The sequence below is a fragment of the Parvibaculum sedimenti genome (assembly GCF_009184905.1).
GTDB classification, from domain to species: Bacteria; Pseudomonadota; Alphaproteobacteria; order Parvibaculales; family Parvibaculaceae; genus Parvibaculum; species Parvibaculum sedimenti.
The window spans coordinates 54,863-110,656 of the sequence record NZ_WESC01000008.1; the positions used below are offsets into that span (position 1 = coordinate 54,863).

Consider the following 55,794-nt stretch of genomic DNA (forward strand, 5'->3'; position numbering starts at 1 on the left):
CGGCGATAGCTCGCCGGACGGGAAGTGGAGAACAGGGGACATGGCTGACGCTCACGCCAAACATCACGACTACCATCTCGTAGATCCGAGCCCGTGGCCATTCGTTGCCTCGGTCGGAGCCTTCGTTCTCGCCGTTGGCGCGGTGCTCTACATGCATGGCGACCCGCTCTGGTACATGGCGCCCGGCTTCGCCATCGTCATCTACACGATGATCGGCTGGTGGAGCGACGTCGTGCGCGAAGCGAACCACGGCTTCCATACGCCGGTGGTTCAGCTTCACCTGCGTTACGGCATGCTGCTTTTCATCGCTTCGGAAGTGATGTTCTTCGTCGCCTGGTTCTGGGCATTCTTCGACGCGAGCCTCTTCTCCGGCGAAGTGAAGCAGGCCGCGCGCACCGCCTTCACCGGCGGTCACTGGCCGCCCCAGGGCATCGAGGCCTTCGACCCCTGGCACATTCCGCTGCTGAACACGCTGATCCTGCTCACTTCGGGCACGACGGTGACCTGGGCCCATCACGCGCTGCTGCATGACGACCGCAAGGGTCTCATCCAGGGCCTCGTGCTCACGGTGGTCCTCGGCCTGATCTTCACCTCGTTGCAGGCATTCGAGTATTACCACGCGGAATTCTCCTTCGCGGGCAACATCTATGGCGCGACCTTTTTCATGGCGACCGGCTTCCACGGCTTCCATGTCATCGTCGGCACGATCTTCCTCGCGGTGTGCCTTGGCCGCGCGATCAACGGCCAGTTCACGTCGAAGCAGCATTTCGGCTTCGAGGCGGCGGCCTGGTACTGGCACTTCGTGGACGTGGTCTGGCTCTTCCTTTTTGCCAGCATCTACATCTGGGGCTCGCACGGCGCCGTTGTTCACGGCGGCTGAGCGGCGCGAACGCTCATTGAACAGGGCGGCTCCGTTTGATACGGGGCCGCCTTTCTTCTTTCAGGAGGTTGATATGGACGACCGCTTTTATCCGCCGCAATCCTCACTGAAAGTGGGCCTCAAGAATTGCTGCCCGCGCTGCGGTGAGGGGAAGCTCTTCACAGGCTTTCTTACCATTCCGCCGAAATGCGACAAGTGCGGCCTCGACTATGATTTTGCCGATGCGGGCGACGGCCCGGCGGTCTTCATCATGATGATCGCCGGCTTCATCGTTGTCGGCCTCGCGCTCTATGTTGAATTCACCTATCAGCCGCCTTACTGGGTGCATGCGGTGTTGTGGATTCCGCTGACGCTTCTTCTTACCGTCGGTCTGCTCCGTCCGCTCAAGGGCTGGCTCATCGCGCAGCAGTACAAGCACAAGGCTCGCGAGGGGCGGCTCGAGAATTGATGGCGAGTGGAAATCCATATTTTCGGCCGCTCCTCTGGCCGACGATTGCGACGGCGATCGCGCTGGCGATCCTGATCGGTCTCGGCGTCTGGCAGATTGAGCGCCTCCACTGGAAGCTCGATCTCATCGCCACTATCGACGCGCGCATGGCAGCGCCCGCTGAGTCCGCGCCCGCACCGGCGGCATGGGCGGGCCTCGATCCAAAGGCGCTCGAATATCATCACCTGCGCCTCGTCGGCACCTTCCGCCACGACAAGGAACTTTTTTATTTCGGTCAGGGTGACGAGGGCGTCGCGGGCTATGACGTCATCACGCCGCTCGTCCTCAAGGATGGCGGCGGCATCGTGCTCGTCGATCGCGGCTTTATCCCCGAGGAGTTGAAGGAACCGGCGCTCCGCAAGGCGGGGGAGGTCGAAGGCGAGGTGACGGTCGTCGGTGTCGCCCGCGCGCCGCAGGCTCGGGACGCGTTCACGGTGGCGGACGATGCCCGGCGCAATATCTGGTTCACGCGCGATCCGCGGACCATGGGTGCGGCCGTCGGTCTCGGGCCGGTAGCACCCTTCTATGTGGAAGCCGACGCGACGCCCAATCCCGGCGGATGGCCGAAGGGTGGACGTACACGCGTTGACATACGCAATGAGCACTTCCAATACGCGCTGACCTGGTTCGGTCTCGCGCTCGGCCTGCTCGCCGTTTATCTCTTTTATCATCGCTCGCAGGGACGCATCGGACGACCGAAAGCATGAACGCGCTCAACTCGATTTCCGCCTATGAAACCTTGAAGTCGCGCTTCCATCGCCTCGCCGCCCTGCAGGGCGCGCAGTCGGTGCTGCATTGGGATCGCGCGACCATGATGCCGGAAGGCGGCGCCAAGGCGCGCGCCGAACAGCAGGCGGCGCTGGCGATGATCTGCCACGACATGCTGACCTCGCCACAGCTGGCTGAACTCGTCGCGAGCGCTGAGGAGACCGCATCGTCGCTTCCCGAATGGGATCGTGCCAATCTCGCCGAGATGCGCCGTCTTCTCGTTCATGCCAATGCGACGCCGGCCGATCTTGTCGAGCGGCTCGCGCGGCAGCGCTCCGAAACGGAAATGGTGTGGCGCCACGCGCGCGCCGCCAATGATTATGCATCGCTCGCGCCCGGCCTCGACAAGCTCATCTCGCTTGCCCGCGAGCAGGCGGCGGCGAAGGCCGATGCGCTCGGCCTCGATCCTTATGATGCGCTGCTCGACGGTTACGATCCCGGCCGCCGCTCCGTGGAGATCGACAGGCTCTTCGCCGAACTCGAAAGCTTCCTGCCGTCGCTTCTGCAAGAGGTCATGAAAGCGCAGAAGGCTGCGCCACAGCCTCTCGCGATCGAAGGTCCTTTCCCGATCGCTCTGCAGGAAAAACTCGGCCGCGAGATCATGGGCGTGCTGGGTTTCGACTTTCAGCATGGCCGGCTCGATGTCAGCCACCATCCCTTCAGCGGCGGCGTGCCCGACGACAGCCGCATCACCACGCGCTACGACGAAAGTGACTTCACCGAAAGCCTCATGGGCATCATCCATGAGACTGGCCATTCGCTATACGAGCGCGGGCTTCCGGAGGAGTGGCGCCACCAGCCGGTGGGCCGCTCGCGCGGCATGACGATCCATGAGAGCCAGTCTCTGCTGTTCGAGATGCAGGCGGCGAGATCCTCAGCCTTTGTCGGCTGGCTAACGCCGCGCCTCAAGGCGGCCTTCGGCGGCGAGGGGCCGGCCTGGTCGCCCGAGAATCTCCTTCGCCACTACCGCAAGGTCGGCCCAAGCCTGATCCGCGTGCAGGCCGACGAGGTCACCTATCCGCTGCATGTGATCCTGCGCTACCGGCTGGAGCGCGCGATGATCGCGGGCGAGCTTGGCGCGGCAGACCTTCCCGCCGCATGGAACGAGGGCATGCGGCGCTATCTCGGCATCACCCCTCCGGACGACGCTTCTGGCTGCATGCAGGATATTCACTGGCCGTCCGGCTCCTTCGGTTATTTTCCCACTTATACGCTCGGCGCGTTGGCCGCAGCCCAGCTCTTCGCGGCGGCAAAGACCGCGGTGCCGGGGCTTGAAGAGGCACTGGGGCGGGGCGATGTCGCGCCGCTGCTCGGCTGGATCAGGGAAAATGTCCATGGGCGCGGCTCGTCGCTCATGCCGGATGACATCATCGCCTCTGCGACGGGTGGTCCTCTTGGAACGGGGGCCTTCCGGCGCCATATCGAGGTTCGGTATCTGGGCCGGTGAGTCTTCTGGAGCTTCTTTCCTGAAACCCCATCGGCTGTTTGCCTCTGCCAGCCGGCAGGGCTAGGTTACGGCCTGTCGGGTCACAGAGACCGGCTATCCTGGAGATTATGGTGAAGTACGTCAGCACAAGGGGACAATCCCCCGAGCTTGAATTCGAGGACGTATTGCTTGCGGGCCTGGCTCGCGACGGCGGCCTTTATGTGCCCGTTGAGTGGCCGCAGTTCTCGGAGCGCAAGATCAGGGCGCTGGCCGGGCTCTCCTATCAGGAGGTCGCCTTCCGCGTCATGCGGCCCTTCATCGGGCCGTCGATCTCGGATGCAGAGCTTTCGACGATGATCGGCGAGGCCTATGCGAGCTTCGGCCACAAGGCCGTGGTGCCGCTGGTCCAGACCGGCTCGAACGACTGGCTGCTCGAACTTTTTCATGGGCCGACGCTCGCCTTCAAGGACGTGGCGATGCAGATTCTCGCCCGGCTTTTCGATCATGTGCTGGCCAAGCGCGGCCAGCGGATCACGGTCGTCGGTGCGACGTCGGGCGACACGGGTTCCGCCGCCATCGAGGCTTTCCGCGGCCGTGACACGACCGACATCTTCATCATGCATCCCAAGGGCCGCGTCAGCGAAGTGCAACGCCGCCAGATGACGACGGTGCTCGACGCGAATGTCCACAACATCGCCATCGAAGGCTCCTTCGACGATTGCCAGGCGCTGGTGAAGGCGATGTTCAACGACCATGCCTTCCGCGACGAGATTTCGCTGGCAGGCGTGAACTCGATCAACTGGGGCCGCGTCATGGCCCAGATCGTCTATTTCTTCACGAGCGCCGTGGCGCTTGGCGCGCCTGCGCGACCTGTTTCCTTCTCGGTGCCCACGGGCAATTTCGGCGACATCTTCGCGGGCTATGTGGCGAGCCGCATGGGACTGCCGATTTCGCGGCTGCTCGTTGCGACCAATCAAAACGACATTCTTGCGCGCACGCTTCACACCGGGCGCTACGAAGTCGGTCAGGTCATGCCGAGCATGAGCCCGAGCATGGACATTCAGGTCTCGTCGAATTTCGAGCGCCTCGTCTATGACGCCTATGGCCGCGACGGCGCGGTGGTGCGGCGTCTGATGCAGAGCCTCGCGCAGTCGGGAGCGTTCGAGATCGACGCGCTGCGTCTCGATACGATCCGCACGCTCTTTGCCGCAAAGCGCGTGAGCGAAGAGGAAACGGCGCGGACCATTGCCGAGACGCTGGCGGAGACCGGCGAACTCGTCGATCCGCATACGGCAGTGGGCCTTGCCGCGGCGAAGGCTGAACGCGGCGACGGCGCGACGCCGATGGTGACGCTGGCGACGGCGCATCCGGCTAAATTCCCGGATGCGGTCAAGCAGGCGACGGGCGTTCATCCCGAACTTCCGCCACGCATGCAGGATCTTTTCGAACGTCGGGAGCGTCTCGATGTGCTGCCCAACGATCTTCAAGCCGTGGAGGGGTTCATTCGGGAGCGGGCGCGGGCAGTTGTTGCGTAGCAAGGTCTGGAGTTTCTAATGGCTGTCAGTGTGACGAGGCTGGAAAGCGGCCTTACCGTCGTGACCGATAACATGCCGCATCTCGAAACTGCGTCGGTCGGCGTGTGGGTCGACACGGGTGCGCGCAACGAAAGCGTCGATCAGCACGGCGTTTCGCATCTGCTTGAACACATGGCTTTCAAGGGCACGCAGCGCCGTTCGGCACGTGCCATCGCGGAAGAAATCGAGAATGTCGGCGGGCATCTCAACGCCCACACGACGCATGAATCGACCGCCTATTACGCGCGTGTGCTGAAGAACGATACGCCGCTTGCCGTCGACATCATTTCCGACATTCTCCAACACTCCGTTTTCGAGGCAGGCGAGCTCGAGCGCGAGCGCGGCGTCGTCATTCAGGAAATCGGGCAGTCGCTCGATACGCCGGACGATCTCGTCTTCGACCATTTGCTTGAAGCGGCCTATCCGGGACAGGCGCTCGGGCGCACCATTCTCGGCACCGTCGATACGGTGAAGAGCTTCGGCCGCGAGGCGTTGCAGGGCTATATGGACGAGCGCTATCAGGCGCCGCGCATGGTGCTTGCGGCGGCGGGCGGTGTCGATCACGACGAACTCGTTTCACTCGCGCAGGAGGGTTTTGCTGCGCTTCCGAGTGGAAAGGGCGAGGGCGCCGAGCCTGCAAAGTTCCGCGGTGGCGAGAGGCGCGAAACGCGCGATCTCGAACAGGCGCATGTAGCGCTGGCCTTCGAGGGCCCCGCCTATGGCGATCCCGATTATTATACCGCGCAGATATTTTCGAGCGTGTTGGGTGGCGGCATGTCTTCTCGCCTCTTCCAGGAAGTGCGGGAGAAGCGCGGCCTCTGCTATTCGGTCTTCGCCTATTCCTGGTCCTTCGTCGATACGGGTGTGCTCGGCATCTACGCGGGCACCTCGCCGGACGATCTCGCGGAGCTCATGCCCGTGATCTCGGGCGAGATTACGCGGCTTGGCGAGGACGCGACCGAGGAAGAGACGGCGCGTGCCAAGGCGCAGATGAAGGCCGGGCTTCTGATGAACCTCGAATCCTCCGCATCGCGCGCCGAGCAGATCGCGCGCCAATACATGATCTATGGTCGTGTGCTGACGCTCGACGAGATGATCGCCAAAGTGGATGCGGTAGATGCCGCGTCGCTCCGCCGCTTCGCGAGTCGGTTCCTTTCGAAGGCGACGCCGGCGCTTGCCGCCGTGGGGCCTCTCGAGGGCGCGGGCGGCGGGCTTGAATCCTATGAGCGTCTCGCGGCAAGATTTGCATAAGATCGTGTGAGAGGCGCCGGTTCGATTGTGGGACCCGACGGGCTCACACTTGCAAAACCGGTGCGGCATGGCCTTTCTGAGATCCATATCGAAGCCCGAGACGCCGCCGGTGATTCTCGGCGATGGCGTCTTTCTGCGTGGACCCCAGATGGGCGACTATGCCGAATGGGCCTCGCTCCGCGACCGCAGCCGCGATTTTCTCACGCCCTGGGAGCCGACCTGGCCGGTCGACGACCTCACGCGTCAGGCCTTTCGCAGACGGCTCCGTCGCTATCTGCGCAGCGTGAGGGAAGATCAGGCCTACCCCTTCTTCATATTTCGCGAGCATGATGAGGCGCTGCTTGGCGGCTGCACGCTTTCCAACGTGCAGCGCGGCGTGCAGCAGTCCTGTACACTCGGCTACTGGGCGGGCGAGATCCATGCGGGGAAGGGCCATGTCACGCAGGCCGTGCGGGCGCTTATCCCCTATGTGTTCGAAGAGTTGAAACTGCATCGGCTTCAGGCGGCGTGCTTGCCTGAAAATGAGCGATCCAAGGCGGTCCTGCGGAAGTGTGGCTTTCACGAAGAGGGTTATGCGCGGGGCTATTTGAGAATTAACGGGATGTGGCGCGACCATGTCGTCTTTGCCATTCTGCGAGACGATCCGCGCTTGTGAGCGTACGAGAGGGGGAGTGATGCCAAGAGGCCTGAAGGGCATGCGCGCGGCCGGTGCGCTGGCTGCGCTTTTGTTTACGCTCATGCCCGGAGTTTCGCACGCGCTCGACGCGGTTGCACTCGACGATCCGCGCGCCGTCGTCAATCTGACGCCTTTCACCGAGCGCTATGAGGAACATGGGCAGAAGCTGACCATTGAAGCGCCCGACAGCGGCGCCGATAATCAGGAAACGCCCCCGCCGGCCAACGCCGCGACTCCGGCAGCGCCCCAAACGTCGGCGCCGGCTGAGGCGGCCGATGGCGAGGGGGCGGATGGCGTGCCGGAGGATAACGGCTCGGTCACGCTCTCCGACGGCTCGCCCGAGGCGAAGGGCGTCTGGCTCGCGACCGCGCTTCGCAACCGGGCGCAGGACCCGGTCACGCGCTATCTCGTTGCCGACCGTCGGGGTGAGGGCTTTCTCAATCTCATCTGGCCGCACCCGGCGCCAGAGATCGATCGCGCCTATGCGGCTGGCGCCGAAGATCCGATCCCGCTGCCCACCGAGGCGAGGGCGGGCTTTTCCGTTCTCTCGCTCACCGTCGATCCGGTGACGAGCGTGACCGTGGCGCTCCATTCCGAAAAGCCCGCGCCCGCTTCGCTCTATATGTGGAACCCGACCGCCTGGCAGGCTTTCAACAGGCGGCTCTCGCTCATCGAGGGGGGCATGCTCGGCGTGGTCGCCGGGCTCGCAATCTATCTTGCCGCGCTCGCCGTTCTCACGCGGATGCCTGCGGCCCGGGCAACCGCCGTTTTGCTCGGCACGGGCTTTTTCGTCGAGCTCGCGGAGTTCGGCTATCTCTCGATGATGGTCGGCGCTTCGGCCAGGTGGGATCTCATTTTCCGAATTTGGACGCTTGCGCTTTTCGCCAGCGCCACCTTCGCGCTCGAACGCTATTTCCTCGATCTCGAAAGGCATTTTCCGCGCGCGTCGCGCATCGCCCGCATCATGAGCCTTGCGGTCCTCGCCTGCATTCCCGTTTCGATAGTCTGGCCCGAGGCAAGCGGATTGCTCGTGCGGCTTTGCCTGGCCGTCGCGCTTTTCGGCGGCGCGCCGCTCGTCGTGCTGGCGGCCCTCAGGGGCATCAGGCCCGCGCAGCTTCTCATTCCGGGTACGGTGCTTTTCGGTCTTGCCGGGCTGGTCGGCGCGCTTTACGCGGCGGGCTGGTTGCCGGGAACCTTTATCGGAACGTCGCTCGCCGTGGGTATCTTCACCATTGCGCTGGTGCTCTTCGCCTTTGCTGCCGCCTATCAGGCGCAGGGTGGCCGCCGCCGCACCGATGTCGGAACGGTGCGGAGCGAGCAGCGCCATGCCTTCGCGCTATCGGGTGCGCGGCAGGGCGTCTGGGACTGGGATATCGTTACCGACACGCTCTATGTCTCGCCCTCGGTCGAGGCGTCGCTCGGCCTTGAAGCGGGAACATTGGGCGGGAATGAGCTCTCCTGGCGCGAGCACATGCATCCCGCCGATCGCGAAACCTACCGCAATGCGCTCAACGCCTATATCGGGCGCGGCAATGTTTCATTCATGCTCGAATTTCGCATGCGTCATTCGGACGATGATTTCCGCTGGGTGGCGCTCAATGCGAGTTGCATTGCGGGGCCGGAAGGTTTTGCCACGCGCTGTGTGGGCACCGTGAGCGACATCACGCCGCGCAAGATGGCGGAGGAACGGCTGTTTCACGACGCGGTACATGACAGCCTGACCGGCCTTCCCAATCGCGCGCTTTTCATGGACCGTCTCGACCGGGCCATTCATCGCACGGGGCACATGGACAGGCCGCGCGCGGCGCTGCTGTTGCTCGATCTCGACCGCTTCAAGAACGTCAATGACAGCCTTGGCCATTCGGGCGGGGACGCGCTTCTCATTGCCGTGGCGCGGCGGCTCGAATCCATGGTGACGCAGGAAGACACGGTAGCGCGCATCGAGGGAGACGAGTTCGGAATTCTGCTCGCGACGCGCACCTCGCGCGCCGATGCAAAGGCCTTCGCGGAATCGCTTGAGGAGTTCCTGTCGCAGCCGATTGAAATTGGCGGTCACGAAGTCTTTCCGTCTTCGTCAATCGGCGTTGCCGTATGCGAGGACAGTCACGAGCGGCCTGAACAGCTTCTGATCGAAGCGGAAATCGCCATGTACCGTTCCAAGCGGTCAGGCAAGGCGCATATCGAGGTTTTTGAATCCGGCATGCGCGGTGAGGCGGACGACAATCTGAGCCTCGATGCCGATCTCAGGCATGCAGTGGAGCGCAAGCAGTTCGAACTCTATTATCAACCGATCATGTCGCTCGTCGACGGAACCGTGCGCGGCTTCGAGGCGCTGGTGCGCTGGAACCACCCCGAGCGTGGGCTTCTCATGCCCGACGATTTCGTTCCGTTTGCGGAGGAGATTGGCCTCATCCACGATATAGGCCGTTTCGCGCTCCGGTCGGCAAGCGAGGAGCTTGCGACCTGGCAGAAATTGTTCCCGCAGGAAAAGCCGCTCTTTGTCAGCGTCAATGTTTCAAGCCGTCAGCTTCTGCGACACGACGTGATCGATGACCTGAAGCGCGTTCTCCATCGCATCGACATCGTGCCGGGGTCTCTGAAACTTGAGGTGACGGAATCTCTGATCATGGAGAACCCCGAATTCTCCGCCCAGATGCTGAGCCGCGTGAAGGCGCTGGGCGCCGGACTGTCGCTTGACGACTTCGGCACCGGCTATTCGAGCCTCTCCTATCTGCAGCGCTTCCCCTTCGACACGCTGAAGGTCGACAGATCCTTCGTGGCAGGGATGTCGACCGACCGCGAAACGCCGGTCATCATTCGCTCGATCGTGCGGCTTGCGCATGATCTCGGCATGGAGGTCGTGGCGGAGGGAACGGAGAGCGAGGAGCAGGCGCGCGATCTATCCGTCATGGGTTGTGATTATGCGCAGGGTTTCTATTTCGGCCAGCCCATGCGCGCGGCCGAGGCGCTCGACTTCATCGCGCGTTACACGCACAGGTAAACACGATCAGGCGTGACCCGCTTCGCCGGACAATAGCGAGAGGTCGATGCCGATTTTCGACAGGGCGGAGTAATATTTCCGGTCGAGATTGATGCCGAAAAGAAGCTCCGGGTCCGGATCGCAATGGAGCCAGCCATTGGCCTGTATTTCGGCTTCGAGCTGGCCCGGCGCCCAGCCGGCATAGCCAAGTGCGAGCAACGCGCGGCTCGGGCCGCGGCCGCGGGCGATGGCGCGAAGAATGTCGAGGCTTGCGGTAAGGCCGACATCCTCGTCCACCGGCAGCGTCGAATCCTCGGAGAAATAATCCTGCGTATGCAGCACAAAGCCGCGCCCGGCCTCGACAGGTCCGCCGACAAGCACGGGGCAATTCGTGGTGCCCGGTACGCGCAGCGGGCTTTCGCTGGGCACGGGAATGGCGAGCTTGTCGAGAAGATCCGGAAGCGTGATATTGGGTGCAGCCTTGTTGACCACAATCCCCATCGCGCCTTCGGGATTATGCACACACAGATAAATGACGGTGCGTTCAAAGCGGTCATCGCCGATCTGCGGCATGGCGATAAGCATCTTGCCTTCGAGGAAACCCTCCTCGACGGGCTTGCAGGATAGAGGTGGCGAAATCTGGCTCATGCATACCTACTTGTGCTGTGCCGCGCCGTACTCAAGGCCTCATTTAAATATTGTTGACCCTTGCGCCGTCGATGTCACGCGAGAATCCTGCATGATGCCGCGCTGGGCGCGCCGAGGCATGATGCTCTATCATCAACGCTTGGTATTGTGGGACGTGGACATGGCTACGATGAGAGCAGGAATATTGGCGGCAGCGGCGCGGATTGCCGCCATTTTTCTGCTGCTCGGCGTCGCGCCCGCGCGGGCGGCCGATACGACCGAGGCAGCGCGGCTGCAACTTCTCGCGGGGGCGACGGGACATGGGGCGGGGCCCTTCCTCGCCGGCCTTCGAATGGAGATTGCAGCGGGCTGGCACACCTATTGGCGCCTGCCGGGCGATTCGGGTTTCGCGCCGCACTTCGACTGGTCGGCGTCGCGCAATGTCGCGTCGGTCGATCTGCGCTGGCCCGCGCCGGAGCGCTTCGACGCGCCGGGAGATTCAACTTTCGGTTATGCCGGGGAAGTCGTCTGGCCGCTTCTTGTCACCGCGAAGGACGCGACGAAGCCGGTCAAGCTTGCGGTGAAATTTTCCTATGGCGTCTGTTCCAACATCTGCGTGCCGGGCGAGGCCGAACTGAGCCTCTCGATTCCCGTTTCGGCGGATGCGGCCGCAACGCCGGAGTCGAAACTTATCCGTCGTTTCCTGGCGTGCATTCCGGAAGAGCCGGCCGATCCTTCCATCCTCTCCGCGCGTTTGGACGGGGCGGCGCTCCGCATCCGCTACCGGGCCGAGGGTGAGGCACCGCAGCTCATTATCGAAGGGCCGAAAGGGTTCTGGTTCGACAAACCGCGGGTGGCGAGGGCGGGCGGGACGATCGAATATGCGGTGCCGTTTGAAGCGTCGAAAGGGAGGGCGCTCAAGGGCGCGCGCGTCAAGCTCACCTTGTCGGGCCCCGAAACCGCCATCGAGGCCGTGCGTTCCGTCGAGTGAGCCATGCTCACGTCTTCGTGAGCGGATGGCTTCAACGCCGACTGGCGGCGGGCCTCGAATGCGGCTTTAATGCCCGCCGAACCGCGGGCCCCCGTGAGGGGCGCCACAAACATTGGAGGCTGCAATGACCATCAACGTCGGAGAAAAAATCCCGGACGTCACGCTGATGAAGCTCACCGAGAAGGGGCCCGTGCCGGTCAAGACTGCCGATCTTTTCAAGGGCCGCAAGGTCGTCGTCTTCGCGCTTCCCGGCGCCTTCACGCCGACCTGCTCGAACCAGCATCTGCCGGGCTTCATTCAGAAGGCCGACGAGATCAAGGCGAAGGGCGTGGACGAGATCGTCTGCCTCTCCGTCAACGATGCTTTCGTCATGGGCGCCTGGGGCAAGGCTCAGGGCACCGGCGACAAGGTGACGATGCTTGGTGACGGCAATGGTGAGCTGACGAAGAAGCTCGGTCTCGATTTCGACGGTTCGGGCTTCGGCATGGGCACGCGCAGCCTGCGCTACTCGATGCTTGTCGACGACGGCGTCGTGAAGTCGCTCAACAAGGAGCCGAACCCCGGCGAGGCGAAGGTCTCGGGCGCGGATAACATTCTGACCCAGATCTGAAGCGTTCGGCAGAAATGCAAAAGGGCCTCTCTCGGGAGGCCCTTTTGTTTTCGGCGTTCATTTGCCCTTCTGATAGGGCTCCATGCCGCGCCGTGCGAGTTCGTCAGCGCGCTCGTTGCCGTCGTGGCCGGAGTGACCTTTCACCCAGTGAAAGCTGACGTCGTGCGTTTCGAGCGCCAGTTCGAGGCGCTGCCACAGCTCGGCGTTCTTGACGGGCTTCTTGTCCGCCGTGCGCCAGCCATTGCGCTTCCAGTTGTGAATCCATTTGGTGATGCCGTCGCGCAGATAGACGGAGTCGGTGTGAAGCCGTGCATGAGATTCACGCTTCAGCGCCTCAAGCGCCATGATCGCGGCCATCAGCTCCATGCGGTTGTTGGTCGTCAGCTTCTCGCCGCCGCACATTTCCTTCTCGACACCCTTGTAGCGCAGCAGCGCGCCCCAGCCGCCCGGCCCCGGATTACCCGAACAGGCACCATCCGTATAAATCTCGATCGTCTCTGGAGTGGTCATCAGTCGAGGCCGTAGGCAGCGGGCGAGGAAAGGCTGCGGTGGAAGCGCAGGCGCTTGAGATATTCGAGTGGGTTCTTCGGTTTGACGAGCGCACCCGGCGGATGGTGGAGCCAGTCGTAAAGCCGCGTCAGCAGGAAGCGCATGGCGCTGCCTCGCGCCAGCAGCGGCAGCGCCGCAAGCTCCGCCGCATCGAGCGGGCGCACATGATTATAGGCCTGCGTCAGGGCGCGGGCCTTGGTGATGTTGAACGAACCATCATGCTCGAAGCACCAGGCGTTGAGGCAGATGGCGAGGTCGTAGGCGAGCGTGTCGTTGCAGGCGAAATAGAAGTCGATCACGCCGGAGAGATGTTCGCCGATGAAGAAGACATTGTCGGGAAAGAGGTCGGCATGGATCACGCCTTGCGGCAGATCATGCGGCCAGCTCGCTTCGAGTGCTGAAAGCTCGTCGGCAAGCTCGGCGGCAAGACCGCGCGACACTTCGTCGGCGCGGGCGCGGCTCGCTTCGAAAAGCGGACGCCAGCCGGAAACGGTCAGCGCATTGGCGCGGCGAAGCGGAAAATCAGCGCCGGCGAGGTGGAACCGCGCGAGTCCCGCGCCCAGTTCCGCGCAATGCTTCGGCTGCGGCTTGCGGACCGAAAGCCCTTCGAGAAAGCTGACGATGGCGGCAGGGCGGCCTGCAAGCGTGCCCAGCATCTCGCCCTTGCGGTCGCGGATCGGCACGGGGCAGGCGATGCCCTTCGAGGCGACATGATTCATCAGCCCAAGGAAGAAAGGCAGGTCTTCGGGTGCGACGCGCTTCTCGTAAAGGGTCAGCAGATAGGTGCCCGCAGTCGTATGAAGCAGGAAGTTCGAATTCTCGACGCCCTCCGCAATGCCCTTGTAGGAGCGCAGCTCGCCAATGTCATAGGTGGCGAGAAAAGCTTCGAGCTCGTCGTCGTCGACTTCCGTGTAAACAGCCATTCGAGAGTTCCTGTCAGCCGGCGAGGGCGCGGGGCAGCTTGAACTGCACGGATTCGCGGGCGGCTTCCACATCTTCGACCGTCACGTCGAAATGTTCGCGGAAAGCGGCGATGACTTCGTCGACCAGCACATCGGGCGCGCTCGCGCCCGCCGTCAGTCCGACGGTGCGCGGATGCCCAAGGGCTGCCCAGTCGATATCGACGGCACGCTGCACCAGCATGGATTTTGAGCAACCCGCGCGTTCGGCGACTTCGACGAGGCGCATCGAGTTCGACGAGTTCGGCGCGCCGATGACGATGACGGCGTCGGCGCGGGGCGCAATGGCCTTCACCGCTTCCTGCCGGTTCGTCGTCGCATAGCAGATGTCTTCCTTGTGCGGACCGACAATCCGGGGAAAGCGGCGGCGCAGCACGGCGACGATTTCCGCCGTGTCGTCGATCGAAAGCGTCGTCTGGGTGACGAAGGCGAGCTTTGCCGGATCGCGCGGCTCGAAGGTTTCGGCATCCGCCACCGTCTCGACGAGGCACACCGCGCCTTCGGGCAACTGGCCCATGGTGCCGATGACCTCCGGGTGGCCCGAATGGCCGATCAGGATGATGTCGAGGCCGCGCTCATGGTGGCGCTCCGCTTCGACATGGACCTTCGAGACGAGCGGGCAGGTGGCGTCGAAATAGATGAGCTCGCGCGCCTTCGCCGCTTCGGGCACGGATTTCGGCACGCCATGGGCGGAGAAGATCACGCGCGCGCCTTCCGGCACTTCGTCCAGCTCCTCGACGAAGATGGCCCCCTTGCGCTCCAGCGTTTCGACGACGAAGCGGTTGTGGACGATCTCGTGGCGCACATAGACGGGCGGGCCGAATTTCTCGATGGCCGTTTCGACGATCTGGATTGCCCGGTCCACGCCCGCGCAGAAGCCGCGGGGCGAGGCGAGGATCAGCGTCAACTTCGGCTTCGGGGCTCGCTCGGTCATGGTCGTACTCATGGGGACGTGCTTGTCTCGTAAGGCCACCGGGCGCGCGGTGAGCGCTCCGGCCCCCTGCTTGTGGCCTCGCCGACACTTCGATAAAGTGCCCGCGCCGCCTCAAGCGGCCCTGTCGACCTGCCTAACCATCTGAAAAGCAAGGCTTTCGGGGGTCTTCTCTGCCGGTAATAGAGGGGGCCGCCCGGCGAAAGTCAAGAAACCGGGCATAGGCGGCAGGCGGGGCTTTCACATCCTTACCCAGCGAGTGACACGACGATGCCGTTTCCGATCGAGCCGACCGGCCTTCCGCGCCATGCAGGTGTCTTCTCCCTCCGGGGCCTCGGCCTCGCCGCGCTTCTCGTCATGCCGCTGGCGCTGGGCGGCTGCTCCATGTTCGGTGGGGACGACGAAGCGGTCGATGTCGTCGAGAAAGACGCGCCGAAGCCTTGCCCGACGGTGGGGGTGCTCGACGGTGCCGACCACATGACCCTGTTCAATGGCCGCGGCAAGGATCTGACGGATGTGGTGCTGCGCGCTGAGATTCGCAAATCTGTGCTTCAGTGTGAATACGACTCCGACAACTCCGAGATCTCGGTCAATGTCGCCTTTGACGGCACGGTCGATCTGGGGCCCGCCGCCACGTCGCGCGAAGCCAATATTCCGGGCTTCATCGCCATCGTGCGCCACGGATACATGTTATCGAAGCAGCAGCTCGACATTCCGGTCACCTTTGACGGCGCGGCCCGGACGGTGAAGTTCCTGAAGACCATCGAGGATACGAAGATCCCCATCGGCGGCGAGATCAACGGGGCGGCCTATGAGGTCATCGTCGGCTTCCAGCTGACCCAGGACCAGCTCGACTACAACAAAAAGGTTCCGGCCACCCCCTTGCGCTGAAACAGCCAAAAAGCCGATTTCCGTGGAAAACTCCGATTCGTTTTGGGGTTTTTCACGGGCCTGATTGACTCCATCGGGGCCCTCCATATGATCGGCCCCGGCTTCACCGCTTGAAGCCAGACGTCATACAGATGATCCCTGCGGGAGAGATCGGATCGAAAGATCCGGCGCCGAAGGAGCAACCGCCCCGGAAACTCTCAGGCAACCGGACCGCAGGGGGATGAATCTCTGGAAAGCAGGCCGTCCAAACTCGGATGGGCCTCACCGAAGGGCGTAAGCGGCGGGTTCTTCCCGTTCCGCGAAATCTCTCAGGTTCCGCGACAGAGGGGGCGCTGCCGGCATTTCGCCGGACGGCAGCCCTTGATGATTCGCGCGCAACCGAGAGAGGCTCATGTCAGCTCCCCATTCCGAAGAGACGCTTCAGGTCACCCCGCTGCATGCGCTCCATATCGAGCTTGGCGCGAAGATGGTGCCTTTCGCAGGCTATGACATGCCGGTCCAGTACAAGGACGGCGTGCTGGCCGAACACCTCCACACGCGCGAGGCGGCAGGCCTTTTCGACGTGTCGCATATGGGGCAGGCCTGGATCGAGGGGCCTGATTTCGAGACGGTCGCCCGCGCTCTTGAGGCGCTTGTCCCCGGCGACCTGTTGGGCCTCGTGCCCGGCGCCATCCGCTACACGCTTCTGCTGAACGACAAGGGCGGCATTCGCGACGACCTGATGGTCACGCGCCCGGCCGAAGCGGCGCACGCCAACTCGCTTTTCGTCATCGTCAATGCGGCCTGCAAGGAAGCGGACTTCGCGCATATCGCGGCGAACCTGCCTGCGGGGATTGCGTTGAAGCCGATCCGCGACCGCGCGCTCATCGCGCTGCAGGGGCCGAAGGCGGTCGATGTCTTCAGGCGCTTCGCGCCCGCCGGTGCCGACATGCTCTTCATGACGGCACAGGCGATGGACGTTGCCGGCATTCCCTGCCTCGTCAGCCGTTCGGGTTATACGGGCGAGGATGGCTACGAGATTTCGGTGCCGGAGAAGGATGCGGTCGCGCTCACGAAGAAGCTGCTCGGCGAGCCGGAAGTGAAGCCCATCGGCCTTGGCGCGCGCGACTCGCTGCGCCTCGAGGCGGGGCTCTGCCTCTATGGCCACGACATTGACGAGACGACGACGCCCATCGAAGGCGCGCTTGCCTGGGTCATCGGCAAGCGCCGCCGCGAGGAAGCGAATTTTCCCGGCGCGAAGATCATTCTCGACCAGATCGCGAATGGTGCGCCGAGGAAGCGTGTCGGCCTGTTGCCGGAAGGAAAGGCGCCCGCGCGCGAAGGGACCGAGATCGTCGCGGGCGGCAAGGTCATCGGCTCGATCACCAGCGGCGGTTACGGTCCGACCGTCGGCGGGCCGATCGCCATGGGCTATGTCGATGCAGCCCATGCCGGGGTCGGCACGGAAGTTGAATTGATGGTGCGGGGAAAGGGACGGCCGGCAAAGGTCGTCGCCATGCCCTTCACCACGAAACGTTTTCACAAGACGAAATAAGTCAGGGGACAGAGAGATGAGCGAGATCCGTTTCACCGACCAGCATGAATGGGTGCGCGTCGACGGCGATGTTGCCACGGTCGGCATCACCGACTACGCGCAGGAACAGCTGGGCGACGTCGTTTATGTCGAGCTTCCGGAAGTTGGCAAGACCATCGCGCAGGGCGACGAAGCTGCCGTGGTCGAAAGCGTGAAGGCCGCCAGTGAGGTCTATGCCCCCGTTTCCGGCGAGGTCGTCGAGGTCAATGCCGATCTCGAAGGCGCACCAGGCGGCGTCAATGAAGATGCGATGGGCAAGGGTTGGTTCGTGAAGCTGAAGCTTTCCGACAAGTCCGAGCTTGCGAAGCTGATGGATGAAGACGCCTACAAGAGCTTCGTCGAAGGTCTCGCCTGATTTCTTTCAAAATAACGGTGCCACCATGCGCTACCTGCCACTGACCCCTGCCGACCGCCGCGAAATGCTCGGCGTTATCGGCGCGAAGAGCGTCGACGATCTTTTCCGCGATGTGCCGGAGCGCGCCCGGCGCGACGGTTTCGTCGATCTGCCACGGCGACAGGGCGAACTCGAAGTCGAGCGCGCGCTGACCAAGATGGCGGCGAAGAATGTTTCGGCGGGCTCCGTTCCCTTCTTCATCGGCGGCGGCGCCTATTGCCATCATGTGCCATCGGTGGTCGATCATCTGATTCAGCGTTCGGAGTTCCTGACCTCCTACACGCCCTATCAGCCGGAGATCACGCAGGGTACGCTGCAATATCTCTTCGAGTTCCAGACGCAGGTTGCGCTGCTGACTGGCATGGATGTCGCCAATGCGTCCATGTATGACGGCTCGACGGCATGTGCCGAAGCGGTGCTGATGGCGCATCGCGTGACGAAGCGGAAGAAGGCAGTGCTTTCCGGCACGCTGCACCCGCATTATCGCGCCGTCGTCGAAAATCTCTGCGAGGCCGGTGGCGATCCCGTCGAGGCGCTGGCGCCCGCGCTGCCCGGCAAGACCGAAGACATCATCTCGCGCATTGCCGACGACACGAGTTGCGTCGTCGTGCAGACGCCGTCTTACTTCGGCGAACTCATCGACCTTCGCGCCATCGCGGATGCCGCGCACGCCAAGGGCGCGCTGCTCATCGCCGTGGTGCCGGAAGTCGTCTCGCTTGGTCTTGTCACGCCGCCCGGCGAGATGGGCGCCGACGTCGTGGTTGGCGAAGGTCAGTCGATCGGCAACGGGCTCAACTTCGGCGGACCCTATGTCGGCCTCTTCGCCACGCGCACGAAATATGTGCGCCAGATGCCGGGCCGCCTCTGCGGTCAGACGGTCGATGCAGAGGGCAAGCGCGGCTTCGTGCTGACGCTTTCGACGCGCGAGCAGCATATCCGCCGCGAAAAGGCGACTTCGAATATCTGCACCAATTCCGGTCTCTGTGCGCTCGCCTTCACGATCCATCTGTCGCTGCTGGGCGAGGACGGGTTCAAGCAGCTGGCGCGGATCAATCACGCGAATGCGGTGAAGCTCGGCAGGGCGCTTTCGGGCGTTGCGGGTGTCGAACTCCTGAATGGAGCCTTCTTCAACGAATTCACGATCCGGTTGCCGAAGTCAGCGACGGCTGTCGTCGATGCACTGGCGGACAAGGGCGTGCTCGGCGGTCTGCCGGCGAGCCGGCTCATTCCGGGCGATGCTTCGCTTGAGAATCTGCTTATCGTCGCTTCGACTGAAATCAATACCGATCACGACCGCGCCGACTTTGTGGCTGCGCTGAAGGAGGTGCTCTGATGTCCGGCATGAACAATCAGGGCCGTCCCACGGCTGCGGGTGAAGCTGGATCGAGCGATTTCGAAACCTTCACCGGAAACAAGGGGCTTCGCCTCGAAGAGCCGTTGATTTTCGAACTCGACAATCCGGGCGCGACCGGCGTCGATCTCGACGAGCCGGAGGGCTATGAGCCGAAGCTCGGCGCTTTCGAGCGCAAGGCGCGGATCGGTCTTCCAGGCATGTCGGAGCCCGATGTGATGCGCCATTACGTGCGCCTCTCGCGCAAGAACTACTCGATCGACGCGGGTCTCTATCCGCTCGGTTCCTGCACGATGAAGCACAATCCGCGCCTCAACGAAAAGATGGCGCGGCTGCCGGGCTTCGCGGATGTGCATCCGCTCCAGCCGCAGAAGACGGTGCAGGGCGCGCTGGAGTTGATGGACACGCTCGCCCATTGGCTGAAGGAGCTGACCGGCATGCCCGCGGTTGCCATGTCGCCCAAGGCAGGCGCTCATGGCGAGCTATGTGGCATGATGGCGATCCGCGCCGCGCTGGTCGCACGCGGCGAAGGCGACAAGCGCACACGCATTCTCGTGCCGGAATCGGCGCATGGCACCAATCCGGCGACCGCCGCGCTTCTTCAGTACAAGGTCGATGCGATCCCGGCGACGGCGGACGGACGCGTCGATCTCGCGGCCTTCAAGGCGAAGCTCGGACCGGATGTCGCCGCGATCATGCTCACCAATCCGAACACTTGCGGATTGTTCGAGCGCGATATCATGGAAATTGCCGACGCCGTCCATGAGGCAGGCGCCTATTTCTATTGCGACGGCGCGAATTTCAATGCCATCGTCGGCCGCGTGCGTCCCGGCGATCTCGGCGTCGATGCGATGCATATCAACCTGCACAAGACCTTCTCGACGCCGCATGGCGGCGGCGGTCCGGGCGCGGGTCCGGTGGTGCTGTCCGAGGCGCTCGCGCCTTTCGCGCCCTTGCCTTACGTCGTACACGGGGCGGATGGCTTCCGCCTCGTTGAGACGGCGGGAGAGGCCAAGGCCGACGGTTCACATCCCTTTGGCCGCATGGTCGCCTTCCATGGCCAGATGGGCATGTTCGTGCGCGCCATGGCCTACATGATGAGCCACGGTTCGGACGGTCTCAGGCAGGTTGCGGAGGACGCGGTGCTGAACGCGAACTACATTCTCGCTTCGCTGAAGGACCATCTCTCCGCGCCTTTCGAAGGGCCCTGCATGCATGAGGCGCTTTTCGACGATCGCTTCCTCAAGGGCACGGGCGTTGAGACGCTCGACTTCGCCAAGGCGATGATCGACGAAGGCTACCATCCGATGACCATGTATTTCCCGCTGGTCGTTCATGGCGCTCTCTTGATCGAGCCGACAGAAACGGAATCGAAGCATACGCTCGACCAGTTCATCGGCACGCTGAAGCATCTCGCTCAGGCGGCGAAGGGCAACGACAAGTCGCGCTTCACCGGCGCGCCGCATTTCGCGCCACGCCACCGCCTCGACGAAACGCTCGCCGCGCGCAATCCTGTTTTGCGCTGGCAAGCTGAAACGCCGAAACAAGCGGCGGAATAATGGAAGAAAGGCGCTTCATCGATCTCGCGTTTACCAATGACGTGAACGCGGAGATTCTGGAGCGCCTTTCATCCCTCTCGCTTCCCGATGCCTGGCTCGTTTCGGGCTCGCTGTTCCAGACGGCATGGAACGCGCTAACGGATCGGGCGCCTGACTACGGCATCAAGGATTACGACATCTTCTATTTCGATCCCGACACGAGCTGGGAGGCGGAGGATGACGTCATCAGGCGCTGCGCCGCACTGTTCGCCGATATCGACGAGACGATCGAGATCCGCAATCAGGCGCGGGTGCATCTCTGGTATCCGGAAAAATTCGGACAGGCCTATACGGCGCTCTCGTCGTCATGCGAAGGGATCGATCGCTTTCTGATGTCCGTGTCCAAGGTCGGACTGGCGGACGATGGAAGGTTCTACGCGCCGGAGGGACTTTCGGACGTTGAGGCCATGACGATCCGTCCCTCCGGAGGGCCGTTCTTTCATGCCGGCGTCTATGCGCTGAAGGCCGCGCGGTGGAAGGCGAAGTGGCCGGAGCTGACGGTGCTTCCGGCCTGACCTCAGGCGGATTTCAACCGCTCCACGAAAAACGCGATCACGCGCTTGGCCGCCTCCTTTGTCGGCTGGCCGTCTTCGTCGATCAGGTCTTCGGTCAGCACCGAGTGGGGCCTGGGCTCCGGCGATTTGGGATTGGCATATTTGTCGTCGATCTCGATTCCCTCGAATGCGTCGCCCAGCTCGCGCTGCAGGGTTTCGAAGCGCTCATGCGGCGAGGTGGCGTCGCCCTTGAAACGCAGACCGAGCACCTTGTCGCCTTTCGCGCAGCGGTCCTTCAGGCAGGCGAGTTCTTCCGGGCTTACATGAAGCGCTGCCTTGCGCTCGGCTCCGAAGGGGAAGGGGAGCGAAGGCTGCGAAAGCACCGGCGCCATGAGTACCGGCTCCATCATCATCGACAGTGCGAAATTGCCGGAAAAGCACATTCCGATGGCGCCGACGCCCTTGCCGCCCGCTTCTTCGTGGGCGTGGCGGGCAAGCGCGCGCAACCAGTCCGTCACGGGGCTCGAGCGATGGCTTGCGAGCACATGGAATTCGCGGCTGATACAGACCTTGGCGAGCGACTTCACAACGTAGGCGACGCTCGGTCCCGGTCCAGCGTCTCCGACGAGGAGGGGCATGTAGACCCGAAAGCCTGCCTCAACGACCCAATCGGCGAAGCGCACTACGTTTGGCGTAATGCCCGGAATCTCATGGATGACGATGACTGCGGGGCCTGACCCTCGCACATAGACAGGCTTCGTCACGCCCTCATGGGTGAACTCGGTTGGCGTGTAGTCGCTGAGCATGTCGCCCTCCCCTGCGGCCTTGCGATGAGGCTAGCGGAGGGGAAGGGAAGGAGCCAAACAAAAACCCCGCCACGAGGGCGGGGTTCTGGTCTCGGCTGTTTCGAGAAAGCTCAGTGGAGCTTCGACGAAAGTTCCGAAATCGAGGCTTCCACGATGCCGGCATCTTTCGCGGCATCGACCTTCTCCGCGATCAGCTTGTACGCGGCGCTGACGGCGATGTCGGCGGCGACGGCACGAACTTCCTGCAGGGCCTGGGTCTCTGCCTGACGGATCTTGTCCTCGGCAACCTGCTGACGACGCTCGACGAGCGCCTTGAGGTTGGCCTGGGTGTCGGCCGCGAGACGTTCCGCTTCGGCCTTAGCCTGGGCGACGATCTCGTCAGCTTCTTTCATCGCTTCCGTCTGCTTGCGCTGGTAGGAGGCGAGGAGCTGTTGCGCCTCTTCACGCAGACGGCGAGCTTGCTCAAGTTCGTCGGCGATCTCGGTCGACCGCTTGTCGAGCTGAGCCGCGAGCATGCCCGGCACCTTCATATAGATCAGGATGCCAATAAAGATGAGGAGCGCGACAAGGACCCAGAACTGGCCAGTGGCGAGAAATTCCATGTTCCTAGCTCCGCTTCAGGGCGGCATCGACCGCGTTTTCGGTCGCTGCCTTGTCGGCATCCTCGCCGAGCAGGCGAGTGACAATGGCGCCGGCGACATCGACCGCCACGAGACGGACATTGGCAAGAGCCGCTGTCTTCGTCGCGGCAATGCTCGCTTCCGCAGCAGCGATCTTCCCGGCAAGGCTGGCTTCAGACTCGTGACGCTGCTTGTCGGTTTCGGCCGTCAGACGGTCGCGCGTTTCCTGCGCGATCGCATGAGCCTTGGCGCGAGCCTCGGCAAAGGCCTTTTCGTAAGCCGCGATAGCTGCGTCGGTCTGCGCCTTGGCGGAACCCGCCTGCTCCAGATCCGACGAGATACGTTTACGCCGTTCCTCGATCACGCGGGCGATACGCGGCAACGCGAGCCGCGACATCAGCAGATAGAGGACGCCGAAAACGAGAACGAGCCAGATGACCTGCGAAGAGAAGGTCTGGGCATTGAACGGAGGAAACCCTCCGCTATGCGCCTCTTGCGGCACACCCGTTTCCGTCGTGACGTGCTCATGTGCAGCGTCTGCCGCACCGGGCATCTCGCCGGTCGGGGTGTCGGTGGTCACGCCTTCATTGACCGCCATATCTTGGGCCATTTGGGACTCCAGTCAGGCTCAACTCAAGCTGGCCGCCCGAAAGCGGCCAGCATTCCGCGGAAGATCAATCAGACTGCGAAGAGAAGGATCAGCGCGACGAGCAGCGAGAAGATGCCGAGCGCTTCCGTCACGGCGAAGCCGAAAATCAGGCGGCCGAACTGGCCGTCAGCGGCGGACGGATTGCGCAGCGCGCCAGCGAGGTAGTTGCCGAAAATCGTGCCGAGGCCGATGCCCGCGCCACCCATGCCGAGGCAAGCGATGCCGGCGCCGATGTACTTTGCTGCGATGGGATCCATAGTGAAGTGCTCCTTCAGGGTTGTCCGGTTAGTCCTTGGGAACGGCGAAATGCCGAACCAAACTCTTTCATTCAAATACAGGCTTCGCGTCGCGCCTCAGTGGCCGGGGTGCATCGCGTCGTGGAGATACATGCAGGTCAGGATCGCGAAAACATAGGCCTGCAGCGCGGCGACCAGAAGCTCAAGTCCCGTCAGCGCCACGATCATCGCCATCGGCAGAACGGCGCCGACATAACCGACCGTGCCCATTGCACCGAAGGTGAGGACGAAGCCGGCGAAGACTTCGAGCGTGATGTGACCCGCGAGCATGTTCGCGAAAAGACGGACGGAGTGGCTGATCGGGCGCGAGATGTAGGAAATGACTTCGATCGCGACCACGAGCGGCAGAAGGACCACTGGCACACCCGACGGCACGAAAAGGCGGAAGAATTTGAAGCCGTGGAGGTAGATGCCGGTAAGCGTCACGCCGAGGAACACGGTGATCGCCAGCGCGAAGGTGACGATGATGTGGCTCGTGGCGGTGAAGGCGTAGGGGAAGAGGCCGATCACGTTCGTGCAGAAGATGAACATGAAGAGCGTGAAGACGAAGGGGAAGAAGCGGATCGCCTCATGGCCGGCATTGTCGCGGACCATGTTGTAGATGAATTCGTAAAACATCTCGGCGGCGGCCTGGAAGCGGCCGGGAACCATCGCCTTGCGGCCCATCGCCAGAACCGTGAAAGCGGTCACGACGCAGGCCGTCACCACCATCCAGAGGCTCGAATTGGTAAAGGAGGCGTCATAGCCCCCGATCTGCAGCGGAACGATCTTGTGGATCATGAACTGGTGCAACGGATCGACGGGGAAACTACCCGCGTGTTCGGCTTCTGCTGCCACGGCGCCTGACCTTACTTTCTGTCGACGGGCGATTGCCCGCTCTGATCCTGCTTCACCCCGCCGCTCTTATGGGCTTCATCGTAAGCCCTTGTCGCGCGGAGCACATTTCTCACACCGGCTACCGTGCCAAGCCCCGTGAATATGACGAGGCAAAGAGGCATGGTGCCAAAAACCCGATCGAGCCCCCATCCGACGGCCGCCCCAACCACGACGCCCGAAATGAATTCCGAGGACAGGCGGAGAGCGACGCTCATATCGGACGGCTTGCTCGGGGCCGTCTCCTTATCCGGCTGAGGACGAGCCCATTTTGCCGTTTTACGCGCCGCCTGAATCCGTTGATCCAGATCGGCAAGCAATTTGTCGTCGGCAGGCGGCCTGCCTCCGCCATTTCGAATTTCTGTGTCCTTTTTGTCAGCCAAACTTCCGCTCCGCCGTCAAAAAGGCCCAGCAAAATTGCTTCGAAACCTCGAAAGCCCCGCCTCAAGCCGCGCGCACCCTACTTGCGGGGCAATAGGCTGTCAAGAACCGGGTAACTGTTCTTAAGTCTTTGTGATGAAACGATAATTCGGCGCTCTCTGGTGCTGCGGCAATCGGCGCCACGCCAAGGCCGAGTCGCGCCGCCGGAAGCGCCCCCTTTGGAGGGGGATTCCGGCGGCGGAATGCGTGTTTCCGGCTCAGAATTCCCTTAGTGTGTCCTTGAGCAGCGTCCTGGTGTAGGCCGTACGGGTCAGACCGCGCTTCTGAAGGGCGGGGACGAGACCCTCGGTGATCTCGATGAGGTATTTCCGGTTGATCCGGTTCGAGGGCGAAGTGATGAGGAAGCCGTCGCCACCCACGGCCTCCATGGCCTCGCCCATCTTGTCGGCGACCTCATCCGGCGTGCCGACGAGCTCCAGCGAGGCGGAATTGCCGCCTTCGATGGTCAATTGACGCAGCGTCTTGTTGCTTCCCCACTGCATGAACTTGTCGAGCGAGCCCTGCTCGCCATTGGTGGTGAGCTTGTAGGGCAACGGTTCATCGAGGTTGAAGGGAGAGAAGTCGACCTCGGTAAAGGAGCCGTAAAGCGCCAGCGCGCGCTTCAGGAAGAGATCGGAGTGGAGGAGGCGTTCGTGCTTGGCGCGGGCTTCCTCACTCGTTTCGCCGATGGTGGGGGCGATGAGGAAGAGGACCTTGATGTCGTCCGGGTTGCGTCCCGCCTCGACAGCCTTGGCGCGCACGTCGTCGCGATAGGCCTTCATGCCCTCGACGCCGTTCGCGACCGCGATGATCGAATCGGCGTGCTTGCCCGCAAAGGCGCGTCCGCGCGGCGAGCCGCCGGCCTGCAGATAGGTGGGCTTGCCTTGGGGGCAGCGCACGGTGTTCAGCGGCCCGCGCGAGCTGAAATATTTGCCCTTGAAGTTGATGGGCCGGACCTTGGTGAAGTCGGCATAGGTGTCCGTTTCGTAGTCGCGAACCACCGCGTCCTCATCCCAGCTGCCGAAGAGCTGGTTGACGAGTTCCACATATTCATCGGCCATCTCGTAGCGCAGTTCGCGCGGCGGGAGCTTGTCCATGCCGAAATTCTGCGCCGCCAGGTCTTCGCCCGAGGTCACGATGTTCCAGCCGAAACGGCCATGTGCGATGTGGTCGAGCGTGGCGCAGAGACGCGCGAGCAGAAAGGGCGGATAGGCCATGGTGGAAAGCGTCGCGATAACGCCAAGGTTTTTCGTGGCTGAGCCGATGAGTGCGGCAAGCGGCGCCGGATCGTGCTTCGGCGCCATGATCGCCCACTTCAGATAGGCCTCGGTGCTGTGCTGATAAACGTCGGACAGCATCAGCGTGTCTTCAAGCATGAGAAAATCGAAGCAGGCGCGTTCGAGTTGCTTCGCCATGTCGACATAGAAATCGCCGTCCCACGGCATGCCGTCCGAATGGAACTGGGCATTCCATTCATCGACGCCGAAATTTGTGAACCAACCCAGATGAAAACGCTTCTTCGACATCAAAACCCTCTAGTGAACGATACGCCGTTACAGAAAAAGCATGTCGGTGCTGGCGTTGCTTGAAAAGCATCAAATTGTTTGCAAACCTCTGCCATAAAGGCATCGCTTAAAAAGGGGTTCCCCGTGCTTCATTCGCGGCTGTTGCGCTATCTCGACGAGGTCGCCCGCAGCGGCTCGATCCGCAAGGCGGGGCACAATCTCAATATCGCTGCCCCTGCCATCAACCGGCAGATACTTGCGCTGGAACAGGAACTGGGCACGCCGATCTTCGAGCGTCATCCGCGCAAGATGGTGCTGACGGCGGCGGGCGAAATCCTCATCGATCATGTGCGCCAGACATTACGCGCAATGGACCGCACACAAAGCGCCATCGAGGAATTGAAGGGGCTGCGCCGCGGCGAAATCTCGCTCGCCATGGTGAGCGGCCTTGCCGCCACGCTGACGCCGCTCGCGATCGCGAAGTTCCGCGCGGCGCATCAGCGGGTGAAGATCAATGTGGCGCTGGTCGACGAGCCGGAAATATTGAAGCGTCTTTCGGCGGGGGAGGCGGATCTCGGCCTTGCTTTCGACCTCAAGCTCGGCGCGCGGGTGCAGCTTCTCGCATCGACGCCATCGCGGCTCGGCGTGGTGGTGAGCCCGCGCCATCCGCTGGCCTCAAAGGCCTCGCTCCGCGTCAGCGATTGCGTCGGCTATTCGCTGTGCATTCCCGATCGCAGCATGACCATGCGGACGCATATCGACGCCGTCTTCGCCGAGGCTTCAATCGAGCCCGAACCGTTCATAGAGACTAACGCGATCGAGGTCATGCGGCATATGGCGATGACGGAAAACTGCGTGACCTTTCTCAGCCAGTTCGACGTTCATTTCGAACGGGCGAATGGGCAACTCGTCTATATTCCGCTCAAAGGTCTGAAGCTTCCGCCCGAGACGCTGATGCTCGTCGGCAATGCGCGGCGCATCACGCCGCTGGCGCGGGCCATGGCGGAAAACTTCAAGGAGGTCATGGAGACGCTCCGGTAGCGACTCCATGAGGCATTGAATATCAGGAGGCTTCGAGGAAGCGCTCGGCGCGTTCGAGGTCGACCGACACCAGCGTCGAGACGCCGCGCTCCTGCATGGTGACGCCGAAAAGGCGGCTCATGCGGGCCATGGTCAGCGCATGGTGGGTGATGATGAGGAAGCGGGTGTCCGTCGTCCGCGTCATCTCTTCCATCAGGTCGCAGAACCGCTCGACATTGGCATCGTCGAGCGGCGCGTCGACTTCGTCCAGCACGCAGATCGGTGAGGGGTTCGTGAGGAACACCGCGAAGATCAGCGACATGGCGGTCAGCGCCTGCTCGCCGCCCGAGAGCAGCGACATGACCTGAAGGCGCTTGCCCGGCGGACGCGCATAGATTTCGAGGCCGGCTTCCAGCGGGTCTTCGGATTCGGTGAGCTTCAGATGGGCTTCGCCGCCGCCGAAGAGATGCGTGAAGAGGCGCGAGAAATTCGAGTTCACCTTCTCGAAGGCTTCGAGCATGCGCTCGCGGCCTTCGCGGTTGAGGCTGCCGATGCCCTGGCGCAGCTTCGCAATGGCGCTGACGAGGTCTTCACGCTCGGTCGTCATGGTTTCGAGCTGCTCGGTCAGTTCGCGCGATTCCTCTTCGGCGCGGAGGTTCACGCCGCCGAGGCTTTCGCGCTCGCGCTTCAGGCGATCGAGCTTCGCGTCGATCTGTTCGACGGTCGGCAGTTCCGTGCCTTCCTCGAGATTGGCCTGTGCGAGCGCTTGCGCCGGTTCGCATTCGAGCACTTCGCGCACGCGCGCTTCCGATTCAGCAAGGCGTTCACGCGCGCCTTCGACGAGGCCGTCGATGCGGGCGCGTTCCTCGCGCGCCTCGCCGAGATGGGCCTGGAATTCACGGGCGAGCTTCGCGCATTCGGAGAGGCGGCGTTCGGCTTCTGCCAGCGCATCGGCGGCGCTGCCGCGTGCGGCCTCCGCTTCACCGATCAGGTCGAGAAGGGCATGGCGCTTTGCCTCGATTTCGGCGGGCACACCTTCGAGCGCCTGCAATTCGCCAAGCGCTTCATCCTGACGCTCTTCAAGCGTCGTGATCTGGCGCTGCGCATTCGCGGCGCGGCTCTCCCACTGGGTGCGGTCTTGCGCAATGGTGGCGAGGCGGCGCGTACGCGCCTCGGATTCACGGCGCAGACTCTCGTGCTGCGCGCGAGCTTCCGCGAGGCCGATGCGGAGCGCGGCAACCTGATCGCGCATTTCGCTGGCGCGGATGTTGAGATCGGCATCGGGCTGGAGGCTGGCAAGCGCCACTTCAGCTTCTTCGAGCGCGCGGGTCGCTTCGCCGTGATCGCCGGAAAGGCGCTCCTGCGCTTCCGTGAGCGCGGCGAGGCGGTTCAACTGCGCCGACGCCGCGCGTTCGGCGGCGGCGAGCTGCTCGCGGATGCGGTTGTGTTCGGACTGCGCGTCGCGCTGGGCGCGGCGAGCTTCCTGTTCGGCAGCGGCGGCGGTCTCCGCCATGACGCGCGCTTCCTCGAATGCGGCGCGGGCTTCGGCGGCGGTTTCGCGGGCGGCCTGAAGCTCGATCTGGAGATCGGCGAGGCGATTGCGCTGTTCGAGGCGGCGGGCGGCGGCCGTCGGTGCATCGGCTGCTGCCGTGAAGCCATCCCAGCGCCAGAGCGCGCCTTCGCGGGTGACGAGACGCTGGCCGGGCTTGAGTTCCCGCTGCAGGCGCTTGCCATCGGCGGCTTCGACGACGCCGATCTGAGAGAGGCGGCGCGAAAGAGCCTCCGGCCCCTTCACGAATTGGGCGAGCGGCGTTGCGCCATCGGGCAGCGAAGGCGCGAGATAAAGTGCGGGCAGCGTGTCCCAATGGACGGGCGCCGCGACGTCGCCCGGCACGGCAAGGTCGTCGCCAAGAGCGGCACCCAGCGCCGTCTCGAAACCATGCTCCACCTGCACGGCGTCGATCATCGGCGGCCAGAGGTCGCTTTCGCCGCCGGTGAGAAGATCGGCGATGGTCTTTGCCTGCGCGGCGAGATCGCCCGCATTGCGTTCGGCAAGCTGCATCGGCTCGCGCGAGGCTTTTTCAGCCTCCTGCGCCATGCGGCGGGCGTCTTCCGCTTCAAGTGCGGCGCGCTCGGCTTCTTCAACGCGGTCTGTCACCATTTCGAGTTCGCTCGACTGGAGCGCAATCTCGGCCTGCTTTTCGGCTGCATCGGAGAGCGAGGCCTGCTCGACCGCAATCTCGTCCATCTGGCGCACAAGCCGCTCGATGCGGCCACGCGCGGTTTCGATGGTGCGCTCAAGGCTCTGGCGTTCGGCGGTGAGCCGCGCAATTTCCCGGTTGAGATTGTCGAGTTCGCCTTCGCGCGTGGCCAGCGAGCCTTGCGTCTCCTCGACGCGCATCTCGGCCATCATCTGCGCTTCGCTCTGACCATCGGCGGCGGCGTTGAGTTCTTCCGCTTCGGCGTCGAGGCGCTGGATGGCGCTTTGCGTATCCTCGATCAGGTGACGCTCGCGGGAGAGGTCCTGTCCGATCTGGTCGAGGCGCGCGGTGAGGCGCTGGGCCTCTTCGTGGGCGCGGGCTTCCTCGGCATCGAGATTGCCGCGCTCGATGGTGAGGCGGTGGAGCTTCGCGGCTTCCTGCGCTTCCGTGTCGCGCAGCGAAGGCAGCACAGCAGCGGCGTCGGCTTCCGTGACCGAGGCGGCGGCGGCCTCGCGTGTGAGTTCGGTGACGCGCTGGTCGGTGGCGACGAGGCGATCTTCCTCGCGCTTCAGGCCTTCGACGGCCTGCGTCCATTTCAGATGCAGCTGGATTGATTCCGTCTCGCGGATCTGGCCGGAGAGATTGCGGTAGCGCACGGCCTGCCGCGCCTGGCGCTTCAGGCTCGCGAGCTGGGATTCAAGCTGCGCCACCACATCGTCGAGGCGGGTGAGATTGGTTTCGGCGGCCTTCAGGCGAAGCTCTGCTTCGTGGCGGCGCGTATAGAGGCCGGTGATGCCTGCGGCCTCTTCAAGGATGCGGCGACGGTTGATCGGCTTCGACGAAATGAGCTGCGCGATCTGGCCTTGCCGAACGAGGGCGGGCGAATGCGCGCCGGTCGAGGCATCGGCAAAGAGAAGCTGAACGTCACGGGCGCGGACTTCGCGGCCGTTGATGCGATAGGTCGAGCCCTGTTCGCGCTCGATCTTGCGCGAAACCTCGATCGTCTCGCAGTCATTATAGGCGGCGGGCGCCGAGCGGTCGGCATTGTCGATGATGAGCGTGACCTCGGCGTGGTTGCGCGCCGGACGGCCGGCGGTACCGGCGAAGATCACGTCTTCCATGCCGGTGCCGCGCATGTTCTTGAACGAGTTCTCGCCCATCACCCAGCGCAGCGCTTCAAGCAGGTTCGACTTGCCGCAGCCGTTCGGGCCCACGACGCCGGTCAGACCGGGCTCGATGATGAGGTCGGTCGGATCGACGAAGGACTTGAAGCCTGAAAGACGCAGCCGGTTGAACTTCACGTTGATCTCGATCTTTGCTGTGTACAGGTCTTGTTACTGAACTCGAAACTGCCGCGCGGGCCGCTTATTGCTGCGGTGCCGCCGGGGTTGCCGCGCCCGACACGGGAGCCGCGGGCGCCGTCTTGTCGCCGCCCGGTAGGTGCTTCTTCAGCAGGGCGTCGAAATCGGCATAGGGAATGGCGCCGTCAACCTTCTCGCCATTGATGAAGAAGGTGGGCGTCGAGTTCACGCCGAACTTCTGGCCGCCGCGCTCGGCAACCGATTTCACATGGTTGAAGACTTCCTGGTTCTTCATGCAGGCATCGAACTTCTCGTCCGAAAAGCCGCCCTGCTTGGCGAGGTTCTTCAACGCTTCCATCGGCGTATCGACGAAGGCCCATTGCGCCTGGCTGGCAAAGAGCACTTCGATGAAGCCGAAATAGCGCTCCGGGCCCGCGCAATGCGAGAGCATGAAGGCCGCCGTCGCGATCGGGTCGAAGGGGAAGTCGCGCAGCACGTAATAGACCTTACCCGTGTCGATGTAGTTCTTCTTGATCAGCGGGAAGGTGTCCTTCGAGAACTCGGCGCAATGCGAGCAGGTGAGGGACGCATATTCATAGACGGTGATCGGGGCGTTCTTGTCGCCGAGCGTCATGTCGCCCATCGGACCCGGCACGGCCAACTCCTTCTCGAAGGCCGTTGTGTCCTTGCCGCTGAGCGAGCCCGTGTCGGCGACTTCCTTGTGGCCGAAGGTCCGCCAGGCGCCATAGCCGAGCGCCGCCACGGCCAGAACAGCCACCACCGCAATCGCGATAACCCGATTTTGATTCACTTTGAACGATCCCCACTAGATGTTGAGGCATTATGGCCCCGTGTGCCGGGCCCCTCAATCAAACCTTTCGGTTGCGCGGGCCCGAGAATCGGCCTGTCGGGCACTTGTCCCCAGGATTCTTTGACCCAGCCGCTCCAGCGCCGACCGGACGCCCGGCTCGGAGATGGGGGCGAGGCTGTGGATAAGCGCGTCGCGTTCGGCCTGTGTGAGCGGCCTGAACTTCTTCCGGCGGCTTTTCGGCCGCGGCGGCAGCGGCCCTTGAACGAGCTTCAGCCGGGCGACCGCCGAATATCCATAATACCGGTTGATGCGCTCGATGATCTGCGGTTCGAGGTGGCGGATTTCCAGCGCCACCGGCCCGTCGACCCGGGTGGTGAGCGTCGCGCCCTCCTGGGGCCCTCGGCCTTCATTGGGCATCCGGGGGAAGGCAAGCTTTTCGGGCGAGGAATATTCCGCCAACCCCTCCCCGATGATGGCAGGCCAATGAGCGAGGATGTGGTTTTGCCCGAAGCCGCGCTTCTTGAAGATGTCGCGCGTGATCCCCGCCACCCGCGCGCCTATGGGCGGCGTCTTGTAGCGCATAGGAGCGATGGGGCGGCCATATTGGGTCATGGCTGCATTCTGACTCGAAAACGGGCAGGGGGCGAGGGGAGGAAGATCAGATGATTGACGCCTCTCCATCCGCAAGCCATCACTGGCTCATGGCGAAACGGTCCACCGAAATAAAGAGCGAAAGCCGCTCCGTCGCTGAGCGGCTGCTGGCCTGGTATGACGTTCATGCGAGGGTTCTGCCCTGGCGGGCGCGGCCCGGCATGCTGGCGGACCCTTATGCCGTCTGGCTTTCCGAGATCATGCTGCAGCAGACGACGGTGGCCGCCGTCGGCCCCTATTTTCGCAAGTTTCTCGCGCGCTGGCCGAGTGTTGCCGCGCTCGCCGCCGCGTCTATCGACGATGTGATGCGGGAATGGGCGGGGCTTGGCTATTACAGCCGGGCGCGAAATCTCCATGCCTGTGCCGTGGCTGTGGCGAGCGAGCATGGCGGAGAGTTTCCGGATACGGAGGAGGGGCTGAGGTCGCTTCCCGGCATCGGGCCCTATACGGCGGCGGCGATCGCGGCCATTGCCTTCGGCCGCCGCGCGACGGTGGTGGACGGCAATGTCGAGCGCGTCGTCTCGCGGCTCTTTTCCATCGAGACGCCGTTGCCTGCGTCGAAGCCTGAAATTCGTGCGAAGGCAGATACGCTGACGCCCGACGAGCGCGCGGGCGATTTCGCGCAAGCCATGATGGATCTTGGCGCGACGATCTGCACGCCGAAGCGGCCATCCTGCAATCGCTGCCCGATTGCGTCGCTCTGTTCCGCCCATGCGGCAGGAATCGAAGAGACGCTGCCGCGACGGCTCGCGAAGAAGGAGCGGCCTGTCAGGCGCGGCGCCTGTTTCGTCCTCATCCGGGCCGATGGCGCAATGCTTTTGCGCAAGCGCCCGGCAAAAGGGCTTCTCGGCGGCATGATGGAAGTGCCGACAACGCCTTGGGACGGCGCGGAGATCGACGAGACGGCGCTGCTTTCACATGCGCCGGCGAAACTCCCGTGGCGTCGTGTGCCGGGACTCGTCGAACACACCTTCACGCATTTCCATCTGCAACTCGCGGTCTTCAAGGCGAAGGCGAGCGCGAAAGCGGCGAGGGATGCGGAAGGAATATGGGTGAGTACGGATGAACTCGGCGGCGAGGCGCTGCCCTCCCTGATGCGCAAGGTTGTCGATCACGCGATGCCCGATCTCGGGCCGCTGTTCGGGAAGAGATAATTCCGTCATCGCCCGATTTATTCGGGCCATCCACGTCTTTGCGATCAATGAAGGAAGGCGTGGATGCCCCGGACGAGCCGGAGCATGACGTGCGATGTGAGGCGCCTACCCCTCGCCCATCTCCGCGCGGACCTTCTGGCGCAGGATGTCGATGGGCTTGAGCTTGCCATCGGTCTTGAAGTGCCAATAGGTCCAGCCGTTGCAGGCATCGAGGCCCTGCACATGGGCACCGATCTTGTGGATCGAGCCCGTGGCGTCGCGGCAGACGATGGAGCCGTCGGCGCGGACACGGGCAGCGTGGCGGCGTGACGGGTCGGTGAGCACGGCGCCGGGTTCAAGCAGGCCGCGCTCGACGATGACGCCGAAGGGAACGCGCGGTTCGGCCTTTTTCGAGGTCGTGACCTTCAGGTCTTCTGCTGCGCCCGGAATGATGCGGGCGATGCGCTGGCGTGCAACTTTCAGATATCGCTCGTCGCGCTCGATGCCGATGAACTTGCGGCCGAGCTTCTTCGCCACCGCGCCCGTGGTGCCGGTGCCGAAGAAGGGATCGAGTACCGTGTCGCCGGGGTTGGTCGTCGCGAGCAGGACGCGGTGAAGCAGCGCTTCGGGCTTCTGCGTCGGATGCGCCTTGCCGCCGTCTTCGTCCTTCAGCCGCTCGCCGCCCGTGCAGATCGGCAGCACCCAGTCGGAACGCATCTGAAGATCGTCGTTCAGCGCCTTCATGGCGTCATAGTTGAACGTGTATTTCTTCTGGTCGGCGTCGCGCGTCGCCCAGATCAGCGTTTCATGCGCATTGGTGAAGCGCGTGCCGCGGAAATTGGGCATGGGGTTCGACTTGCGCCAGACGACATCGTTCATGATCCAGAAGCCCAGATCCTGAAGCGTCGCGCCGACGCGGAAGATGTTGTGATAGGAGCCGATGACCCAGATCGCGCCTGTGTCCTTCAACACGCGCCGCGCTGCCTTCAGCCAGTCGCGCGTGAAGCGGTCATAGACCTCGAAGCTTTCGAACTTGTCCCACTCGTCATTGACCGCGTCGACCTTCGACTGGTCGGGCCGCGTAAGGTCGCCGCCGAGCTGAAGGTTGTAGGGCGGATCGGCGAAGATGAGATCGACCGATTTTTCGGGCAATGAATTCATCGCCTCGATGCAATCGCCCTCGATAATCCGTTCGGCCGGATTTTTGGCCGTCTCGCTTTGCGCGCGCCCCACGATGAACCCCTCGTTTGAATAAGGGCGCGATCATGAGTCAGTGATGATTCTGCGTCAAGAATCAAAGGGTTAAGCGATTCTCGACCACTAGATCGAGTCATTCCGGAATCGCGGGACTCAACATGTTGCGTATGGGCGCGAAGCTTTTGCGGTGGTGCGGCGTCACTCCGAGCCGATTCAGTGCATCAAGATGCTCCGGCGTCCCGTATCCGCGGTTGGTTTCCCAGCCGTAGCCGGGGTGTGCTGCTGCCAGTTCGTTCATGATCCGGTCGCGCGTCACCTTGGCGATGATGGAGGCCGCCGAGATCGACAGGACGCGCGCGTCGCCGCCGATGATGGCGCGGGCAGGACAGTCGAGTTTCGGCACGCGGTTGCCGTCGATGAGCGCGAAGCCGGGCGGGTTTTCGAGCGCGGCGCAAGCGCGGCTCATCGCGAGCATGGTCGCCCAGAGAATATTGAGTTCCTCGATTTCATCGATGCTCGCGATGCCGACGCCGATTTCCGCGCGCGTTGAGAGTTCGGCGAAAAGCGCCTCGCGCTTTGCCTCGTCGAGCTTCTTGGAATCGTCAAGGCCCTCGGGGCAGTTCTCCATGTCGAGGATAACGGCCGCCGCGACCACCGGACCCGCCAACGGCCCTCGCCCCGCCTCGTCGATGCCGCAGACGCGGGCTTGCGGCGCGCCATGCTCCCGCTCGAAGGCATAGTCGGGCTTCAGCAGGATCATGCGCGACGCGGGCTTCACGCGCGCCTTCGGCTTCGTTGTTGTCGAATCTGTTTTCGGGGGACGAGTCATGCGGCGGAGTTTGCCGCATAGGCAATGGCGTGTCATCTGACACTGTTTATCTTCTCGATATTTAAAACTGAAATGTCATCCCGGCGAAAGCCGGGATCCACTCGCCTATCGGTTGAGCATAACAAAGAGATCGTCCCATTCGGGATTGGCGCTCTCGATCAATTGTATCTTCCACGCGCGCTTCCATTCCTTAATCGCCTTCTCTCGCCAGATAGCTTCCCCAACATCCTCGTGTTCCTCCGCATAGACGAGCATGTGTACGCGATATTTCTTCGTGAATTGCGATCCCGTGCCCGCGCGATGTTGGGCAATGCGGAGTGCGAGACTATTCGTTACGCCGACGTAAAGCGTTCCATTCTTGCGGCCGGCGAGGATGTAAACGTGGTAGCTCATCGTTTGCGGGGCTGCCAATGGATCCCGGCTTTCGCCGGGATGACACATAGAAATTCAAAGAAGCGCCAACTGATCTCCCACGTGCGGCGGCACCTTGAACTTCGTGCCGTCGAGCTGCCATCCGCCGCGGTCGAGGCCAAGACGCTTCGTTGCGATTTCGAAGCGGCGGCCGATCTGCCAGGCATAGGGGCCGGTGCCGCGCATGCGCTTGCCCCATTCAGCGTCATAGTCCTTGCCGCCGCGCATGGAGCGGATGAGCGACATGACATGTTCGGCGGCGTCGGGCCTGTTCTCCTCCAGCCATTCGCGGAAGAGGTCCTTGATCTCGAGCGGCAGGCGCAGCAGCACAAAGCCCGCCGATTGCGCGCCAGCGTAAGCAGCACCAGTGAGGATCTTCTCGATCTCGCTGTCGTTGAGCGCGGGGATCACGGGCGCGACCATGACGCCGGTGGGCACGCCCGCTTGCGAGAGAAGCGTCATCGCTTCGAAGCGGCGCGATGGTGTCGAGGCGCGCGGCTCCATCGTCCGGGCGAGCCTGGCGTCGAGCGTCGTCACCGAGATCGCGACCTTGACGAGATCGCGTCTGGCCATGTCGGACAAAATGTCGAGGTCGCGCGTCACGCGCGCCGACTTGGTGACGATGGTGACGGGATGATTATAGGCCGACAGCACTTCCAGAATGCTGCGCGTGATGCGGTAGCGTTGTTCGATCGGCTGATAGGGGTCGGTGTTCGTGCCCATGGCGATGGGCGCGACTTCATAACCCTTGCGCGAAAGCTCCTTCTCCAGAAGCGCCGCTGCATTGGGCTTGGCAAAGAGGCGGCTTTCGAAATCGAGCCCCGGCGAAAGCCCCATATAGGCATGCGTCGGCCGTGCGAAGCAGTAGACGCAGCCATGCTCGCAGCCCCTATAGGGATTGATCGAGCGGTCGAAGGAAATATCGGGCGAGGAATTGCGCGTGATGATGGTGCGCGGCGTCTCGGCCGTCACATGCGTCTTCAAGGGCGGCGGCGCATCGATCGTGCCCCAGCCATCGTCGAGCAGCACGCGGCGCTCGGCCTCGAAGCGACCGCTTTCATTGGTAAGCGCGCCCCGGCCGCGGCGGCCATTCTGGGGAACCCCGGGCTTTGCGAGAGGGGCGGGGTCCGTCAGGCGGGGAGGCCGTGCTGCCGGCGCGGGGCCAATCGGGGAATTGGCTGGGGTGCGGGCAGGGCGGCCGGGGCGTGCTATGTCGTGACTCGCTGTCATGCTCAAAAAACTAGCGTAAAATTGAGAACATAACAAGAACATTAGCGCTCTTTGTCTCGCCTTCGCACACGCAGCAGCTATGATGGCGAACGCATGATCAGTGTTGTCATTCCCACTTTGAATTCCGAAGCGAGCTTGCCGCGCGTTCTGTCGTCGCTGGTGTCCGCCGCCGTGCGGGGCACTGTGCGTGAGGTCGTCATCGCCGATGGCGGCTCGACTGACGCGACGGCAGAGATCGTTGAGGCGGCGGGCGCGCGTTTCGTGCGGAGCCCACGTGGCCGGGGCAGCCAGCTCGCAGCGGGCGCGAAGGCGGCGAAGGGCACATGGCTCCTTTTCCTCCATGCCGACACGGTGCTTCAGCCGGGCTGGGAAAACGAAGTCGAAAAGCTTTTCGAGCAGATCGCCAATGGCCGCTTTCGTGGACCGGAGGTCGCCGCTGCCTTCCATTTCGCGCTGGACGATTTTTCGGGCGCGGCGCGTTTCGTCGAATTTGCGGTCGCGCTGCGCTGCGCACTCTTCAAGCTTCCCTATGGCGATCAGGGATTGCTGGTGAACCGCCGTCTCTATGAAAAAACTGGCGGCTATCGAGAAATTCCGCTGATGGAAGACGTCGATCTCGTCCGCCGCATCGGACGTCGCAGGCTCGTGATGCTTCGTGGCCGCGCGGTGACGAGCCCCGAACGCTACGTGCGCGACGGCTTCGCGCGGCGCATCGCGCGAAACGCGCTCTGTCTTGCGCTCTATTATATGCGTGTGCCGCCGCGTGTGATCGCGCGCATCTATTCCTGAATGTCGCTGACGCGCCAGCTCGTCGTGATGGCGAAGGCGCCGCGCATGGGCCGTGTGAAGACGCGGCTCGCGAAGGGCATCGGCGCGGTTGAGGCGACGCGCTTCTATCGCTGCGCGAGCCTCGATCTTCTGTGCCGCGTCGGCGCGGATCCACGCTGGCAGACAGTGCTAGCGCTCTCGCCTGACAGGTCCGTGCATGAAAATGGCGTTTGGCCCGCGCACCTGCCGCGCATCGCGCAAGGGGAGGGTGATCTCGGGCAGCGCATGGGCCGCCTGATGCGCGATCTGCCGCCCGGGCCCGTCGTCATTGTTGGCTGCGATATTCCAGACATTGACGCGCATCACATCGCGTGTGCCTTCGAGGCGCTGGGGCAGGCCGATGCCGTGTTCGGTCCGGCGGATGATGGCGGCTACTGGCTTGTGGGAATGCGCAGACGCCCGCGCGTCGTCGAGATTTTCGAGCATGTGCGCTGGTCGAGCGAACATGCGCTTGCCGACACGCTCGCCAATGTCGAAGGCGCCGGTCTCCGTGTGTCGCTGCTCGAAACGCTGTCTGACATCGACACGGCGGAGGATTATCTGCGATGGCGCGGTAGAGATTAGCTGCGCGCCTTCAACAGATCGCGGATTTCTTCCAGCAGAGCTTCCTGGCGCGGCTTTTCTTCCACAGGAGCCGCTTCCTCGCCCTTGGCGATGCGCTTCTTCAGATTGCTCATCTGGCGGATGACGATGAAGAGGGCGAAGGCCACGATCGTGAAGTTGATGATGGCGTTGATGAACTTTCCATAGGCGAGCACGGGAACGCCGGCGGTCTTTGCCGCTTCGATAGAGGCAGGCGCGTGGTCCATGGTGAGTGCGAGGAAGTAGTTCGAGAAGTCGACGCCGCCGAGGAGAACGCCGATCGGCGGCATGATGACGTCGTTGACGAGCGACGTGACGATGCCGGTGAAGGCGGCGCCGATGATGATGCCGACCGCCATGTCGAGCACATTGCCCTTCAGGGCGAAATCGCGGAATTCCTTGAACATTCTACTTTCTCCCGTGTGACCGATCTTGTTCGCCAGTTCCCTGCCAGATTGGAGGGCGGGGCGAACCGGATCAAGCCGACTCAATTCATTTATGTTCCTGAAGGCGTGGCAGGATTTCCACGAAATTGCACGGGCGGTAGCGATTGTCGAGCTGGTACTGGAGGATTTCGTCCCAGCCGTCCTTGCAGGCGCTGGGCGAGCCGGGCAGTGCGAAGAGATATTTTCCGTGGGCGACGCCGGCCGTCGCGCGGGACTGGATGGTCGAGGTGCCGATCTTCTCGTAGCTGATGCGGTGGAAGATCGCGGAGAAGCCGTCGATCTCTTTTTCATAGACCGACTTGAAGGCTTCCGGCGTCACATCGCGGCCGGTGAGGCCGGTGCCGCCCGTCGAGATGACGATGTCGATATGAGCGTCGGCGATCCAGGTGCGAAGCTGGTTGCGGATCATCTGGAGATCGTCGGTGACGATGACACGGTCTGCGAGATGATGGCCGGCCTTCTCGATGCGTTCGGCAAGCACGTCGCCGGAGGTGTCCGTTTCGCTCGTGCGCGTGTCGGAAACGGTCATGACGGCGATGTTCAGCGGGATAAAGGTACGCGAGGTGTCGATGCCAGGCATGGGGGTGCCTTTCCTTGGTTACTGAAACGTGGATGGGGCGGCGTTCCGTGCTCAGCGCAGCGAGAGCGATCCGCCCTGGGATTCTGCCGTATCGTAAACGGGCCAGTCGCCGGAGGCGGTGGCGTCGAGAGAGTGAAGCGGCTGGCCGAGCCTCGACCGGTAGATCCAGAAGTTCGTGAGCACACGTTCGATATAGCCGCGCGTCTCGGGTGCCGGAATGCTCTCGATGAAGAGGAACGGATCGCCCTTGAAGTTGATGCTGTCGAGCCAGCGGCTCAGATTGCCGGGCCCGCCATTATAGGCCGTCGTCAGCATGAAGAGATTGCCGCGCGGTTCGGCCGAGTTCATCAGCGTTTCGAGATATTGCTGGGCGAGCGTCAGATTGTAGGACGGGTCGAAAAGCTTGTCCTTGTTGGCGCTGGCAAGCGTCGTGTCGCGCGAAATGTGGCTCGCCGTGCCGGGCATGATCTGCATCAGCCCGCGCGCGCCTGCGGGCGAGGTGAGGTCCGGGCGGAACTTGCTCTCCTGCCGCATGAAGGCGAAGAAAAGCGCGCGGTCGACGCGGAAGCCGTCCGCCGGGCGATAGTCGGGCACGGGAAAGAGCCCGGCATTGATGGCGATCTCGCCGTTCCGGGGACGAAGCGGCGGCAGGTTGGCGGCGCTTGCAACCTGCAATTCCACGGCGGAAAGATCGAAGGTCGAAGCGAGCGCGATCAGCGCGCCGTCGAGCGCAGGGTCGAGCCAGCCGTGCGCGCGCACGAGTTCCTGCTCCGCGAGATCGCGGCGATTGATTTGTGCGAGTGCAACGGCGCGGGCGACGGCGGGATCGGCGATGAGCGCCTCATAGGCCGTGCGATCGAGCTTCGGCTCCACCCATGTGATGCGCGGCTCGCGGCCAAGCTGGCGGGTGGCGAGCAGGCCGTAGAACGTCGCGCCGGTGTCGGCGGCTGCTTCGAGCATCTCGGCCACGCGGGCAGGCTGGCGGTTGGCGAGGTAAGCGCGCGCGGCCCAGAAGCTGCCTGCAGCCTTCGACCAGTCCGCTACAGTGTCGGAACGCGCCAGACGCTCGAAATGCCGCGCCGCGTCGGCGTAATGCTCCATGCGCCAGGCCGCGAGGCCCGCATACCAGTCCGCCAGCGGTACCTGCCGCGCGTGGCGATCCGAAATCTCGTTCGCGACCTTATAGGCACGCTCGTTGTCGTTCTCGATGAAGAAGGAGCAGGCGATGCGCTCCATCACCTTGTCATATTCGATATCGGTCAGCGCCAGACGCGCCGAGGTGGATTTCAGGTAGTTGAGGGCGTCGGCTGCCTTCTCGTCACGCACCATCTCGCGGATACGGGCGTCGACCTTGGCGAAGCGCTCGGAATTGACGACATCGGCGCCGTCATCGACGGAATAGATCGCATGGGCCGGTTGGCGGAAGCGCTGAGCGGTGGGACGTTCGGGCGCGGCGGCTTTGCGCGGCTTCTTCTTCATTGCCAGCGCGTAAATCTTGTTGGCGCCCGGCACGCTCGAATAGCTGGCCATCCAGGCCTTCAACTCGGCGTATTTCGCCTTCGCGCGCGGATTGAGATAGCGCTCCTGAAGCACATAAGGCATCAGCCGCTTGTCGGAGAGGGTGGCCGCGATCTTGTCGGCCTTTTTCCAGTCGGCCCGCTTCTGGGCAGCGAAAATCTTCAGATAGCGCTCGCGGTCGCCGCCGCTCAGCACTTCGGGGCTCCAGATCAGGGCGCTGGCGGGCTGGGGATCGGCGGCAGGCCTCGGGGCGGCCTCCCTGAGGCTCAGCGTGCCCAACGTCCCGGCGGCGACAACCGTGGGTAGTGCGGAGATAGCGACAAGGCAGCCGAAAACAAGGACGGCGACGCCGGCAAGCCGACGGCCGTACTTTCCTCTCATCGCAGCCTCGCTTTCGCGAGAGACCGCATCGTTTTGGGACACCCCCGTGTTCATGGGGGCATCTTAGCTGTGAGGTCGCCCCCCACAAGCACGCATGAGTTGAATCTTTTGCGGGTGCGAAGGGTTTTCCGGCCTAGTCCCGCGGCGGCAGGGAATCGATTCGCATTTTCAGCGAAATCAGGTCGTGCCAGGCGAGCCGCTTCTGGGCGGGTTGGCGGAGCAGGTAGGCCGGGTGAAAGATCGGCAGGGCCGGGATTTCGCGGGCAGGCGTGGCGTAGCTCGACCAGCGACCGCGAAGCCGCATGATGCCCGTGTCGGTGCCGAGAAGCTGCTTCGCCGAGACGCCGCCCACCAGCACCAGGATTTCCGCCTTCGACAGCTCGATCTGGCGCTCGATGAAGGGTGCGCAGATGGCCTGCTCGGCGGGCGTGGGCGCGCGGTTGCCCGGCGGGCGCCAGGGCAGTGTGTTAGCGATATAGACCTGTGTGCGGTCGAGCCCGATCGAGGCGAGCATGCGGTCGAGAAGCTGGCCCGAACGGCCGACGAAAGGCAGGCCCTCCTGATCCTCGTCTTTCCCCGGCGCCTCGCCCACCAGCATGATGCGGGCTTCGGGGTTGCCGTCGGCAAAAACGAGGTTCTTGGCGGTATAGCGCAGCGCACAGCCTTCGAAATTGGCTAGTGCCGCCTTCAATTCGTCGAGCGTCTGGCAACTGGCGGCCAGCGCCCTCGCATTCGAGACGGCCTCTTTATCTTCCAGCGGGATAGTCGTCGGCGGTTGGGTGCGAAGGGGAGCGGGCGCTTCCATCTGCCCGACGGGGGCGCGGCGTGGCTCGGCGGCCTGTGTGCGTTGCGGCGCTCCGCGTTCGGCTTCCGGGGCGGCATTCTGGTTCGCGAGCTGGTAGCGATCCGCCGCCTCCTCGGCCAGCGCTTCGGTCACCCCCGCCTCGACATAGAAGGCAAGCAGGGCCGCCGCCTCGTCAGGCGTCAGAGGACCGGAAGGTTTCCCCAACTGCGGCATAAGGTTAAGGCTCTGCTGGATCGGATTTGAACAGGATAGGGCACAGACTAGCACGGCCCTCCCGACTTGTTGACCAATCAGATACGAAGCACCATAAAGTGCCGGCATAAAGAGGCCCGACGGTCCCAGGAGATATAGTGATGAGCGAACCGCTGCCCGAACGCGAATTCATGGAATACGACGTGCTCGTCGTCGGCGGCGGCCCGGCTGGCCTGTCGGCTGCGATCCGCCTGCGCCAGCTGGCGGCTGAGCAGGATTTCGACATCTCTGTCTGCCTGATCGAAAAGGGCTCCGAGGTCGGAGCGCATATCCTGTCGGGCGCGGTCATCGATCCGATCGGCCTCAACAAGCTGATCCCGGACTGGAAGGAACAGGGCGCTCCCATCGATACGCCCGTCACCTCCGACCATTTCATCGTTCTCGGGCCGTCCGGCAGCCTGAGCATTCCGAGCTTCCTCTACCCGCCGCTGATGAACAATCACGGCAACTACATCGTCAGCCTCGCCAGCGTTTCACGCTGGCTGGCGACGAAGGCGGAAGAACTCGGCGTCGAGATCTATCCGGGCTTCGCAGGTGCCGAAGTTCTCTACAATGAGGACGGCAGCGTGCGCGGCGTTGCCACGGGCGACATGGGCGTCGGCAAGGATGGCGAGCTGAAGGACAGCTACACGCGCGGCATGGAGCTGCGCGCCAAGTACACGCTGTTCGCCGAAGGCGCGCGCGGATCGCTCTCCAAGGAGCTCATCCGCAAGTTCAAGCTGGACGAGGGCCGCGAGCCGCAGAAGTTCGGCATCGGTCTCAAGGAACTCTGGGAGATCGATCCGCAGAAGCACAAGAAGGGCAAGGTTCAGCACACGCTCGGCTGGCCGCTCGACAATGCGACCGGCGGCGGCTCCTTCCTCTATCACTTCGGCGAGAATCTGGTCTCGGTGGGTTTCGTCGTCCACCTCAATTACAAGAACCCCTATCTCTCGCCCTTCGACGAGTTCCAGCGCTTCAAGCAGCACCCGGCGATCCGCGAGACGCTGGAAGGCGGCAAGCGCATTGCCTATGGCGCGCGCGCCATCACCGAGGGCGGCTTCCAGTCGGTGCCGAAGCTCACCTTCCCGGGCGGCGCACTGATCGGCTGCTCGGCCGGTTTCGTCAACGTGCCCCGCATCAAGGGCAGCCACAACGCCATGCTCACCGGCATGATGGGCGCGGAAGCAGCCTTCGACGCCGTGAAGGCGGGCCGGCAGGCCGACGAGCTTACGGCCTATGCCGAGGCTTATGAGCACAGCCCGGTCTACAAGGACCTGAAGCGCGTCCGCAACGTGAAGCCCTTCCTGTCGCGCTTCGGTACCATCATCGGCATGGCGCTGGGCGGCCTCGACATGTGGATGAACAATCTCGGGATCGGACTCCCCTTCACGCTGAAGCATGGCAAGGCGGACCATGAGTCGCTGAAGAAAGCGTCCGAGTGCAAGCCGATCGACTACCCGAAGCCCGATGGCAAGGTATCCTTCGACAAGCTCTCATCGGTCTTCCTGTCGGCGACCAACCATGAAGAAGACCAGCCGGTCCATCTGAGGCTCAAGGACCCGGCAATTCCGATCGCCTACAACCTGCCGACTTTCGACGAGCCCGCGCAGCGTTACTGCCCGGCTGGCGTCTATGAAGTCGTGCGGGATGCGGACGGTTCGAACCCGCGCTTCCAGATCAATGCCCAGAACTGCGTCCACTGCAAAACCTGCGATATCAAGGACCCGACGCAGAACATCACCTGGACTGTTCCCGAGGGCGCCGGCGGGCCAAATTACCCGAATATGTGATCGGCGACCTTACGCCGCTCATATCGCAAGCGCGACGAATGCGTTAAGCTCTCCGACAAAGGGGCCGGCGCGCCCTGAAAAGGGTCGCCGGCCTTTGTGTGTCCGCAAGGGCAGATTTGAGCGCGGATTCGGCGGGGCCACGGCGCAGCCAGGGCCCGCCTGTTCAGAGGCAAGGCGTTATATGGCGTCCATCTTCATGGCTCCGGAGACTTGCCGGGGCACAAACCGCCACCGGGGTTTGCCTCGCCGGGTGGCCGGCGCAACGGCGCTTCTGGCGCTGGTCTTTCTTCAGGGCTGTGCGAGTCTGAGGGGCGACGATGGCCGCGACGCCATCTATGGCGATTATCTCGCGGCGCGCTTTGCCGGCAGCCAGCACGAGACGAAAGTCGCAGATCAGTATTTCGACCGCACGCTTGAAGCCGAGCCCGCCAATCCCGTCGTTCTGGAGCGCGCTTTCATGGTGTCGCTCAATGGCGGCGACATGGACCGGGCGGTGGAACTCGCCCGGCGCCTCACCAAAATCGTCCCCGATCACCGCATGTCGCGGCTCGTCCTCTCGCTCGCTGCCATCAAGGATGGCAACTACAAGGATGCGCAGAAGGAAATCGGTAGCGCCGAGCAGGGAGCTTTCGTCGCCCTTGTCGGCTCACTCACCGAAGCCTGGGCCGCAGCGGGCGCCGGCAACGAGCAGCTCGCGCTCGAAAAATTGAGGGTCTTTGACGGCAAGCCCGCCTTCGGTCTTTTCAAGGCCTATCATGAGGCGTTGATCTACGATCTCCTCGGCGACAAGAAGAAAGCCGAAGCCGCCTACCGCGTTGCCATGGATGCGAGCGGCGGCACGTCGATCCGCATCGTTCAGGCCTATGCGAGTTTCCTCGACCGGCAGGGCCGCGCCAACGAGGCGCGCGCCGTGCTCGATCAATATGCGGCCATGGCTCCGGATCATCCGCTGGTGAAGAGCAGCCTGATGCAACTCTCCTCCGGCAAGACCATGCCGCCGCTCGTCTCCAGCGCGGCGGAGGGTGTCGCGGAGGCGCTGTACGGGCTCGGCAGCGCGCTGGCGCAGGATCCGAGCAGCGACGTCGCGCCGCTCTATCTGCAGCTTGCCATCTGGATGCGCCCGAATTTCAACGTGGCGCGGACGCTGCTTGCCGATACCTATGAGCAGAAGAAGCGCTGGGCGGATGCGATCGCGGCCTATGACAAGGTCGAGAAGGATTCGCCGCTCTACAACAATGCGCGGCTTCAAAAGGCGCTCGACCTCGACCGGCTGGACCGCCAGGACGAGGCGGTGGCGCTGTTGCGTGAGGCGCAGGCCGATAATCCCACCGCCGTCGAGCCCGTCATTGCGCTTGGCGACATTTATCGCGGCAAAGAAAAATACGCCGAGGCCGCCCTCGAATATACGCACGCAATCGCGCTTGCCGGAAAGCCCTCGCCTTCGCATTGGTCGATCTATTATGCGCGCGGCATCTGCAATGAGCGGCTCGGCAAATGGCCGCTGGCGGAGGCGGATCTGAAGATGGCGCTGAAGCTCTCCGGCGATCATCCTCTGGTCCTCAACTATCTCGGCTACTCCTGGATCGAGCAGGGGCGCAACCTCAAGGAAGCGCTGGCCATGATCGAGAAGGCGGTGGAACTGCGTCCCAATGACGGCTTCGTCGTCGACAGCCTTGGCTGGGCGCTTTATCGGCTCGGCGATTATCCGAAGGCGGCTGAATATCTGGAGCGTGCCGTCGAGCTTGAGCCGGGCGACCCGACCATCAACGAGCATCTGGGCGATGCTTTGTGGAAAGTGGGCCGCAAGATTGAAGCGCGTTTCCAGTGGAGCCATGCGCTCGACATGAAGCCGGAGCAGAAGCGCATTGCATTGCTCAAAAGCAAGCTCGAAATCGGCCTTGATGCCGCCGAACGCGCCGCGCCCCGCGAAGCCACTCCCGCCGGCTCCTGACGCCATGAACGCGGCGGCATCGGTCGAGGAGTTCGCGCCGGCAAAGGTCAATCTTTCGCTGAAGGTTCTCGGGCGCCGCAGCGACGGCTATCACCAACTCGAAAGCCTTGTCGTCTTCGCGCGCGCAGGCGACCGCTTGACGGCACACGCCGCCGCCGATCTCTCTCTGGATATCTCGGGCGCCTTCGGCGCCATGCTCGCAGGCGAGGGCGACAATCTCGTTCTTCGCGCGGGCCGCCTTCTCGCAAGCGAGCTTGGGCGCGAGGCGGGTGCGCATCTCCTGCTGGAGAAAAATCTTCCCGTCGCTTCCGGCATCGGCGGTGGTTCAGCCGACGCGGCGGCGACGCTACGTGCGCTGAAACGCCTCTGGGACGCGGATGTAAGCGAGGAACAGCTTGCCGCGCTCGCGCTTTCGCTGGGCGCGGATGTGCCTGTCTGTCTCGATGCGCGGCCAGCCTTCATGCACGGGCGGGGTGAGCAGATCGCGCGGCTCGAAGCCTTGCCGCATTTCGCGCTGCTTCTCGTCAATCCGGGGGTGGAAGTTTCGACGGCTTGCGTGTTCAAGACGCTTGCTGCGCCGATCGTCGCTGAACTCCCCACAGCTTCGGAAGCGCCGCGCTTCTCAACGCTCGATGCGCTGATCGGATGGCTGGAGGCAAATGGCAACGACCTCGAAGGTCCGGCGCGGGAGATTGCGCCCGTCATCGGTGAAGTCATCGCCGCAATTGGCGCGACCAGGGGCTGCCGTCTCGCCCGCATGTCGGGATCGGGCGCGACGTGCTTCGGGATTTATGCAAGCGAGGACGAGGCGCGGGGTGCGGCGGATGCGATCGCGCGGCCCGGCTGGTGGTTGGCGGCTGCCTGAGCCTTGCCGCTACTCCGGAACCAGCCCGGAGTGACAGGACTTTTTTGAGCTCAATAAGTCCGGCTGATGCAGAAATCGACCAGATCGAGCAGCGCCGTGGAGTAGGCGTTCTCAGGGAAGATCGCCAGCGCGTCCTTGGCGATGGCGCCATAGTGGCGGGCGCGGGCGATGGTGTCTTCGATCGTCCCATGCTTTGCCATGAGGCCCTGCGCATGTTCGAGGTCGCCCTCGCGCTGGTCGCCCTCGCGCAGTGTGCGCTCCCAGAAAGCGCGCTCTTCCTTGCCGCCGCGCCGGAAGGCGAGGACGACGGGGAGGGTGATCTTGCGCTCGCGGAAATCGTCGCCGACATTCTTGCCGAGCGAGGCGGCGCGGCCGCCATAGTCGAGCGCGTCGTCGATAAGCTGGAAGGCGATGCCGAGATTGCGGCCGTAGGATTCAAGCGCGGCGGTCTCGCCGGTGCTCCGTGCCGCGACCACAGCGCCGATCTCGGCGGCGGCGGCAAAAAGCGCCGCCGTCTTCGCGGCGATGACGCGCATATAGGCGTCTTCGGTGGTGCCGGTATCCTTGGCGGCGGCGAGCTGCATCACCTCGCCCTCGGCGATGACCGAGGCGGCATTGGCAATGATTTCGAGCGCGCGCAGGCTTTTCGTTTCGACCATCAGGCGGAAGGCACGGCCGAGCAGGAAGTCGCCCACCAGCACGCTTGCCTGATTGCCCCAGAGCATGCGCGCGGTCTTCTTGCCGCGGCGCAGATCGCTCTCGTCCACGACGTCGTCATGGAGGAGCGTGGCCGTGTGCAGAAACTCGACGCTGGCCGCGAGCTTGATGTGGTCCGAGCCCTGATAGCCGCAGAGCCGCGAGGCCGCGATAGTCAGCATCGGCCGGAGCCGTTTGCCGCCCGAATTGATGAGATGGCTGGCGAGTTCGGGAATCATGGGAACGTCGGAAGCCATCCGATCACGGATGAATTCGTTTACGTCTTCCATGTCCTCACGCACGAGGGCCTGCAACTGCGCTACGGCGTTCTGGCTCCGTACGCGTTCGTCCTCGAGGGGGACAACGACGCCCAATTTTTACTCCTGAGAAATGCCGTCCGGGAAAATACACTCCCGAACTGTGTTAGCCTATTTGGCAGCATAAGAGGGCCTTACTCTTGCGGCAAGTGTGGCGGCTATGCCGCTCCCTGCCCAGGATCATGCGGTAAACGGGGCATCCGGCGATATGGAAGAGCTGATTCGGACCAACGATATCGTCCTCATCTCCTATCTGGAGCACTGCCTGCGCGAGGCGGGCATCGAACCCCTCATCCTCGATGCCCATACGAGCATTGTGGAGGGCTCGCTCGGCGTTCTGCCGCGGCGTATCATGGTCGCGCCTGAGGATATCGCGACGGCGAGGCGCATCGTTAAGGATGCCGGCGAGGGTGTATGAGCGCCGGTGAACGGATCTGTGGCATGAACGGGCGAGCAACATGAGCGGATTTCCGGAAGAGACGGCGGAGAAAGTGCCTGCGGCAAAGGCTTCTTTTGAGGGCGCCTTTACGGATGACGGTTTTCTCGGCGGGCGTTTGCAACTGCTTCAGCCGGCGAAGGGCTACCGCGCCGGGATCGACGCGGTGCTGCTCGCAGCCTCCGTTCCGGCGCGTCATGGCGAGCGCGCGCTTGAGGCGGGCTCGGGCGTCGGCGTCGCCTCGCTCTGCCTCGCCGCGCGTGTCCCAGATCTCGCGATTGCCGGGCTCGAATTGCAGCCGGGCCTCGTGCGCGTGGCGCAGGAGAATGCGCGGCGTAACGAATGCCAGACCAGAGTCTCGTTCCATGAGGGCGACGTCGGCGCGTCGGTGCGCGATCTTGCCGCATTGGGACTGGCGCCACAGAGCTGGCACCACGTTTTTATGAACCCACCCTTTCACGATGCGGCCGCCTCGACCCTGCCGCCCGATGCAGGCAAGGCGCAGGCGCATATGACGCTTGGCTCCGACCTTGCCGACTGGGTGCGCTTTGCCTGCGTCATGGCGCGGCCCAAGGGCACGGTGAGCATCGTCCATCGCGCCGATGCACTCTCCCAGATACTGGTCGCACTGGAGGGCCATGTCGGCGGTATCGAGGTTTTCCCGCTCTGGCCGGCGGCGGGCAAGCCCGCGTCGCGCGTTATCGTACGGGGCATTCGCGGCTCCCGCGCGCCGCTCACCCTGCGGCCGGGCCTCGTGCTTCACGGGCGCGACGGACGCTTTACCGAACGCGCCGAAAACATTCTGCGCCACGGCGCTCCGCTTCTTCTCGATCAACCTGTCTGAAAGCCTCGATGAAAAAACTGATCGCGTCTCTGCTGCCCACTGCCTTGCGTAAGCGTATCGACCCCGAATGGAGTCCGCGCGTCACCGTTGCCGTGGTCCGGTTGAGCGGACCCATCGGCATGGCGATGCCGCTGCGCGGCGGTATCGACTTCGCCTCCGCCGTGGGGCCCATCGAAGGGGCTTTCGAGACACGGGGCGCGAAGGCGGTGGCGCTGGTCATCAATTCGCCGGGCGGTTCACCCGTGCAATCGTCGCTGATCTACAAGCGCATCCGTGCGCTGGCGAAGGAGAAGGAGCTTCCCGTCTATGCCTTCGCCGAAGACGTGGCAGCATCCGGCGGCTACATGCTTGCCTGCGCGGCGGACGAGATTTACGCTGATGAAAGCTCGATCATCGGCTCGATCGGCGTCGTTTCTTCGGGCTTCGGCTTCACCGGCCTCATCGAAAAGCTCGGTGTCGAGCGCCGTGTGCATACGGCTGGCGAGAGCAAGGCGATGCTCGATCCTTTCAAGCCGGAAAACCCGGAAGATGTTGCCCGTCTGGAGGCCCTGCAGCAGGAGGTGCATGAGAATTTCAAGGCGCTGGTCCGCAAAGCCCGCGGCGGCCGCCTCGTCGATCCGACGGAAGGCCTTTTCACCGGCGAGTTCTGGGCGGGGCAGGCGGCGCTTGACCGGGGATTGATCGACGGATTGGGCGATATCAGGAGTGTAATGAGGGCGAAGTACGGCGAGAATGTCCGGCTGAAGGTGGTAGGCGGGCGAAAACCCTTCTGGCGACGTGGCTTTGGTCTCTCGGGCCGCGCCGGCGGGGCCGGGCTCTCCGAACCGGTTGGACTCGGCGTCGGTTTGGCGCAAGGATTTCTGGCCGCGATCGAAGCCCGTTCCCTTTGGCGGCGTTTTGGACTTTAATGCGACACAGGGCTCGCAGTTGAGCGGCCCGGAATGAGGACGAAGGCGATGAGCAAGCTCGTCTTTGCCGCCGTGTTCATGGCGGCCTGCTACACGGCCTACAGGTCGATACTCCGCGCCGCCGAGCGTCAGCGCGAGGCGATGGTGAAAGCGCGCGCCCGCACTGGCGAGCCGCGCGATCTCGGTACACTGCGTGAGGTCGAAGACGGGCTCTACGTACCGGACAGCTTTAACGGCCGCCGCTGAACCCCGAGCGGGCCTTCAGCGCTTTGTCATGCTGCCCAGAATGGAGCGGAAGATCGCCCGGCCGATCTGCGTTCCGATGGAGCGTGCGGCGGACGAAGCCACATTCGTTATCACACGTTCAGTCGTAGAAGCGGTCCGCCGCGGCTCGCGCGCAGGCGCACGGGTCGGTGTGCGTGGTTCCGCGGGCTCATTGTCCCAGGGGCCGCTTCTCGGCACTGAGGTCGAGGACGCAGCGCCGCCCTTTTCGGGCGCCCCGTCGCGTTCAGCGCGCTCTTGCAGCATCTCATAGGCCGACTCGCGGTCGATCGGGTGGTCGTAGCGCCCGCGCATCGGGCTCGCGGCGATGATCGCCTGGCGCTCGGCATCGGTCGCCGGGCCGACGCGGCCTGAGGGCGGCGCGATCAGCGTCCGCTCGACCATGCCGGGGGCACCCTTGGCGTCGAGCGTCGAGACCAGCGCCTCGCCGACGCCGAGGGACATGATCGCCTCCTCCGTGCTGAAGGCCGGGTTCTGGCGGAAGGTTTCGGCCGCCGCGCGCACGGCTTTCTGATCGCGCGGCGTGAAGGCGCGCAGCGCATGCTGGATGCGGTTGCCAAGTTGGGCGAGCACTTGATCGGGCACGTCGAGCGGGTTCTGCGTCACGAAATAAACGCCGACGCCCTTGGAACGGATGAGCCGCACCACGCGCTCCACGGAATCGATGAGCGCCTTGGGCGCATCGTCGAAAAGGAGATGCGCTTCGTCGAAGAAGAAGACGAGCTTCGGCTTGTCGAGATCGCCCACTTCCGGCAACTCCTCGAAAAGTTCCGACAGGAGCCAGAGAAGGAAGGTCGAATAAAGGCGCGGATTGTCCATCAGCTTCGTCGCCGACAGGATGTTGACGATGCCGCGCCCCTCGCGGTCGGTCCGCATCAGCTCCGCGATTTCGAGGGCAGGCTCGCCGAAGAACTCACCGCCACGCTGATTTTCCAGCACCAGCAATTGCCGCTGGATGGCGCCGACCGATTGCTTTGAGACATTGCCATATTGGGCGCTGAGCGATGCCGCGTTCTCGGCCACATATGTCAGCATCGCCCGCAGGTCCTTCAGGTCGAGGAGCAGCAGGCCCTGTTCGTCGGCAAGGCGGAAGGCGATGTTGAGCACACCTTCCTGTGTGTCGTTGAGGTCGAGCAGGCGGGCGAGCAGCAGCGGGCCCATTTCCGAGATGGTGGCGCGGACGGGGTGGCCCTCTTCGCCGAAAACGTCCCAGAAGATCGTCGGGAAGCGGTCCGGCACATATTCGACGCCGATTTCCTTCGCCCGCTTCACGAAGGGCGGTTTGCCGTCGCCCGGCTGGCTGAGGCCCGAAAGATCACCCTTGATGTCGGCGGCAAAGACTGGCACGCCTGCATTGGAGAAACCCTCGGCCAGCACCTGCAGGGTGACCGTCTTGCCGGTGCCTGTCGCGCCGGTGACGAGGCCGTGGCGGTTGGCGCGGGCGAGAAGCAGGACTTCCGGTTTGGTGCCGCTCTTGCCGATCAGAATATCCGCCACGCGCATGTCCTCCCGACGACCGTCAGGGCCTCGAACAAGCCCCATTCCGCGCGACTATAGGGGGTGCCGGGGCCCCGCGTCACGCTGGGGAAGGGCAAAGAGGGCGGCTTGCTTGACCCTTATAGGCCCATGCCGCTAATTTGCGCCCGCCTAGCGGTACTCTGCCGCCGGTCACACCGGGCTCGAACCGGAAGCTGAATACACGGGCGACCATGACCGCGAAGCGCGACCACTCCTTTCAGTCCCTGATCCTGACGCTCCAGCAATATTGGGCGCGGCAGGGTTGCGTGATTCTCCAGCCTTACGACATGTCGATGGGCGCGGGCACCTTCCATCCGGCGACGACGCTCCGCGCGCTCGGGCCGAAGCACTGGAAGGCGGCCTATGTGCAGCCCTCGCGCCGCCCGACCGACGGGCGCTATGGCGAGAACCCGAACCGCTTCCAGCATTATTACCAGTTCCAGGTGATCCTGAAGCCGAGCCCGGACAATCTGCAGGAGCTTTACCTGCAGAGCCTCTACGAGCTTGGCATCGACCCGAAGAACCACGACATCCGCTTCGTCGAGGACGATTGGGAGAGCCCGACGCTCGGCGCATGGGGCCTTGGCTGGGAAGTCTGGTGTGACGGCATGGAAGTCTCGCAGTTCACTTACTTTCAGCAGGTGGGCGGCTTCGACTGCCATCCGGTTGCAGGCGAGCTGACCTACGGCCTCGAACGCCTCGCCATGTATATTCAAGGCGTCGATAACGGCTACGACCTCGACTTCAACGGCGCGCAAGGCGCGGACCGCGTGACCTATGGCGATGTCTTCCATCAGGCCGAGAAGGAATTTTCCGCACATAATTTCGAATATGCGGACACCGAGATGCTGAAGCGGCATTTTGTTGATGCGGAGAAGGAATGCGCTTCGCTGCTCGACAAGGGCCTCGCGCTGCCTGCCTATGACCAGTGCATCAAGGCGAGCCACAATTTCAATCTGCTCGATGCGCGCGGCGTGATCTCGGTCACGGAACGTCAGGCCTATATCGGCCGCGTGCGCGCGCTCGCCAAGGGCTGCGCCGAAGCCTGGCTGAAGACGCCGGCAGGGGGCGCCGAATAATGAGCGAGTTGCTTCTCGAAATTTTCTCGGAAGAAATTCCGGCCCGCATGCAGAAGCGCGCGAGCGAAGATCTTCAGCGCCTTGTCACCGACGCGCTGAAGGACGCTGGCGTCGATGCGGTGAAGGCGCAGGCCTTCGCGACGCCGCGCCGTCTTGCGCTCGTCATCGATGGGCTGCCGGAGAAAACGCCGGATGTGAAGGAAGAGCGCAAGGGGCCGCGAACGACGGCTCCCGATGTGTCTGTGCAAGGCTTCCTCACGTCGGTTGGCTTGTCCTCCATCGATCAGGCGACGGTGCAGGGGGACAAGAAGGGCGACTTCTATGTCGCCATCACCGAGAAGCCGGGCCGCGCTACTGCCGATCTCATCGCCGAGATCGTGCCGGAAGTCGTGCGCGCCTTCCCCTGGCCGAAGTCGATGCGCTGGGGCACGGGCACGCTGCGCTGGGTGCGTCCGCTGCATTCCGTACTCTGCATTCTCGACGGCAAGGTCGTGCCTTTCGAGATCGACGGCATTCGCTCCGGCGACATGACGCGCGGCCATCGCTTCATGGGCGGAGGTTCTTTCGCCGTGTCCTCCTTCGCGGACTACAAGCAGAAGCTGCACGGGCATCATGTGATGCTTGACCCCGCCGCGCGCGCCGCCGCCATCCATGAAGGAGCGCTGCATCTCGCGCAGGATGCGGGTCTTCATCTGGTCGAGGACGACGCGCTTCTCGCGGAAGTCGCAGGCCTCGTCGAATGGCCGGTGCCGCTCATCGGCAAGATCGACGATCAGTTCATGTCCGTGCCGCAGGAAGTGCTGACCAGCACCATGCGTGCGAACCAGAAATATTTCGCGCTGACGGATGACGCGGGCAAGCTCGCGCCGCGCTTCATCGTCATCTCGAACCTCATTGCGCAGGATGGCGGCGAGGCCATCGTCAACGGCAATGAGCGCGTGCTGCGCGCCCGCTTCTCCGACGCCCGCTTCCTGTGGGAACAGGACAAGAAAGCGACGCTCGAAAGCCGCTTGCCGAAGCTCGAGGAAGTTGTCTTCCAGGCGAAGCTCGGCACGGTGCGCGAAAAGGCCGAACGCATCGCAAAGCTTGCGCGCGAACTGGCTGCCGTCATTCCGGGCGTCGATCCGGTGAAGGCGGAGATTGCGGGCCGTCTCGCCAAGGCAGATCTCACCTCCGGCATGGTCGGCGAGTTCCCTGAGCTGCAAGGCCTGATGGGCGGCTACTATGCCAAGGCTGACGGATTGGGCGACGAAATCGGCGACGCGATTGCCGAGCATTATTCGCCGGTCGGCCCCTCCGACGCCGTGCCCGCTTTGGCGCTCGGCAAGACCGTGTCGCTTGCCGACAAGATCGACACGCTGACGGGCTTCTGGTCCATCGACGAGAAGCCAACGGGATCGAAAGATCCGTTTGCTCTGCGTCGTGCAGCGCTGGGTGTGATCCGCATTCTTCTGGAAGGGAAGTTGCGCCTTCCTTTGATTGCAGCGTTTGCTTCAATTATCGAGGTGCGGAAGGCTACCGCCGCTGGCGCTCTGCGTGCCGCGTATACCGATATGACGGGTCGGACTGAAGGTGAAGTCGTAGATTTCATCGAGAAATCAAGTTCGATGACTGCAAAGGATGCCGTCATCTGCAAAGACCTCCTCTCCTTCTTCGCCGATCGCCTGAAGGTCTATCTTCGCGACCGCGGCGCGCGGCACGACCTCGTCGATGCGGTCTTCGCGCTGAACGAACTTGGCCAGCCGCAGGACGACCTCGTTCTCATCGTGAAGCGCGTCGAGGCGCTGTCCGACTTCCTTGGCACCGAGGACGGCAAGAATCTGCTCAGCGGTTACAAGCGCGCGGTGAACATCCTCAATATCGAGGAGAAGAAGGACAAGGCGACTTACGGCGGCGAGCCTGATCCGGCCCTGTTCAAGCTCGGCGAGGAGCGCGACCTCTTCGACCGCATCGAGGAGGCCCGCGCCGAGGCGACCCACGCCATCGGCCGCGAGGACTTCGCCGCCGCGATGACGGCGCTGGCCCGCCTGCGTGCGCCGGTCGACGCCTTCTTCGACAAGGTCACCGTGAATGCGGACGAGCCGCAAGTCCGTGCGAACCGGCTCTGCCTGCTTTCGCTTATCCGTGCAGCTTTGCATGAGGTTGCGGATTTTTCGAAGGTCGAGGGGTAGGCCCCTCGGCGCTCAACTGTGTCACCGTCATGCCCCGCCCTCCTTTGATCTAAAGGCGGGCGGGGCATCCACGTCTTTTTCTGACGGCAGTTCAGCAGAAAGACGTGGATGGCCCGGTCAAGCCGGGCCATGACGAAAGTGGTAATGTAGAAGGCCAACCAGAGGCGTAAGCGATATGGCTGATAAGAAGTGGGTCTATTCTTTCGGTGACGGCAAGGCGGAAGGCGCGGCTTCGATGCGCAATCTCCTTGGCGGCAAAGGCGCGAACCTTGCCGAGATGTCGAATCTCGGTCTGCCGGTGCCTCCGGGCTTCACCATCACCACGGAAGTCTGCACCGCCTTCTACGCCAATGACCGCAACTATCCGGCCGAACTCGAAGGCCAGGTTTCGGCTGCGCTCGAAAATGTCGGCAAGACGGTCGGCGCGAAATTCGGCGATGCTGCAAATCCGCTTCTCGTCTCCGTGCGCTCCGGCGCCCGCGCCTCGATGCCGGGCATGATGGATACGGTTCTGAACCTCGGCCTGAATGACGTGACCGTCGAAGGTCTCGCCAAGCGTTCGGGAGATCGCCGCTTCGCCTTCGACAGCTATCGCCGCTT

Annotated in this window: 54 protein-coding genes and 2 riboswitches (1 of these 56 running past the window's edge); of the genes, 30 read left to right on the forward strand and 24 right to left on the reverse strand. The window is 63.4% G+C overall.

Annotated elements, in window-relative coordinates; translation table 11 throughout:
• Positions 1 to 40 precede the first annotated feature (40 nt).
• The 8 genes from F2P47_RS10145 (at position 41) to F2P47_RS10180 (ending at position 10,063) form a co-directional block, all read left to right on the forward strand.
• On the forward strand, positions 41 to 880 hold the full coding sequence (locus tag F2P47_RS10145; protein ID WP_152216246.1) for a cytochrome c oxidase subunit 3: 840 nt from the start codon (positions 41 to 43) through the stop codon (positions 878 to 880).
• 73 nt (positions 881 to 953) lie between these two features.
• The gene (locus F2P47_RS10150; protein ID WP_152216247.1) at positions 954 to 1,328 is read left to right on the forward strand and encodes a DUF983 domain-containing protein; all 375 of its coding nucleotides are present in this window, start codon (positions 954 to 956) and stop codon (positions 1,326 to 1,328) included.
• Positions 1,328 to 2,074, forward strand: a complete 747-nt coding sequence (locus F2P47_RS10155) for an SURF1 family protein (protein ID WP_152216248.1) — start codon at positions 1,328 to 1,330, stop codon at positions 2,072 to 2,074. Before F2P47_RS10150 ends, F2P47_RS10155 begins: the two co-directional genes overlap by 1 nt.
• Positions 2,071 to 3,582, forward strand: a complete 1,512-nt coding sequence (locus F2P47_RS10160; protein ID WP_152216249.1) for a carboxypeptidase M32 — start codon at positions 2,071 to 2,073, stop codon at positions 3,580 to 3,582. Before F2P47_RS10155 ends, F2P47_RS10160 begins: the two co-directional genes overlap by 4 nt.
• A 110-nt stretch (positions 3,583 to 3,692) precedes the next feature.
• A complete protein-coding gene (gene thrC / locus F2P47_RS10165; RefSeq protein ID WP_152216375.1) occupies positions 3,693 to 5,096 on the forward strand; it encodes a threonine synthase in 1,404 nt (467 codons plus the stop codon).
• 18 nt (positions 5,097 to 5,114) lie between these two features.
• On the forward strand, positions 5,115 to 6,386 hold the full coding sequence (locus tag F2P47_RS10170; protein WP_152216250.1) for a M16 family metallopeptidase: 1,272 nt from the start codon (positions 5,115 to 5,117) through the stop codon (positions 6,384 to 6,386).
• A 67-nt stretch (positions 6,387 to 6,453) separates the two neighbouring features.
• Positions 6,454 to 7,041: a GNAT family N-acetyltransferase gene (locus tag F2P47_RS10175; protein ID WP_152216251.1), complete on the forward strand. Its 588-nt coding sequence runs from the start codon at positions 6,454 to 6,456 to the stop codon at positions 7,039 to 7,041.
• A gap of 19 nt (positions 7,042 to 7,060) precedes the next feature.
• Positions 7,061 to 10,063: a putative bifunctional diguanylate cyclase/phosphodiesterase gene (locus F2P47_RS10180; protein ID WP_185681058.1), complete on the forward strand. Its 3,003-nt coding sequence runs from the start codon at positions 7,061 to 7,063 to the stop codon at positions 10,061 to 10,063.
• A 6-nt stretch (positions 10,064 to 10,069) separates the two neighbouring features.
• On the opposite strand, the gene F2P47_RS10185 is transcribed toward F2P47_RS10180, so the two are convergent.
• Entirely contained in the window at positions 10,070 to 10,690 is a 621-nt protein-coding gene (locus F2P47_RS10185; RefSeq protein WP_152216253.1) for a YqgE/AlgH family protein, read from the reverse strand.
• Between the two features lie 160 nt (positions 10,691 to 10,850).
• On the opposite strand from F2P47_RS10185, the gene F2P47_RS10190 reads away from it, so the two are divergent.
• Positions 10,851 to 11,660 (forward strand): protein-disulfide reductase DsbD domain-containing protein, encoded by an 810-nt coding sequence (locus F2P47_RS10190; RefSeq protein WP_185681059.1) that lies wholly within the window; start codon positions 10,851 to 10,853, stop codon positions 11,658 to 11,660.
• Between the two features lie 124 nt (positions 11,661 to 11,784).
• Complete coding sequence (locus tag F2P47_RS10195) at positions 11,785 to 12,270, forward strand: peroxiredoxin (RefSeq protein ID WP_152216255.1); 486 nt, start codon at positions 11,785 to 11,787, stop codon at positions 12,268 to 12,270.
• Between the two features lie 57 nt (positions 12,271 to 12,327).
• Here F2P47_RS10195 and rnhA read toward each other — a convergent pair whose 3' ends face one another.
• The 3 genes from rnhA to ispH are packed head-to-tail and all read right to left on the reverse strand — an operon-like array spanning position 12,328 to position 14,724.
• A complete protein-coding gene (rnhA, locus tag F2P47_RS10200) occupies positions 12,328 to 12,780 on the reverse strand; it encodes a ribonuclease HI (RefSeq protein ID WP_152216256.1) in 453 nt (150 codons plus the stop codon).
• The gene (gene thrB / locus F2P47_RS10205) at positions 12,780 to 13,742 is read right to left on the reverse strand and encodes a homoserine kinase (RefSeq protein ID WP_152216257.1); all 963 of its coding nucleotides are present in this window, start codon (positions 13,740 to 13,742) and stop codon (positions 12,780 to 12,782) included. The genes rnhA and thrB overlap by 1 nt, the downstream gene beginning before the upstream one ends.
• A 13-nt stretch (positions 13,743 to 13,755) precedes the next feature.
• Complete coding sequence (gene ispH, locus F2P47_RS10210) at positions 13,756 to 14,724, reverse strand: 4-hydroxy-3-methylbut-2-enyl diphosphate reductase (protein ID WP_246176828.1); 969 nt, start codon at positions 14,722 to 14,724, stop codon at positions 13,756 to 13,758.
• 255 nt (positions 14,725 to 14,979) lie between these two features.
• Between ispH and F2P47_RS10215 the strand changes: the two genes are divergently transcribed.
• From F2P47_RS10215 to F2P47_RS10240, 6 genes are all read left to right on the forward strand, one after another.
• Entirely contained in the window at positions 14,980 to 15,600 is a 621-nt protein-coding gene (locus tag F2P47_RS10215) for a hypothetical protein (RefSeq protein WP_152216258.1), read from the forward strand.
• Between the two features lie 131 nt (positions 15,601 to 15,731).
• Positions 15,732 to 15,823: riboswitch (glycine riboswitch) on the forward strand.
• A gap of 3 nt (positions 15,824 to 15,826) precedes the next feature.
• Positions 15,827 to 15,926, forward strand: a riboswitch (glycine riboswitch).
• A 65-nt stretch (positions 15,927 to 15,991) separates the two neighbouring features.
• Positions 15,992 to 17,134: a glycine cleavage system aminomethyltransferase GcvT gene (gene gcvT, locus F2P47_RS10220; protein WP_152216259.1), complete on the forward strand. Its 1,143-nt coding sequence runs from the start codon at positions 15,992 to 15,994 to the stop codon at positions 17,132 to 17,134.
• A 16-nt stretch (positions 17,135 to 17,150) separates the two neighbouring features.
• Positions 17,151 to 17,528, forward strand: a complete 378-nt coding sequence (gcvH, locus tag F2P47_RS10225) for a glycine cleavage system protein GcvH (protein WP_152216260.1) — start codon at positions 17,151 to 17,153, stop codon at positions 17,526 to 17,528.
• 25 nt (positions 17,529 to 17,553) lie between these two features.
• Positions 17,554 to 18,900, forward strand: a complete 1,347-nt coding sequence (gene gcvPA / locus F2P47_RS10230) for an aminomethyl-transferring glycine dehydrogenase subunit GcvPA (RefSeq protein WP_152216261.1) — start codon at positions 17,554 to 17,556, stop codon at positions 18,898 to 18,900.
• Positions 18,900 to 20,477, forward strand: a complete 1,578-nt coding sequence (gene gcvPB, locus F2P47_RS10235) for an aminomethyl-transferring glycine dehydrogenase subunit GcvPB (RefSeq protein ID WP_152216262.1) — start codon at positions 18,900 to 18,902, stop codon at positions 20,475 to 20,477. The genes gcvPA and gcvPB overlap by 1 nt, the downstream gene beginning before the upstream one ends.
• Positions 20,477 to 21,031, forward strand: coding sequence for a nucleotidyltransferase family protein (locus tag F2P47_RS10240; protein WP_152216263.1), 555 nt, complete (start codon positions 20,477 to 20,479; stop codon positions 21,029 to 21,031). The genes gcvPB and F2P47_RS10240 overlap by 1 nt, the downstream gene beginning before the upstream one ends.
• A 2-nt stretch (positions 21,032 to 21,033) precedes the next feature.
• Here F2P47_RS10240 and F2P47_RS10245 read toward each other — a convergent pair whose 3' ends face one another.
• From F2P47_RS10245 to F2P47_RS10275, 7 genes are all read right to left on the reverse strand, one after another.
• Positions 21,034 to 21,816 carry a dienelactone hydrolase family protein gene (locus tag F2P47_RS10245; protein ID WP_152216264.1) on the reverse strand — a complete coding sequence of 261 codons (783 nt, stop codon included), beginning with the start codon at positions 21,814 to 21,816 and terminating at the stop codon, positions 21,034 to 21,036.
• Positions 21,817 to 21,926: 110 nt separating this feature from the next.
• Positions 21,927 to 22,418 (reverse strand): F0F1 ATP synthase subunit B family protein, encoded by a 492-nt coding sequence (locus tag F2P47_RS10250; RefSeq protein WP_152216265.1) that lies wholly within the window; start codon positions 22,416 to 22,418, stop codon positions 21,927 to 21,929.
• A 4-nt stretch (positions 22,419 to 22,422) separates the two neighbouring features.
• The gene (locus F2P47_RS10255; RefSeq protein ID WP_246176829.1) at positions 22,423 to 23,046 is read right to left on the reverse strand and encodes a F0F1 ATP synthase subunit B; all 624 of its coding nucleotides are present in this window, start codon (positions 23,044 to 23,046) and stop codon (positions 22,423 to 22,425) included.
• Positions 23,047 to 23,114: 68 nt separating this feature from the next.
• Positions 23,115 to 23,342, reverse strand: a complete 228-nt coding sequence (locus F2P47_RS10260; protein ID WP_152216266.1) for a F0F1 ATP synthase subunit C — start codon at positions 23,340 to 23,342, stop codon at positions 23,115 to 23,117.
• A gap of 96 nt (positions 23,343 to 23,438) precedes the next feature.
• Positions 23,439 to 24,218, reverse strand: coding sequence for a F0F1 ATP synthase subunit A (locus F2P47_RS10265; protein ID WP_281349284.1), 780 nt, complete (start codon positions 24,216 to 24,218; stop codon positions 23,439 to 23,441).
• 11 nt (positions 24,219 to 24,229) lie between these two features.
• Complete coding sequence (locus F2P47_RS10270; RefSeq protein WP_152216267.1) at positions 24,230 to 24,472, reverse strand: AtpZ/AtpI family protein; 243 nt, start codon at positions 24,470 to 24,472, stop codon at positions 24,230 to 24,232.
• Positions 24,473 to 24,892: 420 nt separating this feature from the next.
• Positions 24,893 to 26,200 carry an NtaA/DmoA family FMN-dependent monooxygenase gene (locus tag F2P47_RS10275; protein WP_152216268.1) on the reverse strand — a complete coding sequence of 436 codons (1,308 nt, stop codon included), beginning with the start codon at positions 26,198 to 26,200 and terminating at the stop codon, positions 24,893 to 24,895.
• Positions 26,201 to 26,323: 123 nt separating this feature from the next.
• Between F2P47_RS10275 and F2P47_RS10280 the strand changes: the two genes are divergently transcribed.
• Complete coding sequence (locus tag F2P47_RS10280) at positions 26,324 to 27,220, forward strand: LysR family transcriptional regulator (protein ID WP_152216269.1); 897 nt, start codon at positions 26,324 to 26,326, stop codon at positions 27,218 to 27,220.
• 22 nt (positions 27,221 to 27,242) lie between these two features.
• Here F2P47_RS10280 and F2P47_RS10285 read toward each other — a convergent pair whose 3' ends face one another.
• From F2P47_RS10285 to F2P47_RS10295, 3 genes are all read right to left on the reverse strand, one after another.
• Entirely contained in the window at positions 27,243 to 30,701 is a 3,459-nt protein-coding gene (locus F2P47_RS10285; protein WP_152216270.1) for a chromosome segregation SMC family protein, read from the reverse strand.
• Between the two features lie 64 nt (positions 30,702 to 30,765).
• Entirely contained in the window at positions 30,766 to 31,512 is a 747-nt protein-coding gene (locus tag F2P47_RS10290; protein WP_152216271.1) for a DsbA family protein, read from the reverse strand.
• 54 nt (positions 31,513 to 31,566) lie between these two features.
• Positions 31,567 to 32,124: a DUF721 domain-containing protein gene (locus F2P47_RS10295; protein WP_185681060.1), complete on the reverse strand. Its 558-nt coding sequence runs from the start codon at positions 32,122 to 32,124 to the stop codon at positions 31,567 to 31,569.
• Between the two features lie 89 nt (positions 32,125 to 32,213).
• On the opposite strand from F2P47_RS10295, the gene mutY reads away from it, so the two are divergent.
• Positions 32,214 to 33,317: an A/G-specific adenine glycosylase gene (mutY, locus tag F2P47_RS10300; protein ID WP_152216379.1), complete on the forward strand. Its 1,104-nt coding sequence runs from the start codon at positions 32,214 to 32,216 to the stop codon at positions 33,315 to 33,317.
• Positions 33,318 to 33,422: 105 nt separating this feature from the next.
• Here mutY and F2P47_RS10305 read toward each other — a convergent pair whose 3' ends face one another.
• From F2P47_RS10305 to F2P47_RS10320, 4 genes are all read right to left on the reverse strand, one after another.
• Positions 33,423 to 34,529 (reverse strand): site-specific DNA-methyltransferase, encoded by a 1,107-nt coding sequence (locus tag F2P47_RS10305; RefSeq protein WP_281349285.1) that lies wholly within the window; start codon positions 34,527 to 34,529, stop codon positions 33,423 to 33,425.
• 97 nt (positions 34,530 to 34,626) lie between these two features.
• Positions 34,627 to 35,271 (reverse strand): ribonuclease HII, encoded by a 645-nt coding sequence (locus F2P47_RS10310; RefSeq protein ID WP_246176830.1) that lies wholly within the window; start codon positions 35,269 to 35,271, stop codon positions 34,627 to 34,629.
• 156 nt (positions 35,272 to 35,427) lie between these two features.
• Positions 35,428 to 35,715, reverse strand: a complete 288-nt coding sequence (locus F2P47_RS10315; RefSeq protein ID WP_152216273.1) for a GIY-YIG nuclease family protein — start codon at positions 35,713 to 35,715, stop codon at positions 35,428 to 35,430.
• A gap of 54 nt (positions 35,716 to 35,769) precedes the next feature.
• Positions 35,770 to 36,969 carry a PA0069 family radical SAM protein gene (locus F2P47_RS10320; RefSeq protein WP_425500035.1) on the reverse strand — a complete coding sequence of 400 codons (1,200 nt, stop codon included), beginning with the start codon at positions 36,967 to 36,969 and terminating at the stop codon, positions 35,770 to 35,772.
• 87 nt (positions 36,970 to 37,056) lie between these two features.
• Here F2P47_RS10320 and F2P47_RS10325 point away from each other — a divergent pair, with 87 nt between their 5' ends.
• A complete protein-coding gene (locus F2P47_RS10325) occupies positions 37,057 to 37,752 on the forward strand; it encodes a TIGR04283 family arsenosugar biosynthesis glycosyltransferase (protein ID WP_152216275.1) in 696 nt (231 codons plus the stop codon).
• Positions 37,753 to 38,355 (forward strand): TIGR04282 family arsenosugar biosynthesis glycosyltransferase, encoded by a 603-nt coding sequence (locus tag F2P47_RS10330; protein ID WP_152216276.1) that lies wholly within the window; start codon positions 37,753 to 37,755, stop codon positions 38,353 to 38,355.
• Here F2P47_RS10330 and mscL read toward each other — a convergent pair.
• From mscL to F2P47_RS10350, 4 genes are all read right to left on the reverse strand, one after another.
• Entirely contained in the window at positions 38,352 to 38,780 is a 429-nt protein-coding gene (gene mscL / locus F2P47_RS10335) for a large conductance mechanosensitive channel protein MscL (protein ID WP_152216277.1), read from the reverse strand. The genes F2P47_RS10330 and mscL overlap by 4 nt on opposite strands.
• A gap of 85 nt (positions 38,781 to 38,865) precedes the next feature.
• Positions 38,866 to 39,399, reverse strand: a complete 534-nt coding sequence (moaB, locus tag F2P47_RS10340; RefSeq protein ID WP_152216278.1) for a molybdenum cofactor biosynthesis protein B — start codon at positions 39,397 to 39,399, stop codon at positions 38,866 to 38,868.
• A 51-nt stretch (positions 39,400 to 39,450) separates the two neighbouring features.
• Positions 39,451 to 41,298: a lytic transglycosylase domain-containing protein gene (locus F2P47_RS10345; protein WP_185681061.1), complete on the reverse strand. Its 1,848-nt coding sequence runs from the start codon at positions 41,296 to 41,298 to the stop codon at positions 39,451 to 39,453.
• A 133-nt stretch (positions 41,299 to 41,431) separates the two neighbouring features.
• On the reverse strand, positions 41,432 to 42,316 hold the full coding sequence (locus F2P47_RS10350) for a uracil-DNA glycosylase (RefSeq protein WP_152216280.1): 885 nt from the start codon (positions 42,314 to 42,316) through the stop codon (positions 41,432 to 41,434).
• Positions 42,317 to 42,456: 140 nt separating this feature from the next.
• Between F2P47_RS10350 and F2P47_RS10355 the strand changes: the two genes are divergently transcribed.
• The 3 genes from F2P47_RS10355 (at position 42,457) to F2P47_RS10365 (ending at position 46,943) form a co-directional block, all read left to right on the forward strand.
• A complete protein-coding gene (locus tag F2P47_RS10355; protein WP_152216281.1) occupies positions 42,457 to 44,127 on the forward strand; it encodes an electron transfer flavoprotein-ubiquinone oxidoreductase in 1,671 nt (556 codons plus the stop codon).
• Positions 44,128 to 44,377: 250 nt separating this feature from the next.
• Positions 44,378 to 46,078 carry a tetratricopeptide repeat protein gene (locus F2P47_RS10360; RefSeq protein WP_185681062.1) on the forward strand — a complete coding sequence of 567 codons (1,701 nt, stop codon included), beginning with the start codon at positions 44,378 to 44,380 and terminating at the stop codon, positions 46,076 to 46,078.
• Between the two features lie 4 nt (positions 46,079 to 46,082).
• Positions 46,083 to 46,943 carry a 4-(cytidine 5'-diphospho)-2-C-methyl-D-erythritol kinase gene (locus F2P47_RS10365; protein ID WP_152216283.1) on the forward strand — a complete coding sequence of 287 codons (861 nt, stop codon included), beginning with the start codon at positions 46,083 to 46,085 and terminating at the stop codon, positions 46,941 to 46,943.
• Between the two features lie 50 nt (positions 46,944 to 46,993).
• Here F2P47_RS10365 and F2P47_RS10370 read toward each other — a convergent pair whose 3' ends face one another.
• Positions 46,994 to 48,013 (reverse strand): polyprenyl synthetase family protein, encoded by a 1,020-nt coding sequence (locus F2P47_RS10370; RefSeq protein WP_152216284.1) that lies wholly within the window; start codon positions 48,011 to 48,013, stop codon positions 46,994 to 46,996.
• A gap of 151 nt (positions 48,014 to 48,164) precedes the next feature.
• On the opposite strand from F2P47_RS10370, the gene F2P47_RS10375 reads away from it, so the two are divergent.
• Genes F2P47_RS10375 through F2P47_RS10390 form a run of 4 tightly spaced genes read left to right on the forward strand, consistent with a single transcriptional unit; the run spans position 48,165 to position 50,390 of the window.
• Positions 48,165 to 48,374, forward strand: a complete 210-nt coding sequence (locus F2P47_RS10375) for a putative signal transducing protein (protein WP_152216285.1) — start codon at positions 48,165 to 48,167, stop codon at positions 48,372 to 48,374.
• Positions 48,375 to 48,414: 40 nt separating this feature from the next.
• A complete protein-coding gene (locus F2P47_RS10380; RefSeq protein WP_152216286.1) occupies positions 48,415 to 49,236 on the forward strand; it encodes a tRNA1(Val) (adenine(37)-N6)-methyltransferase in 822 nt (273 codons plus the stop codon).
• Between the two features lie 8 nt (positions 49,237 to 49,244).
• A complete protein-coding gene (locus F2P47_RS10385; protein ID WP_152216287.1) occupies positions 49,245 to 50,144 on the forward strand; it encodes a S49 family peptidase in 900 nt (299 codons plus the stop codon).
• 48 nt (positions 50,145 to 50,192) lie between these two features.
• Positions 50,193 to 50,390: a hypothetical protein gene (locus F2P47_RS10390; RefSeq protein ID WP_152216288.1), complete on the forward strand. Its 198-nt coding sequence runs from the start codon at positions 50,193 to 50,195 to the stop codon at positions 50,388 to 50,390.
• A 15-nt stretch (positions 50,391 to 50,405) separates the two neighbouring features.
• On the opposite strand, the gene F2P47_RS10395 is transcribed toward F2P47_RS10390, so the two are convergent.
• Entirely contained in the window at positions 50,406 to 51,923 is a 1,518-nt protein-coding gene (locus F2P47_RS10395; protein ID WP_246176834.1) for a helicase HerA-like domain-containing protein, read from the reverse strand.
• A 212-nt stretch (positions 51,924 to 52,135) separates the two neighbouring features.
• On the opposite strand from F2P47_RS10395, the gene F2P47_RS10400 reads away from it, so the two are divergent.
• The 3 genes from F2P47_RS10400 to ppdK all read left to right on the forward strand — a co-directional run.
• A complete protein-coding gene (locus tag F2P47_RS10400) occupies positions 52,136 to 53,023 on the forward strand; it encodes a glycine--tRNA ligase subunit alpha (RefSeq protein WP_152216290.1) in 888 nt (295 codons plus the stop codon).
• The gene (gene glyS, locus F2P47_RS10405; protein WP_152216291.1) at positions 53,023 to 55,194 is read left to right on the forward strand and encodes a glycine--tRNA ligase subunit beta; all 2,172 of its coding nucleotides are present in this window, start codon (positions 53,023 to 53,025) and stop codon (positions 55,192 to 55,194) included. The genes F2P47_RS10400 and glyS overlap by 1 nt, the downstream gene beginning before the upstream one ends.
• 175 nt (positions 55,195 to 55,369) lie before the next feature.
• Positions 55,370 to 55,794: the beginning of a pyruvate, phosphate dikinase gene (gene ppdK, locus F2P47_RS10410; RefSeq protein WP_152216292.1), read on the forward strand. Its footprint extends 2,263 nt past the window's final position; only the first 425 of its 2,688 coding nucleotides appear in the window; the start codon lies at positions 55,370 to 55,372; the stop codon falls past the right edge of the window.

What these genes read in the sequence shown, in the direction of transcription:
- F2P47_RS10145 (WP_152216246.1), top strand. Translation starts at nt 41, where the DNA reads ATGGCTGACGCTCACGCCAAACATCACGACTACCATCTCGTAGATCCG.
- F2P47_RS10150 (WP_152216247.1), top strand. Translation starts at nt 954, where the DNA reads ATGGACGACCGCTTTTATCCGCCGCAATCCTCACTGAAAGTGGGCCTC.
- F2P47_RS10155 (WP_152216248.1), top strand. Translation starts at nt 1,328, where the DNA reads ATGGCGAGTGGAAATCCATATTTTCGGCCGCTCCTCTGGCCGACGATT.
- F2P47_RS10160 (WP_152216249.1), top strand. Translation starts at nt 2,071, where the DNA reads ATGAACGCGCTCAACTCGATTTCCGCCTATGAAACCTTGAAGTCGCGC.
- F2P47_RS10170 (WP_152216250.1), top strand. Translation starts at nt 5,115, where the DNA reads ATGGCTGTCAGTGTGACGAGGCTGGAAAGCGGCCTTACCGTCGTGACC.
- F2P47_RS10175 (WP_152216251.1), top strand. Translation starts at nt 6,454, where the DNA reads ATGGCCTTTCTGAGATCCATATCGAAGCCCGAGACGCCGCCGGTGATT.
- F2P47_RS10180 (WP_185681058.1), top strand. Translation starts at nt 7,061, where the DNA reads ATGCCAAGAGGCCTGAAGGGCATGCGCGCGGCCGGTGCGCTGGCTGCG.
- F2P47_RS10185 (WP_152216253.1), bottom strand. Translation starts at nt 10,690, where the DNA reads ATGAGCCAGATTTCGCCACCTCTATCCTGCAAGCCCGTCGAGGAGGGT.
- F2P47_RS10190 (WP_185681059.1), top strand. Translation starts at nt 10,851, where the DNA reads ATGGCTACGATGAGAGCAGGAATATTGGCGGCAGCGGCGCGGATTGCC.
- F2P47_RS10195 (WP_152216255.1), top strand. Translation starts at nt 11,785, where the DNA reads ATGACCATCAACGTCGGAGAAAAAATCCCGGACGTCACGCTGATGAAG.
- rnhA (WP_152216256.1), bottom strand. Translation starts at nt 12,780, where the DNA reads ATGACCACTCCAGAGACGATCGAGATTTATACGGATGGTGCCTGTTCG.
- thrB (WP_152216257.1), bottom strand. Translation starts at nt 13,742, where the DNA reads ATGGCTGTTTACACGGAAGTCGACGACGACGAGCTCGAAGCTTTTCTC.
- ispH (WP_246176828.1), bottom strand. Translation starts at nt 14,724, where the DNA reads ATGAGTACGACCATGACCGAGCGAGCCCCGAAGCCGAAGTTGACGCTG.
- F2P47_RS10215 (WP_152216258.1), top strand. Translation starts at nt 14,980, where the DNA reads ATGCCGTTTCCGATCGAGCCGACCGGCCTTCCGCGCCATGCAGGTGTC.
- gcvT (WP_152216259.1), top strand. Translation starts at nt 15,992, where the DNA reads ATGTCAGCTCCCCATTCCGAAGAGACGCTTCAGGTCACCCCGCTGCAT.
- gcvH (WP_152216260.1), top strand. Translation starts at nt 17,151, where the DNA reads ATGAGCGAGATCCGTTTCACCGACCAGCATGAATGGGTGCGCGTCGAC.
- gcvPA (WP_152216261.1), top strand. Translation starts at nt 17,554, where the DNA reads ATGCGCTACCTGCCACTGACCCCTGCCGACCGCCGCGAAATGCTCGGC.
- gcvPB (WP_152216262.1), top strand. Translation starts at nt 18,900, where the DNA reads ATGTCCGGCATGAACAATCAGGGCCGTCCCACGGCTGCGGGTGAAGCT.
- F2P47_RS10240 (WP_152216263.1), top strand. Translation starts at nt 20,477, where the DNA reads ATGGAAGAAAGGCGCTTCATCGATCTCGCGTTTACCAATGACGTGAAC.
- F2P47_RS10245 (WP_152216264.1), bottom strand. Translation starts at nt 21,816, where the DNA reads ATGCTCAGCGACTACACGCCAACCGAGTTCACCCATGAGGGCGTGACG.
- F2P47_RS10250 (WP_152216265.1), bottom strand. Translation starts at nt 22,418, where the DNA reads ATGGAATTTCTCGCCACTGGCCAGTTCTGGGTCCTTGTCGCGCTCCTC.
- F2P47_RS10255 (WP_246176829.1), bottom strand. Translation starts at nt 23,046, where the DNA reads ATGGCCCAAGATATGGCGGTCAATGAAGGCGTGACCACCGACACCCCG.
- F2P47_RS10260 (WP_152216266.1), bottom strand. Translation starts at nt 23,342, where the DNA reads ATGGATCCCATCGCAGCAAAGTACATCGGCGCCGGCATCGCTTGCCTC.
- F2P47_RS10270 (WP_152216267.1), bottom strand. Translation starts at nt 24,472, where the DNA reads ATGAGCGTCGCTCTCCGCCTGTCCTCGGAATTCATTTCGGGCGTCGTG.
- F2P47_RS10275 (WP_152216268.1), bottom strand. Translation starts at nt 26,200, where the DNA reads ATGTCGAAGAAGCGTTTTCATCTGGGTTGGTTCACAAATTTCGGCGTC.
- F2P47_RS10295 (WP_185681060.1), bottom strand. Translation starts at nt 32,124, where the DNA reads ATGACCCAATATGGCCGCCCCATCGCTCCTATGCGCTACAAGACGCCG.
- mutY (WP_152216379.1), top strand. Translation starts at nt 32,214, where the DNA reads ATGGCGAAACGGTCCACCGAAATAAAGAGCGAAAGCCGCTCCGTCGCT.
- F2P47_RS10315 (WP_152216273.1), bottom strand. Translation starts at nt 35,715, where the DNA reads ATGAGCTACCACGTTTACATCCTCGCCGGCCGCAAGAATGGAACGCTT.
- F2P47_RS10325 (WP_152216275.1), top strand. Translation starts at nt 37,057, where the DNA reads ATGATCAGTGTTGTCATTCCCACTTTGAATTCCGAAGCGAGCTTGCCG.
- F2P47_RS10330 (WP_152216276.1), top strand. Translation starts at nt 37,753, where the DNA reads ATGTCGCTGACGCGCCAGCTCGTCGTGATGGCGAAGGCGCCGCGCATG.
- mscL (WP_152216277.1), bottom strand. Translation starts at nt 38,780, where the DNA reads ATGTTCAAGGAATTCCGCGATTTCGCCCTGAAGGGCAATGTGCTCGAC.
- moaB (WP_152216278.1), bottom strand. Translation starts at nt 39,399, where the DNA reads ATGCCTGGCATCGACACCTCGCGTACCTTTATCCCGCTGAACATCGCC.
- F2P47_RS10345 (WP_185681061.1), bottom strand. Translation starts at nt 41,298, where the DNA reads ATGAGAGGAAAGTACGGCCGTCGGCTTGCCGGCGTCGCCGTCCTTGTT.
- F2P47_RS10350 (WP_152216280.1), bottom strand. Translation starts at nt 42,316, where the DNA reads ATGCCGCAGTTGGGGAAACCTTCCGGTCCTCTGACGCCTGACGAGGCG.
- F2P47_RS10355 (WP_152216281.1), top strand. Translation starts at nt 42,457, where the DNA reads ATGAGCGAACCGCTGCCCGAACGCGAATTCATGGAATACGACGTGCTC.
- F2P47_RS10365 (WP_152216283.1), top strand. Translation starts at nt 46,083, where the DNA reads ATGAACGCGGCGGCATCGGTCGAGGAGTTCGCGCCGGCAAAGGTCAAT.
- F2P47_RS10375 (WP_152216285.1), top strand. Translation starts at nt 48,165, where the DNA reads ATGGAAGAGCTGATTCGGACCAACGATATCGTCCTCATCTCCTATCTG.
- F2P47_RS10380 (WP_152216286.1), top strand. Translation starts at nt 48,415, where the DNA reads ATGAGCGGATTTCCGGAAGAGACGGCGGAGAAAGTGCCTGCGGCAAAG.
- F2P47_RS10385 (WP_152216287.1), top strand. Translation starts at nt 49,245, where the DNA reads ATGAAAAAACTGATCGCGTCTCTGCTGCCCACTGCCTTGCGTAAGCGT.
- F2P47_RS10390 (WP_152216288.1), top strand. Translation starts at nt 50,193, where the DNA reads ATGAGCAAGCTCGTCTTTGCCGCCGTGTTCATGGCGGCCTGCTACACG.
- F2P47_RS10400 (WP_152216290.1), top strand. Translation starts at nt 52,136, where the DNA reads ATGACCGCGAAGCGCGACCACTCCTTTCAGTCCCTGATCCTGACGCTC.
- glyS (WP_152216291.1), top strand. Translation starts at nt 53,023, where the DNA reads ATGAGCGAGTTGCTTCTCGAAATTTTCTCGGAAGAAATTCCGGCCCGC.